The sequence below is a fragment of the Pseudomonas monachiensis genome, from assembly GCF_047345015.1.
In the GTDB taxonomy this organism is placed as follows: domain Bacteria; phylum Pseudomonadota; class Gammaproteobacteria; order Pseudomonadales; family Pseudomonadaceae; genus Aquipseudomonas; species Aquipseudomonas monachiensis.
In genome coordinates this window covers 777,844-835,514 of sequence record NZ_CP178857.1, presented here as the reverse complement: position 1 = coordinate 835,514, position 57,671 = coordinate 777,844, and the positions used below count along the sequence as shown (strand labels likewise).

At 60.6% G+C, this 57,671-nt stretch carries 44 protein-coding genes and 1 pseudogene (2 of these 45 only partly in view); 24 read left to right on the top strand and 21 right to left on the bottom strand.

Features of this window, described 5'->3' with window-relative positions:
* The 6 genes from gatC to ACMDB8_RS03580 all read left to right on the top strand — a co-directional run.
* Positions 1–60: the end of an Asp-tRNA(Asn)/Glu-tRNA(Gln) amidotransferase subunit GatC gene (gene gatC, locus ACMDB8_RS03605; RefSeq protein ID WP_007901429.1), read on the top strand. 228 nt of this gene lie to the left of the window's left edge; 60 of the gene's 288 nt are visible here — the last part of the coding sequence; its start codon lies off the left edge, out of view; its stop codon occupies positions 58–60.
* A gap of 17 nt (positions 61–77) precedes the next feature.
* Complete coding sequence (gene gatA, locus ACMDB8_RS03600) at positions 78–1,529, top strand: Asp-tRNA(Asn)/Glu-tRNA(Gln) amidotransferase subunit GatA (RefSeq protein WP_056728337.1); 1,452 nt, start codon at positions 78–80, stop codon at positions 1,527–1,529.
* A gap of 10 nt (positions 1,530–1,539) precedes the next feature.
* Positions 1,540–2,985, top strand: coding sequence for an Asp-tRNA(Asn)/Glu-tRNA(Gln) amidotransferase subunit GatB (gene gatB / locus ACMDB8_RS03595; protein ID WP_056728336.1), 1,446 nt, complete (start codon positions 1,540–1,542; stop codon positions 2,983–2,985).
* A gap of 148 nt (positions 2,986–3,133) precedes the next feature.
* Positions 3,134–3,508 carry a septal ring lytic transglycosylase RlpA family protein gene (locus ACMDB8_RS03590; protein WP_223542495.1) on the top strand — a complete coding sequence of 125 codons (375 nt, stop codon included), beginning with the start codon at positions 3,134–3,136 and terminating at the stop codon, positions 3,506–3,508.
* Positions 3,509–3,558: 50 nt separating this feature from the next.
* Positions 3,559–4,620 carry a calcium/sodium antiporter gene (locus tag ACMDB8_RS03585; RefSeq protein ID WP_409078299.1) on the top strand — a complete coding sequence of 354 codons (1,062 nt, stop codon included), beginning with the start codon at positions 3,559–3,561 and terminating at the stop codon, positions 4,618–4,620.
* A complete protein-coding gene (locus tag ACMDB8_RS03580; protein ID WP_046040018.1) occupies positions 4,617–4,997 on the top strand; it encodes a carboxymuconolactone decarboxylase family protein in 381 nt (126 codons plus the stop codon). Before ACMDB8_RS03585 ends, ACMDB8_RS03580 begins: the two co-directional genes overlap by 4 nt.
* Before the next feature lie 100 nt (positions 4,998–5,097).
* Here ACMDB8_RS03580 and ACMDB8_RS03575 read toward each other — a convergent pair whose 3' ends face one another.
* The 9 genes from ACMDB8_RS03575 to ACMDB8_RS03535 form a co-directional block, all read right to left on the bottom strand.
* Positions 5,098–6,039, bottom strand: coding sequence for an AEC family transporter (locus tag ACMDB8_RS03575; protein ID WP_056728322.1), 942 nt, complete (start codon positions 6,037–6,039; stop codon positions 5,098–5,100).
* Between the two features lie 185 nt (positions 6,040–6,224).
* On the bottom strand, positions 6,225–7,778 hold the full coding sequence (garD, locus tag ACMDB8_RS03570; RefSeq protein WP_223542497.1) for a galactarate dehydratase: 1,554 nt from the start codon (positions 7,776–7,778) through the stop codon (positions 6,225–6,227).
* Positions 7,779–7,789: 11 nt separating this feature from the next.
* On the bottom strand, positions 7,790–9,157 hold the full coding sequence (locus ACMDB8_RS03565; RefSeq protein WP_409078300.1) for an MFS transporter: 1,368 nt from the start codon (positions 9,155–9,157) through the stop codon (positions 7,790–7,792).
* A 146-nt stretch (positions 9,158–9,303) separates the two neighbouring features.
* Positions 9,304–10,749 (bottom strand): aldehyde dehydrogenase family protein, encoded by a 1,446-nt coding sequence (locus ACMDB8_RS03560; RefSeq protein ID WP_056728314.1) that lies wholly within the window; start codon positions 10,747–10,749, stop codon positions 9,304–9,306.
* A gap of 61 nt (positions 10,750–10,810) precedes the next feature.
* A complete protein-coding gene (gene kdgD, locus ACMDB8_RS03555) occupies positions 10,811–11,722 on the bottom strand; it encodes a 5-dehydro-4-deoxyglucarate dehydratase (protein ID WP_056728312.1) in 912 nt (303 codons plus the stop codon).
* A 349-nt stretch (positions 11,723–12,071) separates the two neighbouring features.
* Positions 12,072–12,821, bottom strand: a complete 750-nt coding sequence (locus ACMDB8_RS03550) for a FadR/GntR family transcriptional regulator (protein ID WP_177336501.1) — start codon at positions 12,819–12,821, stop codon at positions 12,072–12,074.
* 171 nt (positions 12,822–12,992) lie between these two features.
* Positions 12,993–14,720: an ABC transporter ATP-binding protein/permease gene (locus tag ACMDB8_RS03545; protein WP_056728306.1), complete on the bottom strand. Its 1,728-nt coding sequence runs from the start codon at positions 14,718–14,720 to the stop codon at positions 12,993–12,995.
* Positions 14,721–14,817: 97 nt separating this feature from the next.
* Positions 14,818–15,378, bottom strand: coding sequence for a response regulator transcription factor (locus tag ACMDB8_RS03540; protein ID WP_007973041.1), 561 nt, complete (start codon positions 15,376–15,378; stop codon positions 14,818–14,820).
* A complete protein-coding gene (locus ACMDB8_RS03535) occupies positions 15,371–16,633 on the bottom strand; it encodes an ATP-binding protein (protein ID WP_056728304.1) in 1,263 nt (420 codons plus the stop codon). The genes ACMDB8_RS03540 and ACMDB8_RS03535 overlap by 8 nt, the downstream gene beginning before the upstream one ends.
* Positions 16,634–16,951: 318 nt before the next feature.
* On the opposite strand from ACMDB8_RS03535, the gene ACMDB8_RS03530 reads away from it, so the two are divergent.
* From ACMDB8_RS03530 to ACMDB8_RS03490, 9 genes are all read left to right on the top strand, one after another.
* Positions 16,952–17,668, top strand: coding sequence for an SIMPL domain-containing protein (locus ACMDB8_RS03530; protein ID WP_223542499.1), 717 nt, complete (start codon positions 16,952–16,954; stop codon positions 17,666–17,668).
* Positions 17,669–18,114: 446 nt separating this feature from the next.
* Positions 18,115–19,740 (top strand): ABC transporter substrate-binding protein, encoded by a 1,626-nt coding sequence (locus tag ACMDB8_RS03525; protein ID WP_056728300.1) that lies wholly within the window; start codon positions 18,115–18,117, stop codon positions 19,738–19,740.
* Positions 19,741–20,042: 302 nt separating this feature from the next.
* Positions 20,043–21,644 carry an ABC transporter substrate-binding protein gene (locus ACMDB8_RS03520; protein ID WP_056728299.1) on the top strand — a complete coding sequence of 534 codons (1,602 nt, stop codon included), beginning with the start codon at positions 20,043–20,045 and terminating at the stop codon, positions 21,642–21,644.
* Between the two features lie 173 nt (positions 21,645–21,817).
* Positions 21,818–23,251: an OprD family porin gene (locus ACMDB8_RS03515; RefSeq protein ID WP_056728298.1), complete on the top strand. Its 1,434-nt coding sequence runs from the start codon at positions 21,818–21,820 to the stop codon at positions 23,249–23,251.
* Between the two features lie 78 nt (positions 23,252–23,329).
* Positions 23,330–24,925 (top strand): ABC transporter substrate-binding protein, encoded by a 1,596-nt coding sequence (locus ACMDB8_RS03510; RefSeq protein WP_056728297.1) that lies wholly within the window; start codon positions 23,330–23,332, stop codon positions 24,923–24,925.
* Between the two features lie 72 nt (positions 24,926–24,997).
* Positions 24,998–26,008, top strand: a complete 1,011-nt coding sequence (locus ACMDB8_RS03505; protein ID WP_056728294.1) for an ABC transporter permease subunit — start codon at positions 24,998–25,000, stop codon at positions 26,006–26,008.
* A 10-nt stretch (positions 26,009–26,018) separates the two neighbouring features.
* Positions 26,019–26,930: an ABC transporter permease subunit gene (locus tag ACMDB8_RS03500; protein WP_056728293.1), complete on the top strand. Its 912-nt coding sequence runs from the start codon at positions 26,019–26,021 to the stop codon at positions 26,928–26,930.
* 10 nt (positions 26,931–26,940) lie between these two features.
* On the top strand, positions 26,941–27,909 hold the full coding sequence (locus ACMDB8_RS03495; protein ID WP_056728291.1) for an ABC transporter ATP-binding protein: 969 nt from the start codon (positions 26,941–26,943) through the stop codon (positions 27,907–27,909).
* Complete coding sequence (locus ACMDB8_RS03490) at positions 27,909–28,889, top strand: peptide ABC transporter ATP-binding protein (protein WP_056728287.1); 981 nt, start codon at positions 27,909–27,911, stop codon at positions 28,887–28,889. The genes ACMDB8_RS03495 and ACMDB8_RS03490 overlap by 1 nt, the downstream gene beginning before the upstream one ends.
* 210 nt (positions 28,890–29,099) lie before the next feature.
* Here ACMDB8_RS03490 and ACMDB8_RS03485 read toward each other — a convergent pair whose 3' ends face one another.
* Complete coding sequence (locus tag ACMDB8_RS03485; protein WP_409078301.1) at positions 29,100–29,354, bottom strand: hypothetical protein; 255 nt, start codon at positions 29,352–29,354, stop codon at positions 29,100–29,102.
* Between the two features lie 241 nt (positions 29,355–29,595).
* Positions 29,596–31,179, bottom strand: coding sequence for a peptide chain release factor 3 (locus tag ACMDB8_RS03480; RefSeq protein ID WP_056728283.1), 1,584 nt, complete (start codon positions 31,177–31,179; stop codon positions 29,596–29,598).
* 327 nt (positions 31,180–31,506) lie between these two features.
* Here ACMDB8_RS03480 and ACMDB8_RS03475 point away from each other — a divergent pair, with 327 nt between their 5' ends.
* The 5 genes from ACMDB8_RS03475 (at position 31,507) to ACMDB8_RS03455 (ending at position 36,715) form a co-directional block, all read left to right on the top strand.
* Positions 31,507–32,223 (top strand): ABC transporter permease, encoded by a 717-nt coding sequence (locus tag ACMDB8_RS03475; protein ID WP_056728281.1) that lies wholly within the window; start codon positions 31,507–31,509, stop codon positions 32,221–32,223.
* A 20-nt stretch (positions 32,224–32,243) separates the two neighbouring features.
* Positions 32,244–33,137, top strand: coding sequence for a glycine betaine ABC transporter substrate-binding protein (locus ACMDB8_RS03470; protein WP_409078302.1), 894 nt, complete (start codon positions 32,244–32,246; stop codon positions 33,135–33,137).
* 12 nt (positions 33,138–33,149) lie between these two features.
* Positions 33,150–33,803 (top strand): ABC transporter permease, encoded by a 654-nt coding sequence (locus ACMDB8_RS03465; RefSeq protein WP_338584665.1) that lies wholly within the window; start codon positions 33,150–33,152, stop codon positions 33,801–33,803.
* Positions 33,800–34,957, top strand: a complete 1,158-nt coding sequence (locus ACMDB8_RS03460) for a betaine/proline/choline family ABC transporter ATP-binding protein (protein ID WP_409078303.1) — start codon at positions 33,800–33,802, stop codon at positions 34,955–34,957. The genes ACMDB8_RS03465 and ACMDB8_RS03460 overlap by 4 nt, the downstream gene beginning before the upstream one ends.
* A gap of 594 nt (positions 34,958–35,551) precedes the next feature.
* On the top strand, positions 35,552–36,715 hold the full coding sequence (locus ACMDB8_RS03455; RefSeq protein WP_056728269.1) for a type III PLP-dependent enzyme: 1,164 nt from the start codon (positions 35,552–35,554) through the stop codon (positions 36,713–36,715).
* A 138-nt stretch (positions 36,716–36,853) separates the two neighbouring features.
* Here ACMDB8_RS03455 and ACMDB8_RS03450 read toward each other — a convergent pair whose 3' ends face one another.
* Positions 36,854–37,591 (bottom strand): tetratricopeptide repeat protein, encoded by a 738-nt coding sequence (locus ACMDB8_RS03450; RefSeq protein WP_056728268.1) that lies wholly within the window; start codon positions 37,589–37,591, stop codon positions 36,854–36,856.
* A 30-nt stretch (positions 37,592–37,621) separates the two neighbouring features.
* Positions 37,622–38,302: a Fe2+-dependent dioxygenase gene (locus ACMDB8_RS03445; RefSeq protein WP_056728267.1), complete on the bottom strand. Its 681-nt coding sequence runs from the start codon at positions 38,300–38,302 to the stop codon at positions 37,622–37,624.
* A 207-nt stretch (positions 38,303–38,509) separates the two neighbouring features.
* Here ACMDB8_RS03445 and ACMDB8_RS03440 point away from each other — a divergent pair, with 207 nt between their 5' ends.
* Both ACMDB8_RS03440 and ACMDB8_RS03435 read left to right on the top strand, forming a co-directional pair.
* Positions 38,510–40,834, top strand: a complete 2,325-nt coding sequence (locus ACMDB8_RS03440) for a TonB-dependent receptor (protein WP_056728266.1) — start codon at positions 38,510–38,512, stop codon at positions 40,832–40,834.
* Positions 40,835–41,056: 222 nt separating this feature from the next.
* Positions 41,057–43,585, top strand: coding sequence for a PepSY domain-containing protein (locus ACMDB8_RS03435; protein ID WP_223542500.1), 2,529 nt, complete (start codon positions 41,057–41,059; stop codon positions 43,583–43,585).
* 134 nt (positions 43,586–43,719) lie between these two features.
* Here the strand turns inward: ACMDB8_RS03435 and ACMDB8_RS03430 are convergent, their stop codons facing one another.
* The 4 genes from ACMDB8_RS03430 to ptsP form a co-directional block, all read right to left on the bottom strand.
* Positions 43,720–45,261 (bottom strand): alkaline phosphatase D family protein, encoded by a 1,542-nt coding sequence (locus ACMDB8_RS03430; RefSeq protein ID WP_223542501.1) that lies wholly within the window; start codon positions 45,259–45,261, stop codon positions 43,720–43,722.
* An 87-nt stretch (positions 45,262–45,348) separates the two neighbouring features.
* Positions 45,349–47,088 carry a PTS fructose-like transporter subunit IIB gene (locus tag ACMDB8_RS03425; protein ID WP_223542502.1) on the bottom strand — a complete coding sequence of 580 codons (1,740 nt, stop codon included), beginning with the start codon at positions 47,086–47,088 and terminating at the stop codon, positions 45,349–45,351.
* Between the two features lie 11 nt (positions 47,089–47,099).
* A complete protein-coding gene (pfkB, locus tag ACMDB8_RS03420; RefSeq protein WP_056728261.1) occupies positions 47,100–48,041 on the bottom strand; it encodes a 1-phosphofructokinase in 942 nt (313 codons plus the stop codon).
* Complete coding sequence (ptsP, locus tag ACMDB8_RS03415; RefSeq protein ID WP_223542503.1) at positions 48,041–50,902, bottom strand: phosphoenolpyruvate--protein phosphotransferase; 2,862 nt, start codon at positions 50,900–50,902, stop codon at positions 48,041–48,043. The genes pfkB and ptsP overlap by 1 nt, the downstream gene beginning before the upstream one ends.
* A 290-nt stretch (positions 50,903–51,192) precedes the next feature.
* Between ptsP and cra the strand changes: the two genes are divergently transcribed.
* Both cra and ACMDB8_RS03405 read left to right on the top strand, forming a co-directional pair.
* Positions 51,193–52,188, top strand: coding sequence for a catabolite repressor/activator (cra, locus tag ACMDB8_RS03410; protein ID WP_223542504.1), 996 nt, complete (start codon positions 51,193–51,195; stop codon positions 52,186–52,188).
* Between the two features lie 3 nt (positions 52,189–52,191).
* A complete protein-coding gene (locus tag ACMDB8_RS03405) occupies positions 52,192–52,971 on the top strand; it encodes a TatD family hydrolase (RefSeq protein ID WP_056728257.1) in 780 nt (259 codons plus the stop codon).
* Between the two features lie 138 nt (positions 52,972–53,109).
* Here the strand turns inward: ACMDB8_RS03405 and ACMDB8_RS03400 are convergent, their stop codons facing one another.
* The 4 genes and pseudogenes from ACMDB8_RS03400 to ACMDB8_RS03385 all read right to left on the bottom strand — a co-directional run.
* Positions 53,110–55,140 carry a methyl-accepting chemotaxis protein gene (locus ACMDB8_RS03400; RefSeq protein ID WP_056728254.1) on the bottom strand — a complete coding sequence of 677 codons (2,031 nt, stop codon included), beginning with the start codon at positions 55,138–55,140 and terminating at the stop codon, positions 53,110–53,112.
* Between the two features lie 279 nt (positions 55,141–55,419).
* Positions 55,420–56,256: a regulatory signaling modulator protein AmpE gene (ampE, locus tag ACMDB8_RS03395; RefSeq protein WP_056728252.1), complete on the bottom strand. Its 837-nt coding sequence runs from the start codon at positions 56,254–56,256 to the stop codon at positions 55,420–55,422.
* The gene (gene ampD / locus ACMDB8_RS03390; RefSeq protein WP_056728251.1) at positions 56,253–56,813 is read right to left on the bottom strand and encodes a 1,6-anhydro-N-acetylmuramyl-L-alanine amidase AmpD; all 561 of its coding nucleotides are present in this window, start codon (positions 56,811–56,813) and stop codon (positions 56,253–56,255) included. Before ampD ends, ampE begins: the two co-directional genes overlap by 4 nt.
* Positions 56,814–56,986: 173 nt before the next feature.
* A pseudogene (locus ACMDB8_RS03385) lies at positions 56,987–57,671 on the bottom strand (DUF1631 family protein) (its annotated part continues 602 nt past the right edge of the window); the annotation flags it as partial.

Below are 57,671 nucleotides of genomic sequence, written 5' to 3'. Positions count from 1 at the left end.
CAGTCCATCGCACCAGCGGTCGAAAACGGCCTGTACCTGGTTCCGAAAGTCATCGACTAATAGGGAAAGAGCCTGCAATGCATCAATTGACTCTGGCCGAGATCGCCCGCGGACTCGCCGATAAAAAGTTTTCCTCCGAAGAGCTGACCAAGGTCCTGCTGGCGCGCATCGCCCAGCTCGATCCGCAGCTCAACAGTTTCATCAGCCTCACCGAGGACCTGGCGCTGACGCAGGCGAAAGCCGCCGATGCCCGCCGGGCCAACGGTGAGAGCGGCGCCCTGCTCGGCGCGCCGATCGCCCACAAAGACCTGTTCTGCACCCAGGGCATTCGCACCAGCTGCGGCTCGAAGATGCTCGACAACTTTAAAGCACCGTACGACGCCACCGTGGTCGCCAAACTGGCTGCGGCCGGGGCCGTGACCCTGGGCAAGACCAACATGGACGAATTCGCCATGGGGTCGGCCAACGAGTCGAGCTACTACGGCGCGGTGAAAAACCCGTGGAACCTGGAACACGTTCCGGGCGGTTCGTCCGGCGGCTCCGCTGCGGCGGTTGCCGCTCGTCTGTTGCCTGCGGCCACCGGCACCGACACGGGCGGTTCGATCCGTCAGCCTGCGGCCCTGACCAACCTCACCGGCCTGAAACCGACCTACGGTCGTGTTTCGCGCTGGGGCATGATTGCCTACGCGTCCAGCCTCGACCAAGGCGGCCCGATGGCACGCACCGCCGAAGACTGCGCGATTATGTTGCAAGGTATGGCAGGCTTCGATCCGAACGACTCCACCAGCATCGATGAGCCCGTACCGGACTACAGCGCCAGCCTCAACGGCTCGCTGCAAGGCCTGCGCATCGGCGTGCCGAAGGAATACTTCAGCGCCGGTCTCGACCCGCGCATCGCAGAGCTGATCCACAACAGCGTCAAGGAGCTGGAAAAGCTCGGCGCCGTGATCAAGGAAATCAGCCTGCCGAACATGCAGCACGCGATCCCTGCGTACTACGTGATCGCCCCGGCGGAAGCCTCGTCCAACCTGTCGCGTTTCGACGGCGTGCGCTTCGGCTACCGCTGTGAAAACCCGGTCAACCTGATCGACCTGTACAAACGCTCCCGTGGCGAAGGCTTCGGCCCGGAAGTACAGCGCCGGATCATGGTCGGTGCCTACGCGCTGTCCGCCGGTTACTACGACGCCTATTACCTGAAGGCGCAGAAGATTCGTCGCTTGATCAAAAACGACTTCATGGCGGCCTTCAATGAGGTCGACATCATCCTCGGCCCAACCACGCCGAACCCGGCCTGGAAGCTTGGCGCCAAGAACAGCGACCCGGTCGCTGCGTACCTGGAAGACGTCTACACCATCACCGCCAACCTCGCGGGTCTGCCGGGCTTGTCCATGCCGGCAGGTTTTGTCGACGGTCTGCCGGTCGGCGTGCAACTGCTCGCCCCGTATTTCCAGGAAGGCCGCTTGCTCAACGTTGCGCACCAGTACCAGTTGAACACTGACTGGCACACCCGCACCCCAACCGGCTTCTGAGGAGACACACATGCAATGGGAAGTCGTGATCGGGCTGGAGATTCACACCCAGCTCACCACCCGGTCGAAAATCTTTTCCGGTAGTTCCACCACGTTCGGTTCAGAGCCGAACACCCAGGCCAGCCTCGTAGACCTGGGCATGCCCGGCGTGCTGCCGGTGCTGAACCAGGAAGCGGTGCGCATGGCGGTGATGTTCGGTCTGGCGATTGACGCCGAGATCGGCCAGCACAACGTGTTCGCCCGTAAAAACTACTTCTACCCGGACCTGCCCAAGGGCTACCAGATCAGCCAGATGGAGCTGCCGATCGTCGGCAAGGGCCACCTGGACATCGCCCTCGAGGACGGCACGGTCAAACGTGTCGGCATCACCCGCGCGCACCTGGAAGAAGACGCCGGCAAGAGCCTGCACGAAGAATTCAGCGGCGCCACCGGCATCGACCTGAACCGTGCCGGCACACCGCTGCTGGAAATCGTCTCCGAACCGGACATGCGCAGCGCCAAGGAAGCCGTGGCCTACGTCAAGGCGATCCACGCGCTGGTGCGCTACCTGGGCATCTGCGACGGCAACATGGCCGAAGGTTCGCTGCGCTGCGACTGCAACGTATCGATCCGTCCGAAAGGCCAGGTCGAGTTCGGCACCCGCTGCGAGATCAAGAACGTCAACTCGTTCCGTTTCATCGAGAAGGCGATCAACAGTGAAATCCAGCGTCAGATCGAATTGATCGAAGACGGCGGCAAGGTCATCCAGCAGACCCGCCTGTACGATCCGAACAAGGACGAAACCCGTCCGATGCGCAGCAAAGAGGAAGCCAACGACTACCGTTACTTCCCCGATCCGGACCTGCTGCCGGTGGTTATCGAGAATTCGTTCCTCGACGACGTGCGCGGCACCTTGCCGGAATTGCCACCGCAGAAACGCGAGCGTTTCCAGGAGCAGTTCGGCCTGTCGGTCTATGACGCCAGCGTCCTGGCCACCAGCCGCGAGCAAGCCGATTACTTCGAGAAAGTCGCGAGCATCGGCGGCGACGCCAAACTGGCGGCCAACTGGGTGATGGTCGAGTTGGGCAGTCTGCTCAACAAGCAAGGCCTGGACATCGAAGAGTCGCCGGTTTCCGCCGAGCTTCTGGGCGGCATGCTGCTGCGCATCAAGGACAACACCATCTCCGGCAAGATCGCCAAGGTGGTGTTTGAAGCGATGGCCAATGGCGAAGGCAGCGCGGACGAGATCATCGACAAGCGCGGTCTCAAGCAAGTGACCGATACTGGCGCCATTTCGGCGGTGCTGGACGAAATGCTCGCGGCCAACGCCGAGCAGGTCGAGCAATACCGCGCGGCAGACGAAGCCAAGCGCGGCAAGATGTTCGGCTTCTTCGTCGGTCAGGCCATGAAAGCCTCCAAAGGCAAGGCCAACCCGCAACAGGTCAACGAACTGCTCAAAAGCAAGCTCGAAGGCTGATGAGGATGGAGCCAGCTCTAAAATCTGGCTCCATTCCCTGTGGGAGCGAGCTTGCTCGCGACAGCGGTCCGGCACTCAACGATGTGTTGATTGTCAGAACGCTATCGCGAGCAGGCTCGCTCCCACAATTGTTTCGGGAAAACCTTGAATGAAACGTCTATTCGGCGCCTGCGCCCTCCTCTCGCTCCTGGCCGGTTGCGCCAGCACCGACACCGTCGATCCGCATGGCTACGACAAAACCGGCGTGGCTTCGTACTACGGCGCCAAACACCAAGGCAAACGCACCGCCAACGGCGAGCGTTTCAACATGAATTCCATGACCGCCGCCCATCGCCAGCTACCCTTCGGTACACGGGTGAAGGTCACCAATCTGAATAACGACAAATCCTGCGTGGTACGCATCAATGATCGCGGGCCGCACACCCGCGGCCGCCTGATCGACCTGTCCCGGGAAGCCGCCGAGCGCCTGGGCATGCTGCGCAGCGGCACTGCGAAGGTTCGCGTGCAAGCCCTGGACGACTGACCGATGGAGCCCCGACCATTTTCGGACTAGCCGATTTACCCCTGATCAGTGTGATCGAATTGCTCAGCGGATTGTTCCTGCTGATTGTCGGCGCCGAATTGATGGTGCGCGCCGCCGTACGCATCGCCGCGCGGTTGCACGTACGACCGCTGATCATCGGCCTGACCATCGTCGCCCTCGGCAGCAGCGCGCCGCAAATGGCGGTCAGCCTGCAAGCGACCCTGGCGCACACTGCCGACATCGCCGTCGGCAGTGTGATCGGCAGCAGCATTTTCAACATCCTCGTCACCCTCGGGTTGTCCGCGCTGATCATTCCATTGCGGGTTTCCCGGCAATTGGTACGCCTGGATATTCCGTTGATGATCGGCGCCAGCCTGCTGGTGTTCGTACTCGCCTGGAATGAAGAACTGTCCCGGGCCGACGGCGTGATGCTGCTGACGGCACTGGCGATTTACCTGGGCTTGTTGCTGCGCCAGTCACGGCATTCGGGACGGCCGGTATCGAGCCATGACCATCATGGGCAAGCGCCATGGCTGAGCAGCCTGCTGATGATCGTCGCCGGGCTGGCGATGCTGGTGTACGCCGGGCACTTGCTGCTGGGCGCGGCGGTTGCGGTGGCCACCGATCTTGGGTTGTCGGAGCGGATCATCGGCCTGACCATCGTCGCCGTCAGCACCTCACTGCCTGAACTGGCCACTTCGTTGATCGCGGCCATGCGCGGCGAGCGCGATATTGCCGTGGGCAACGTGATTGGCAGCAACCTGTTCAACCTCCTGGGTGTGCTCGGTTTTACCGCGCTGGTGGCACCGTCGTCGCTGTCGGTGTCGCCCAACGCCCTGGATTTCGACCTGCCGGTGATGCTCGGCGTCGCGGCGCTGTGCCTGCCGGTGTTCTACTCCGGCTACCGGGTGACCCGCGCCGAAGGCCTGCTGTTTCTGGGTTTGTACCTGGCGTATGGGCTACACGTGGTGTCGTTCACCACCGGTATGCCACTGGCCGGCAAGCTGGAACACTTGATGCTGTTTTTCGTCCTGCCGGCGCTGGTGGCGTTTTTGTTGTTCACGTCACTACGCGCCTGGCGTCGCCAACACCATAAGAAGGAAGCCCCATGACCGAGAATAAAAAACCCGGCGTTGAAGTCCGCCGCCAAGTGATGGGCGACGCCTTCGTCGACCGCGCACTGGGCAATGCCACCGAGTTCACCCAGCCGCTGCAGGACTTCGTCAATGAACACGCCTGGGGCGGTGTGTGGAATCGCGAAGGCCTGCCACTGAAAACCCGCAGCCTGATCACCCTTGCCGCCCTGACTGCACTCAAGTGCCCGCAGGAATTGAAAGGTCACGTGCGCGGTGCGCTGAACAATGGCTGCACTGTGGATGAGATTCGCGAGGCGCTGCTGCATTGCGCGGTGTATGCCGGTGTGCCGGCGGCGATTGATGCGTTTCGGGCGGCGCAGGAAGTGATCGACAGTTACCAGAAGCCGGAATAATTTTATTGCTTTGAAAAGATCGCAGCCTGCGGCAGCTCCTACATTGGAATGCGTTTTCCTGTAGGAGCTGCCGCAGGCTGCGATCTTTTGACCCTTGCCTTTAAATCCACCCACCCCACTGCAAAAAGAAGATCCCGACATTGGTGGTGACCGCCGCCATCAGCGTGGTGATCACGATAATCGCCGCCGCCAACTCGTGATTGCCATCCGCCGCCCGGGCCATGACGAAACTGGCAGCGGCAGTCGGGCTGCCGAAGTACAGGAACAGAATCCCCAGTTCCGCCCCGCGAAAGCCCCACAACCACGCGCCCAGTGTCGCCAGTACCGGCAAACCGATCATCTTCACCAGGCTTGAACTCAGCGCCATGTTGCCGCTTTTGCGCAGCGCGGCCAGGGACAGCGTGCCGCCGATGCAGATCAGCGCCAGCGGCAAGGTCGTTTGCGCCAGATACTGGCCGGAGGTTTCCAGCCAGCCAGGCAAGCCAATCTTGAAATAGGCAAAGGGGGCAGCCACGATCACGCTGATGATCAGCGGATTGCTGAACACGCTTTTGCAGATGCTCCATGGATCGGACTTGATCACCGGGCTGTACACCGCCAGCACGATGGTCGAGAGGGTGTTGTAGAACAGGATCACCAGCGCCGCGAGGATCGCCCCGAGGGAAATCCCGTAGTCGCCGTACATGCTTGCCGCCAGTGCCAAGCCGATGACCCCGTTGTTACCGCGAAACGCGCCCTGGGTGTAGATCCCCCGGTCTTCCCGCGGGCACTTCCAGATCGCCCAACCCCAGGCGATGGCAAAACACGCCAGGGTCGCGAGGGAGAAATAGATCAGCAGCGCCGGTTGCAGCGCCGCGTGCAGGTCGGCATGCAGGATGCCCAGAAACAACAATGCCGGCATGGTGACGTTGAACACCAGTGACGATGCGGTGTGGATGAAGTTGTCGTTGATCCAGTCGATGCGCTTGAGCAGCACCCCGAGAAACAGCATGGCAAACACCGGCGCGGTGATGTTCAGGGTTTCGAGGAAAATTGCCAGCATGCCGGGGGTAACCTTGGTGGGCGTCGTTAGGGGGCTAATGATAAGCCACTGAAGACTTCGGCGCCTGCTAGATCGCCTTCGCGAGCAAGCCCGCTCCCACATTTGATCAGTGTCGAACACAAAATTTGTGCGCGACGACAATCCAGTGTGGGAGCGGGCTTGCTCGCGAAGCAGGCGACTCGGTCTTAAGTGATCGGCGCCGGGTTGAACAGGGTGATGTCGTTATGCAGCTTGTGCTTTTCAGCCCACGTCTGCTGCTTGCCGCTGGCCACGTCCAGGTAGTAGTGGAACAACTCCCAGCCAAGCTCCTCGATGGAGGCGCGTCCGGTAGCGATTCGGCCCGCGTCGATGTCGATCAGGTCCGGCCAGCGTTGTGCCAGTTCGGTCCGGGTCGAGACCTTCACCACCGGTGCCATGGCCAGCCCGTAAGGCGTGCCACGACCGGTGGTGAACACGTGCAGGTTCATCCCCGCCGCCAACTGCAAAGTCCCGCAAACAAAGTCGCTGGCCGGAGTCGCGCAGAAGATCAGGCCTTTGCGCTTGAAACGCTCGCCAGGGCCAAGCACGCCGTTGATCGCGCTGCTGCCGGACTTGACGATCGATCCCAGGGATTTCTCGACAATGTTCGACAACCCGCCCTTCTTGTTGCCTGGGGTGGTGTTGGCACTGCGATCCGCCTCGCCCTTGGCCAGGTAGCGGTCGTACCAGTCCATTTCCCGCACCAGTTCCTGGGCGACGTCCTGGTTTTCCGCCCGTGAGGTCAGTAAATAAATGGCATCACGTACTTCGGTGACTTCAGAAAACATCACCGTCGCACCGGCCCGCAGAAGCAGGTCCGAGGCATAACCGAGCGCCGGGTTGGCGGTGATGCCGGAGAACGCATCACTGCCACCGCATTGCATGCCCAGAATCAGTTCGGACGCCGGCACGGTTTCCCGGCGACGTTGATCGAGCTTCTTCAAGCGTGTCTCGGTCAGTTCCATGATCTGTTCGATCATTTCGGTGAAACCGTGACTGGAATCCTGCAAGCGGTATAACCAAGGCTCGCTGAGATCCACCGAGCTGTCGTTGTCGTGCATCACTTGCCCGGCCTGCAATTTCTCGCAGCCCAGGCTGATCACCAAGGCTTCGCCACCCAGGTTAGGGTTGCGCGCCAGATTGCGCACAGTGCGGATCGGGATGTACGCGTCAGTCGCGGTGATCGCCACGCCACAGCCATAGCTGTGGGTCAGCGCCACCACGTCATCGACGTGCGGGTACTTGGGCAGCAACTCATCCTTGATGCGCTTGACCGCATGATCGAGCACCCCGGTCACACACTGCACGGTGGTAGTGATGCCCAGAATGTTGCGCGTGCCGACGGTGCCGTCGGCGTTGCGATAACCCTCGAAGGTGAAACCTTCCAGCGGTGCCTGCGCGGCCGGCACATCGGTGGACAGCGGCAGGCTGTCCAGCGGTGGCGCGGTCGGCATGCGCAGTTGATCTTCCTTGACCCAACTGCCGCGGGGGATCGGCTGCAAGGCATAGCCAATGACCTGGCCATAACGAATCACCTGGCCACCCTCTGGAATGTCTTCCAGGGTGACCTTGTGGCTTTGTGGCACGAAGTCCACGGTGACCAAACCATCGGCAAACTCGGTGCCGGCCGGTACACCCTGATCATTGACCACGATCACTACGTTGTCCCGCTCGTGCAGGCGGATGTAGCGCGGCGAGTCGGAATGTTCAATCAACTGCATGACGCCGCTCCTCAGGAATGCGCTTGAGACAATTTGCCAGGGGCTTCAGTACCGTTCGCTGGTGGCTCTTTGAGCACCACGCGCTTGATCGGGCCCACGATCACCAGGTAGCTGAACACCGCGACCAATGCGTTGCAACCGACGAACACCAGCGCCCATTTGAACGAACCGGTGGAGCTGATGATGTAGCCGATCACGATCGGAGTGGTGATCGATGCAATGTTACCGAAGGTGTTGAACAGGCCACCGCTCAGGCCGGCGATCTGCTTCGGCGAGGTGTCGGACACCACCGCCCAGCCCAGTGCACCCACGCCTTTGCCGAAGAACGCCAGGGCCATGAAGCCGACGACCATCCATTCTACGTCCACGTAGTTGCACGCCACGATGCTGCTGGAAACCAGCAGGCCAGCAATGATCGGTGCCTTGCGGGCGAAGGTCAGGGAATGGCCTTTGCGCAGAAGGTAATCGGAAATCACCCCGCCGAGCACACCACCGATGAAGCCGCAGATCGCCGGCAAGGACGCGATGAAACCGGCCTTGAGGATGGTCATGCCGCGCTCCTGCACCAGGTACACCGGGAACCAGGTCAGGAAGAAATAGGTAATGCCGTTGATGCAGTACTGGCCCAGGTACACGCCGAGCATCATGCGGTTGGTCAGCAATTGGCGGATGTAGTCCCACTTCGGACCGTCGGCCTTTTTGCCTTTGCCCTTGTCCTGGTCCATGTCGACCATGCCGCCGTTGTCGGCGATGTGCTTGAACTCAGCATCATTGATCATCGGGTGCTGGCGTGGGCTGTAGATCACTTTCAGCCAGATCCCGGAGAAGATGATGCCGATCACGCCCATGACGATGAACACGTGCTGCCAGCCGAAGCTGTAGACGATCCAGCCCATCAGCGGTGCGAACAACACGGTGGCAAAATACTGCGCCGAGTTGAAGATCGCCGAGGCGGTGCCGCGTTCAGCGGTCGGGAACCAGGCGGCCACAATGCGTGCGTTGCCGGGGAAGGATGGCGCTTCGGCCAGACCCACCAAAAAGCGCAGCATGAACAGCGCGACCACGGCGGTGGACATGCCGAACTCGCCGACATACCCCTGCAGCACGGTGAACAGCGACCAGGTGAAGATGCTCAGTGCGTAGATTTTTTTCGAACCGAAACGGTCCAGCAGCCAGCCACCGGGGATTTGCCCGGCCACGTAGGCCCAACCGAATGCGGAGAAGATGTAGCCGAGGGTAACGGCGTCGATGCCGAGGTCTTTTTGCAGGCTGGAGCCGGCGATTGCGATGGTAGCCCGGTCGGCGTAGTTGATCGTGGTCACCAGAAACAGCATGAGCAGGATCAAATAGCGGACGTGAGTCGGCTTGGTCGATTGCATGTAGATGTACTCCCACTGATTATTTTTATGCGGGGTGAATCTTTGGTATTTCCCTGTAGGAGCTGCCGAGTGAAACGAGGTTGCGATCTTTTGATCTTCAAAAGCAAAGATCGCAGCCTTCAGCAGCTCCTACAGAGGTATTGCGTTTACGAACCGATGTAACTGGTCTTCACGACCGTGTAGAACTCTTGCGCATAGCGACCTTGCTCACGTGATCCATAGGATGAACCTTTACGCCCACCGAACGGAACGTGGTAATCCACACCGGCGGTCGGCAGGTTGACCATCACCATCCCGGCCTGGGAGTGGCGCTTGAAGTGGTTGGCGTACTTCAAGGACGTGGTAGCGATGCCCGCCGACAACCCGAACTCGGTGTCGTTGGCCATGGCCAGCGCGGCTTCGTAGTCGGCGACGCGGACGATGTTGGCTACCGGGCCGAAGATTTCTTCCTGGCTGATGCGCATCGAGGCTTCACTGTCGGCAAACAGGGTTGGCGCGAGGAAGTAACCCTCGGTGTCGCAGGTCACCAGAGCACCGCCGCTGACCAGACGCGCACCTTCGGACTGGCCGATGTCGATGTACTTCATGTCCTGTTCAAGCTGAGCCTGGGAAACCACCGGACCAATGTCGGTACCGGCTTTCAGCGCATGGCCGACCTTGATCGACCTCATGCGCTCGGCCATGGCTTCGACAAACTGGTCGTGGATGCCAGCGGTGACGATAAAGCGACTGGAAGCGGTGCAACGCTGGCCGGTGGAGTAGAACGCGCTCTGTACCGACAGCTCGACCGCTTGCTTGAGGTCAGCGTCGTCGAGAATGATCTGCGGGTTCTTGCCGCCCATTTCCAGCTGGACCTTGGCCTGGCGCGATACGCAGCTGACGGCGATCTGACGACCGACACCCACGGAACCTGTGAAGCTGATGCCATCGACTTTCGGGCTGTGGACCAGTGCATCGCCAACCACACGACCGCTGCCCATCACAAGGTTGAACACACCGGCCGGGAAGCCTGCGCGGGAGATGATTTCAGCCAGGGCCCAGGCGCAACCCGGAACCAGGTCCGCGGGTTTCAGCACGACGCAGTTGCCGTAGGCCAGGGCCGGGGCGATTTTCCATGCCGGGATGGCGATCGGGAAGTTCCACGGGGTGATCAGACCGACCACGCCCAAGGCTTCGCGAGTGACTTCAACGTTGACGCCCGGACGCACCGACGGCAGGTAGTCGCCGGACAGGCGCAGGCACTCGCCGGCGAAGAACTTGAAGATGTTACCGGCGCGGGTCACTTCGCCGATGGCTTCAGGCAGGGTCTTGCCCTCTTCCCGGGCCAGCAGGGTGCCGAGTTCTTCGCGTCGGGCGAGGATTTCAGTACCGACTTTGTCCAGGGCGTCGTGACGCGCCTGAATGCCGGAAGTGGACCAGGCCGGGAACGCGGCACGGGCGGCGTCGATGGCGGCGTGGACTTGAGCCAGGTCAGCCTTGGCGTAGTCACCGATGGCGTCGCTCAGTTCGGACGGGTTGATGTTGGTCGAATAATCGCCACCGGCAACCCATTCGCCGTTGATGTAGTTATCGAAACGCTTTGAATCAGCCACTTGAAGATCTCCTCACGCAAAAGGCCGCTGATTGCTCAGCGGCCTTACTTAATCGGATGTATTACTGCGCGCCCTGCTTGTCGATCAGCGCGGCGAGCATTTCGTACTCTTCGCCGGTCAGGTCGGTCAGCGGTGCACGCACAGGACCTGCGTCGTAGCCGGCAATCTTTGCCCCGGCCTTGACGATGCTCACGGCATAACCGGCCTTGCGGTTACGGATGTCCAGGTACGGCAGGAAGAAGTCGTCGATGATCTTGCCGACGGTGGCGTGATCTTCACGAGCGATCGCGTGGTAGAAGTCCATCGCGGTTTTCGGGATGAAGTTGAACACCGCCGAGGAGTAGACCGGCACGCCCAGCGCCTTGTAGGCCGCGGCGTAGACTTCGGCGGTCGGCAAGCCACCCAGGTAGCTGAAGCGATCACCGAGGCGGCGACGGATCGACACCATCAACTCGATATCACCCAGGCCATCCTTGTAGCCGATCAGGTTCGGGCAGCGCTCGGCCAGACGTTCCAGCAGCGGTGCGTTCAGGCGGCAGACGTTACGGTTGTAGACCACCACGCCGATGTTGACCGATTTGCACACGGCTTCAACGTGGGCGGCAACGCCGTCCTGGCTGGCTTCGGTCAGGTAGTGCGGCAGCAGCAACAGGCCTTTGGCGCCCAGGCGCTCGGCTTCCTGTGCGTATTCGATGGCCTGGCGGGTCGAACCGCCCACGCCGGCCAGGATTGGCACGCTGGAGGCGCAAGTGTCGACGGCCGTCTTGATGATTTCCGAATATTCGCTGGCCGCCAGAGAGAAGAACTCACCGGTACCGCCCGCGGCGAACAGAGCCGAGGCGCCGTATGGGGCCAGCCATTCGAGACGCTTGATGTAACCCGCGCGATTGAAGTCGCCCTGAGCATTGAAATCGGTAACCGGGAAAGACAGCAGACCGGAAGAGAGGATGGACTTCAGTTCTTGTGGATTCATTATTCGAACACCCTGGATAACGACGTTGTGTGAGGAAACCGTTCAGCCCGCGCTGAAGTTGTAGGTCATCGTACAACTTAAAATACAACCGTCAACTGCATTTCATCGCCGGGGGTGAAAATTGTTCGACAAGAATTCGTTGAAGTCCTGTTTTAAAGGGCTTCTTCAGGGGAGCGCAGGGAAGATCACACCTCGAAAAACAGGTGTTCAGGAGATACGTTGTCGGAAGATTGAAGCAGGAGATAAGTACAAAAGAGGCTGATCGAAGGTCTTGCGGGATGGCTTGCGGCCCCTTCGCGAGCAAGTCGAAGACGGCTTATCGGGCGACCCATCACCAAAAGCAAAAAACCTAAACCCGCTGCGCCTCAGCCTCTTCATGGGCATGACGCAACCGCTCACGGCTGTTGGTCAGGTGCAGGCGCATCGCCGCACGCGCCGCATCGGAATCCTGGCGGGCAATGGCGTCGTAGATCTCTTCGTGCTCACGGCTCAGGCGACCCATGTAGTGCTGCTGGTCGTCATGGGCCAGGCGCGCGGAGTTCAGCCGTGTGCGCGGAATGATGCTGGTACCCAGGTGGGTCATGATGTCGGTGAAATAACGGTTGCCGGTGGACAGCGCGATTTCGAGGTGGAAGGCGAAGTCCGAGGCTACGGCGTCACTGGCGTGAGCGGCGCTTTCATTCAACGCGTCGAGGGCGGCGCGCATATTGGCTAACTGTTCCGGACTACGACGTTGCGCCGCCAATCCGGCGGACTCCACTTCCAGGCTGATGCGCAGTTCCAGGATCGCCAGCACATCTCGCAAGGTCACGACGGTCGCCGGGTCGATACGGAAACCGCTCGGGCTCGGTGTGTCGAGCACGAAGGTGCCGATACCGTGGCGGGTTTCCACCTGCCCTGCCGCCTGCAAACGGGAAATCGCCTCGCGCACCACCGTACGGCTGACACCATGGGCATCCATGATGGCTGACTCGGTGGGCAACTTGTCGCCACGCTTGAGATGACCGTCGCGGATCTGCTCGGACAGCACCGTCACCAGTTCCTGAGCGAGGCTGCGGCGCTTGCGTGGGAGACGTGGAGCGTCGTTCGGGTTTTCCATGGTGAACATCTGTCTCGAAAAAATCGGCGGCTGAAAGCGCATCATAGCGCAACGCGGTTGTACGATCACCACCACCCCTGTAGGAGCTGCCGCAGGCTGCGATCTTTTGACTTTGATTTTTCAAGATCAAAAGATCGCAGCCTGCGGCAGCTCCTACAGGATTTGTGGTGTTTATGCGGTCACGGCCTGGTCCACCAGATGGCCATTCTCGATACGAATGTGCCGCGGGTGGAAGCGTTTCAGGCTGCTGCGATGGCCCACGCTGACAATGCTCAGCCCCGGCAACTCGTCGATCAGCGCCTGATACAGCGTGGCCTCGTCTTCTTCGTCCATCGCCGAGGTGGCTTCGTCCATGTACAGCCATTGTGGTGCATAAAGCAGCGCACGGGCGAAGGCCAGGCGCTGCTGCTCCCCCGGTGACAACATGCGCTGCCAGTGATTGGCTTCGTCGAGACGGGCAATCAGGTGCGGCAGGCGGCAGGTTTCCAGCACCTGCGCGTAGCGTTCGTTCGGATAGGTATCGCCGGGCTGTGGATAACTGAGGACATCACGCAGGGTACCAATCGGCAAATACGGTTTTTGCGGCAGGAACAGGTAGCGCGCCGATGGCAGACGAATACTGCCGTGGCCGGTCGGCCACAGATGTCCCATCGCCCGCAGCAGCGTCGACTTGCCGCTGCCGGAACGACCGCTGAGCATCACACGCTCGCCCTCCTCCACGGTCATGTCGGCGTTGGACAGCAGGTGGCGACCGTCAGTCAGGTCGAGGCCGAGGTTGTGCACCTTCAGCACCGAGCCCGAATTCTGTACGTCGATGGCCGGCGCACGCTCTTCGTTATCACGCATGGCCTGGTGGAAGCTCAACAGACGATCGCAGGTGGCGCGCCAGGAAGCGAGGCTCTGGTAGGCACTGATAAACCAGCTGAAGCTTTCCTGCACGTTGCCGAACGCCGAGCTGATTTGCATCAGCTCGCCCAGTTCGATCTTGCCGGAAAGGTAACGCGGGGCGGCAACCATGAAAGGGAAGATAATGGCGGCCTGGCTGTAACCGGCGGTGAAGAACGTCAGGCGCTTGGACACTTTCATGATGTCCCAGAAGTTATGCCAGACCATCCCGAAGCGATCACTCAACCGACGATTCTCGTTCGGCTCGCCGTTGTACAACGCGATACTTTCGGCATTCTCGCGAATTCGCACCATTGAGAAACGCAGGTCGGCTTCGAAGCGTTGTTGCTGGTTGTTCAGGCCGATCAGGCGACGACCGATCAAATGCGTCAGCCAACTGCCGACCACCGCATAAACCAGCACGCACCAGAACATGTAGCCGGGAATGGTGATGCCGAATACTTCAATGCTGCCCGACACGCCCCACAGAATGATCGAGAACGACACCAGGCTGACGATATTGCGCAGCAGCCCGATACCCAGCTCAAGGGTGTTGGAGGTGAAGTTGTTGAGGTCTTCGGAAATCCGCTGGTCCGGGTTATCGGTGTAACCGCCCTGCTCCAGCTGGTAGTAATTCTTGTCGGCGAGCCAGCGTGCAAAGTGCTTTTCGGTGAGCCATGCCCGCCAGCGGATTGTCAGCATTTGCGTCAGGTACAGCCGGTACACCGCGCCGACGATCGCCACCGCCGCAATCGCGCAGAAGTACAGGATCAGTTGCCAGAACGCGGCCTCGTCCTTCTTTTGCAGGGCGTTGTAGAAGTCCTTGTACCAGGTGTTGAACCACACCGAGATCCCCACGCTGATCAGCGACAGCGCTATCACCGCGATCAGCAGCGTCCAGGCCTTGGCCTTCTCTTCACTGCGCCAGTAAGGCGTGATCATCGCCCACACTTTGCGAAAAAACTGCCCGCGCACGGCGTCGTTGACCGCGGAATACTCAGCGTTCTGATTCATGGATAAGGCTCGATAGAGAAAAGTACGCACACGAACCGATCATAGATGATCGGTCCGGTTTGTCGCGAGATACGGCCCGCATTCATTCAGCGCAGGTTCAGCGGCGAACGGGACGCTTCTGCAGTTTGCGCTGCAGGGTGCGGCGGTGCATGCCCAGGGCACGGGCCGTGGCGGAGATGTTGCCTTCGTGTTCAGTCAGCACGCGCTGGATGTGCTCCCACTGCAGGCGGTCCACGGACATCGGGTTTTCCGGCACCAGGCTGTCGAGGTCGGCGTGCTCGGACAGCAGCGCCGCCAGCACGTCGTCGGCGTCGGCCGGCTTGCACAGGTAGTTGCAGGCACCACGCTTGATCGCCTCGACGGCGGTGGCAATGCTCGAGTAACCGGTGAGGATCACCACGCGCATTTCCGGGTCCATTTCCAGCAACTTGGGCAGCAGTACCAGGCCGGAATCGCCGTCCATCTTCAGGTCCAGGGCGGCATAATCCGGCAGATCGGCCTTGGCCAGCTCCAGGCCTTCCTCGGCGGAACCGGCAGTGCTGACGCGAAAACCGCGGCGGGCCATGGCGCGGGCCATGACGCGGGTGAATGTGGCGTCGTCATCGACCAGCAACAAATGTGGCAGTTCTTCGCCTTCGACTTGGATCTCTTCACTCATGTTCGTTTCCTCGGGCGACACGGGGCAGGCGCAGCTCGGTGAGCGTGCCACCTTCCTCATGACTGTAGAGTTTCACTGAGCCGCCGGCGCGTGTCACGCTGGCCTTGCTCAAAAACAGGCCCAGGCCGAAGCCTTTGCCCTTGGTGGTAAAAAACGGTTTGCCGATTTGCTCGGCGATGGCCAGAGGCACGCCAGCGCCATGGTCACGAATGCTGATGGTCAGGTTTTCCCAATCCCAGTCCAGCGTCACTTGCAGCCCTTCGGGGCAGGCATCGGCAGCGTTGTTCAACAGATTCAACAAAGCCTGGGTCAGGTCCGGCGGCGGCGCCATGCGCGGGACCGGGCCCTGGCCGAGGCGCTGGAAGCGATAACTGGCTTCCGGGCGCATCAGGTGCCAGCGATTGAGGGCTTCATCGAGCCAATCGGTGACGTCCTGCATCTCCACCGCCAACCGGCGATTGGCCTCGGCGGCGCGCACCAGTTGCTGCAAGGTTTGCTTGCACAACTTGACCTGATCCTGCAGCACGCTCAGGTCGTCCTGCAACATCGGATCATGATGATCCTGACGCATTTCCTTGAGTAGCACACTCATGGTCGCCAGCGGCGTGCCCAGTTCATGGGCCGCGCCGGCGGCCTGGGTGGCGACGGCCAGCAGTTGCTGATCGCGCAGGCCTTCTTCGCGACGAATGGCGCGCAACTCTTCCTGGCGACGCAGTTCTTCGGCCATGCGCGCGGCGAAGAAGGTGATCACCGCAGCCGCGAGGGCAAAGCTCAACCACATCCCATAGACCTGCAGGTTTTCCCGAGCGATCGGGAAGGTTTGCAGCGGGTAGAACTGCGCCAGCAACAGCGTGTACATCGTCAGCGCAATACCCGACAGGATCACCGAATAACGCCATGGCAACGTTACCGCGGCAATGGTCAGCGGCACCAGGTAATAGGAGACGAAGGGGTTGGTCGAGCCACCGGAGAAATACAGCAGCGCACTGTGGATAAACAGGTCGCAGGCCAGTTGCACGGCGTATTCGAGCTCGGTCACCGGCCACGAAGTGCGCAGGCGAATGGCCGTGAACACGCACAGCAGCATTGAACATGCGAGCGTCGCAGCCAGTTGAAACCAGGGCAGTGGCAGCAATTCGAGCCAGTAGGCCAGGCCCACGGAACCGGCCTGGGCGGCCAGCACCAATGTGCGGATGAACGTCAGCCGCCAGAGGTTCTGGCGAGTGGCGGAAGTGATTTGAACGGGGGCGAGCATGAGCTCTCCTGATGAGCGCTCCAGGCGGATCGCAGGGAGTATAACCAAGCCCGGGGGCTGACAGGCAAAAGTGCGGCAAACGGCCACATGGCAGGAAGGCCTGCAGCGTCTATGAGGCCGCTTTCGCGAGCAAGCTCGCTCCCACATTGGAATGCGGTCAACTGTGGGAGCGAGCTTGCTCGCGATTGGCTGCGAAGCAGCCACCTGTGCACCATCTGTATAGAAGTTGTAACTGTGCGAACCGGAGCATAAAAGCTAGAGTCTGATGGTTTCACGCAGGCTTGGATCATACCCCTGCGCACCTTTCAAGGAGCCTTCATGCACACATTCCGCCGCAGCGCCGCCCTCCTCGCCCTGAGCGTTGGCACCGTCGCCAGCCTCCCGGCCCTGGCCGCCGACGAGCTTCATTACAACCAGATTTCCCTGCGCGCCGAAGTCAGTCAGGAAGTGGCCCGCGACCTGATGATCGTGACCCTCTACACCGAAGAACAGAACACCGACCCGGCCAAACTCGCCGCCGATGTCAGCACCACCATGAATAAGGCGCTGGCCCAGGCCAAGCAAGTCAAGAACATCACCCTGCGCCAGGGCAGTCGCAACAGCTACCCGATCTACGACACCAAGGGCCAGAAAATCACCGGCTGGCGCGAGCGTGCCGAATTGCGCCTGGAAAGCTCGGACTTCGCTGCGCTGTCGAAGCTGACCGGCGAACTGCTCACCGACCTGAAAATGGGCGGCATGGACTTCGCCATCGCCACCCCGACCCGCAAGGCCAGCGAAGACGCCCTGCTCAAGGATGCCGTGACCGCGTTCAAGGCCCGCGCCCAGCTTGCGACTGATGCTCTGGGCGGCAAGAGCTACAAAATCGTCAACCTGAACCTCAACAGCAACGGTTATCCACAGCCTTACATGCGCGCGCCAATGATGATGAAAGCCGCCGCCATGGACAGCGCACCGGTGACGCCGGATGTCGAGGCCGGTACCAGCCAGGTCAGCATGACCGCCGATGGCTCGATTGAAGTGCTGATGCCTTGAATCGATAGCCCGTAAACAAAAACGGCGATCATAAAAATGATCGCCGTTTTTTTTGGCAGTTTTCAGGCATGAGCTATAACTGGATAGGTCCACCCGAGAAAAGCCGTCGATTGGCCACTATCGGTGCAACAATAACCACTCTTATTCACGCCGTGCCCACCCCACAATCCGGGGTATGAATAAGTAACACCCCGCCCCACGCAGGAGCAACCCGAGTCAGGAACGCACTCTAAAAGTGCGTCATTTGCACCGTAAAAATGCTGCGCAAACGGTCAAATGCGTCAGCAATTATACAAATGCGACATTAAGGTACGTTCGTGCCACCGTTTAAGGCCTGTAGTCGCTCTGGATCTTGCATTGGGTATGGCCCCTGCATAAGTATCCGCAGGCACGACTCACGAGGTCGTCCTCTAATTCCAAAAATGACAACAAATCATGAGGCCACCATGCTTAAACACGCGGTCATTCCGTTCTTAGTTGGCGCAAGCTTGTTAGCCAGCGCACCGTTCGCCCAAGCAGCGACTAACCTGGTGTTCTGCTCCGAAGGGAGCCCGGCCGGTTTCGATCCAGGTCAATACACCACCGGAACCGACTTCGACGCCTCTGCAGAAACCATGTTCAACCGCCTGACGCAGTTCGAGCGCGGCGGCACCGCGGTAATTCCTGGACTGGCGACCAGCTGGGACGTCTCCGATGACGGCCTGACCTACACCTTCCACCTGCGTGAAGGCGTCAAGTTCCATACCACGCCGTACTTCAAGCCAACTCGTGAGTTCAACGCCGACGACGTGCTGTTCACCTTTAATCGCATGATTAACAAGGATGACCCGTTCCGCAAAGCGTACCCGACCGAATTCCCGTACTTCACTGACATGGGGATGGATACCAACATCACCAAGATCGATAAAGTCGACGACAAGACTGTCAAGTTCACCCTCAAGGACGTTGATGCCGCGTTCATCCAGAACATGGCCATGAGCTTCGCCTCGATCCAGTCCGCCGAGTACGCTGCCCAGCTGCTCAAGGAAGGCAAGGCCGCCGACATCAACCAGAAGCCGGTTGGTACTGGCCCGTTCGTGTTCAAGAGCTACCAGAAAGACTCCAACATCCGCTACACCGGGAACAAGGACTACTGGAAGCCTGACGACGTGAAGATCGACAACCTGATCTTCGCCATCACCACCGACCCATCGGTACGTATCCAGAAGCTGAAGAAGAACGAGTGCCAGGTCACCCTGTTCCCTCGTCCGGCCGACCTGAAGGCACTGCGCGAAGACAAGACCCTGAAGCTGCCTGACCAGGCTGGTTTCAACCTCGGTTACATCGCCTACAACGTGATGCCCAAGGTCAAGGGACAAACCGATGCGAACCCGCTGGCTGACCTGAAGGTACGCCAGGCAATGGACATGGCGGTCAACAAGCAACAGATCATCGACTCCGTGTACCAGGGCGCCGGCCAACTGGCCGTCAACGCCATGCCTCCAACCCAGTGGTCCTACGACACCACCATCAAGGATGCGCCGTACAACCCTGAGAAAGCCAAAGAGCTGCTCAAGGAAGCCGGCGTCAAAGAGGGCACCGAAATCGTTCTCTGGGCGATGCCGGTACAGCGTCCTTACAACCCGAACGCCAAGCTGATGGCAGAAATGCTGCAGTCCGACTGGTCCAAGATCGGCCTCAAGGTCAAGATCCAGAGCTACGAGTGGGGCGAGTACATCAAGCGCTCCAAAGGTGGCGAGAACCAGGCGATGCTGATTGGCTGGAGCGGTGACAATGGTGATCCGGACAACTGGCTGAACGTTCTGTTCGGCTGCGACTCGCTGGAAGGCAACAACTTCTCCAAATGGTGCGACAAGAAGTTTGACGACATCGTCAAGCAAGCCAAGCGCACTTCGGACCAAGGCAAACGCACCGAACTGTACAAACAGGCGCAACACGTCCTCAAGGATGCCGTGCCTATGACACCTATCGCTCACTCGACGGTGTTCCAACCCATGCGCGCCAACGTGCAGGACTTCAAGATCAGCCCATTTGGCTTGAACTCCTTCTACGGCGTCAGCGTCAGCAAATAAGATTTTGCAACGGCGACGTTCCTGACGTCGCCGTTGCTTTATCTTCCGAGAAAGCAGGAATTCGCCTACATCCTAATCCGCAGCTGACTACAGCATCGGGCGAGGACGCGTTGCCATTTCCTACGAGTCTTTAGGACTCTACGCATTTACTGCCGGACCCATGGCTCATACCGTCGGGATCTGACCAGTGCACGCGTGGGTCATCGGTTACTGCTGTGTGCATGGTTTGAAATCAGTGATGCCTCTACGTCCGCGCACGGGACGGCGGCTCATTGACAACATTTGAGAGAAAAGGAAGCGTTATGCGCCATACCCTGGTTTTATCCGCTTTGCTGGGCACCGGTCTGTTGGGCGCCACTTCCATCAGCCAGGCCGCCAACAACAGCCTGGTGTTCTGCTCCGAAGGCAGCCCCGCCGGTTTCGACACGGCGCAGTACACCACTGCGACTGACAACGACGCCGCCGAGCCGCTATACAACCGATTGGCAGAGTTTGAAAAAGGCGCGACCAACGTCGTACCGGGCCTGGCCACGAGCTGGGATATTTCCGAGGACGGCCTCAAATACACCTTCCACCTGCGCGAAGGGGTGAAGTTTCATACCACCAAATACTTCACGCCGACCCGGGACTTCAACGCCGATGACGTGTTGTTCACGTTCAATCGCATGCTCGACCCGCAACAACCTTTCCGTAAGGCTTATCCGACAGAGTTTCCGTACTTCAACGGCATGAGCCTGAACAAGAACATCGCCAAGGTCGAAAAGACCGGGCCGCTGACCGTGGTCTTTACGCTCAATAGCGTGGACGCCGCGTTCATCCAGAACATCGCCATGAGCTTCGCCGCCATCCTTTCGGCCGAATACGCCGACAAGCTGCTGGCCGAGGGCAAGCCGAGCGACATCAACCAGAAGCCGATCGGCACCGGGCCGTTCGTGTTCAAGAGCTACCAGAAAGACTCGAACATCCGTTACACCGGCAACCAGCATTACTGGGACCCGAGCCGGGTCAAGCTCGACAACCTGATTTTCGCCATCAACACCGACGCCTCGGTGCGCGTGCAGAAACTCAAGGCCGGCGAGTGCCAGATCACCTTGCATCCACGCCCTGCCGATGTAACCGCGCTGAAGAGCGACCCGGCCCTGCAACTGATCGAGAAGCCTGGCTTCAACCTCGGCTACATCGCCTACAACGTGCGCCACAAACCCTTCGACCAGCTCGAAGTGCGCCAGGCGCTGGACATGGCGGTGAACAAGCAAGGCATTCTCAATGCCGTCTACCAGGGCGCGGGGCAACTGGCGGTCAACGCCATGCCGCCAACCCAATGGTCCTACGACGACACGATCAAGGACGCCGCCTACAACCCGGAAAAAGCCAAGGAGCTGCTCAAGGCTGCTGGCGTCAAGGAAGGTACCGAGATCACCCTCTGGGCCATGCCGGTCCAGCGTCCGTACAACCCCAACGCCAAGTTGATGGCCGAGATGCTCCAGGCTGACTGGGCGAAGATCGGCCTCAAGGTCAAGATCGTCAGCTATGAGTGGGGCGAGTACATCAAGCGCACCAAGAATGGCGAGCACGACATCAGCCTGATCGGCTGGACCGGTGACAACGGTGATCCGGACAACTGGCTGGGCACGCTCTACAGCTGCGACGCCATTGGCGGCAACAACTACTCGATGTGGTGTGATCCGGCCTACGACAAGCTGATCAAGCAGGCCAAGGTCGTCACCGACCGTGAACAGCGCACCCTGCTCTACAAACAGGCGCAGCAGTACCTCAAGCAGCAGGTACCGATCACGCCGGTCGCCCACTCAACGGTCAACCAGCCGCTGAGCGCCAAAATCGAAGGGTTCAAGGTGAGCCCGTTCGGTCGCAATGTTTTCTCGGGTGTCAGCATCGAAAAATAACCGATTAGCCAGAAATGCCGGGGGGCGGATTTTCCGCCCTCACGCAGACGCTTTGCCGTCTTTTGTCAATTTGGCCGACAGCAAACGTTTGCGATGCCTTGAATGAGTTCTAAACCAATAGCCGGATCACAAAAAAAGACCGGCATAAAAAAAGAAAGTAAGGAGCTTTACCCATGAAACTGAGCAGCACCGCGTTATTGGCCTTGGCCATCAGCAGCGTAACCGCCACGGCTTACGCAGAAACCCAAAGCCAGGCTTTCACCCCGGTTACCGTGAACGAGAAAAACGCCCAGAGCGAAGCCACTGGCTTTGTCGAAGGCCAGTCGATCACCGGCACCACGCGTAACTGGTACGCCAATGAGCAACTGCACCGCGGCGCCAAATTCGCCTACAAAAAAGACGGCGTTTCGACCCCGACCGATCGCCGGATCAACTGGGTCCAGGGCACCATCCTCAAGTACAACTCGGGCTTCACCGAAGGCACCGTGGGCTTCAGCACTGAAGTGGCGGCGTACAACGCCATCGCCCTGGACCAGGACCGCAAAGACCTGGCGTCGAACAACGGCGGCGCACCAGGCAGTCGTCCAGGCGCGGGCAACAACCGTACCCTGACCAAAGAGGGCGGCGACGCTCAAGGCCAGTGGAGCAAACTGGGCCTGGCCAACGTCAAGGCCCGTGTTTCCAACAGCACCCTGACCGCCGGCCGCATGAACTTCAGCAGCCCGATGGTCGACGTAATCGGTAACCGTGCACTGCCTTCGAGCTTCCAGGGCGTGGCCCTGCACAGCGAAGAGCTGAACAACCTGGCCTTCGACCTGGCCACCTTCGACCGCAACTCACCGCGTACCGAAGAAAGCCAGCGCAAATTCCGCACCGAATACGCCAACGGCATCGTCGAAACCGACCACGTTCACACCGGCGGTATCACCTACACCCCATTTGCCAGCCTGACCACCAGCCTCTGGGCGACCCAGGCTGAAGACATCTGGAACCAGTACTACTTCGGCGCCTCCCACGTACTGGGCGACAGCCAGGTATTGAGCCTGACCACCGGCCTGAACTACTACAAAACCAAGGAAACCGGTAAAGCCCTGATCGGCGATATCGACAACGACACCTACTCGCTGTCGTTCGGCCTGACCCACCAGGCCCATACCCTGACCCTCTCGTATCAGGAAGTGAACGGTAACGAGTACTTCGACTACCTGCACGAAACCAACGGTATCTACCTGGCCAACTCCCTGCTGTCGGACTTCAACGGCCCGAACGAAAAATCGTTCCAGGTTGCCTACGGTCTGAACATGGCCGAATACGGCGTGCCAGGCCTGAAGTTCAACATCTACCAGGCTCGCGGCTGGGGTATCGACGGTACTCACTACACCGGCAACGGCGGCGTGGCAGGCAAGGGTTACGATGGCATCCAGTCCCAGGATGGCGAACACCACTATGAATACGGCATCGGCGCGACCTACGCCGTGCAGAGCGGCCCGCTCAAGGCCACCACGATTCGCGGCACCTACACCGCTCACCGTGCCAGCGAAAACCAGGCTGATGGCAGCATCAACGAGTTCCGTCTCGTGACCACGGTTCCGTTCAACATCCTGTAATGCCCGTGCCGAACGGCTGATTCAATGACGGATCGGCCGTTCGGCTTTTGTCCTTTAACTGATTGCAGAGGGTTCTTGATGAAAATGCTTCCCCTACGTGCGGCCATCGCGGCTGCGTTGCTCAGTGTCGCTGTTGGTGTCTCGGCCAAACCCCTGGTGGTTTGTACCGAAAACAGCCCCGAAGGCTTCGACATGGTCCAGTACACGACTGCAGTCACAGCCGATGCGGTGGCCGAAACCATCTTCAATCGCCTGGCAGACTTCAAGCCCGGTACCACCGAAGTGATTCCGGCACTGGCCGATTCCTGGGACATCAGCGAAGACGGTCTGAGCTACACGTTTCATCTGCGTAAAGGCGTCAAGTTCCACACCACCGAATACTTCAAGCCGACCCGCGACATGAATGCCGACGACGTGGTCTGGAGTTTCCAGCGCCAGCTGGACCCGAATCATCCATGGCACAAACTGTCGAGCGTGGGCTTCCCGTACTTTGAAAGCATGGGCTTCAAGGAACTGCTGAAAAGCGTCGAGAAAGTCGACGACAACACGGTCAAGTTCACCCTGACCCGTCGCGAAGCGCCGTTCCTGGCCGACATCGCCATGGCCTTCTCGTCGATCTACTCCGCCGAGTACGCCGACCAGTTGCTCAAGGCCAACAAGACCGGCGACCTGAACAACAAGCCGGTCGGCACCGGCCCGTTCGTCTTCCAGCGCTACAACAAGGACGCCCAGGTTCGCTTCAAGGCCAACCCGGACTACTTCCGAGGCAAGCCTCCGGCTGATGCGCTGATCCTGGCCATCGCCACCGACAACAACGTGCGCCTGCAGAAGCTCAAGGCCAACGAGTGCCAGGTCGCGCTGTATCCAAAACCGGATGACATTCCGAGCATCAGGAAAGACGACAAGCTGAAAGTCGATGAGCTGAATGCGATGACCGTCGCGTACATCGCCATCAACACCACGCACAAGTACCTTAGCGATGTACGGGTGCGTAAAGCCATCGACATCGCCTTCGACAAGGAAGCGGCTGTCAACGCGCTGTTCGGCAAGGGCAATGCAACAGCCGCCGTCAACCCGTTCCCGGACACCCTGCTGGGCTACAACCACACCCTGAAGAACCCGGTCCGCGATCTGGACAAGGCCCGTGCCCTGCTCAAGGAAGCCGGCGTACCGGAAGGCACCACCTTCACCCTGTTCACCCGCAACGGAGGCGGTGCAACCAACCCGAACCCGATGCTCGGTGCGCAGATGATGCAGGCCGACCTGGCCAAGGTCGGGATCAAGATCGACATTCGCGTGATGGAATGGGGCGAAATGCTCAAACGCGCGAAAAACGGCGAGCACGACATGGTTTCCGCCGGATGGGCGGGCGATAACGGCGACCCGGATAACTTCCTGACGCCTATGCTCAGTTGTGAAGCGGCCAAGAACGGCGAAAACTACGCCCGCTGGTGCAATGACAAGTTCCAGGCCCTGATCGATCAGGCCCGGGAAAAAACCGACCCGGCCGAGCGTGCAGCCCTGTACGAGCAGGCCCAGCTTATTTTCAACCAGGACCAACCGTGGATCAGCTTGGCCCACACTAGAATGTTTACCGCAATGCGCAACAACGTAGAGGGCTATCACATTAGCCCCCTGACCACGAATAACTTCGCCACCACCCAGGTGAAGTAATAAGAAAACTCCCGGCATTCCTGACCCAGGCATGCCGGGCACGCCTAACCGGCTGATGAGGTACAACACACGATGTTTAGTTTTATTGCCCGCCGACTGGGGTTATTGATCCCCACGTTCTTCGGCATCACCCTGCTGACTTTCGCGTTGATTCGCATGATCCCGGGCGACCCCGTGGAAGTCATGATGGGAGAACGCAGGGTCGATCCCGAAATGCACGCTCAGGCAATGGAACGCCTAGGTCTGAACAAACCCCTGTATGCCCAGTACCTGGATTACATCGGCAAGCTGGCCCACGGCGATCTCGGGGAATCCCTGCGTACCCGTGAAAGTGTGTGGAGCGAATTCACCTCCCTGTTCCCCGCGACCCTGGAACTGTCCATGGCCGCCCTGTTGTTCGCCGGCATCCTGGGCCTTCTGGCCGGGGTGATCGCGGCACTCAAGCGAGGATCCCTGTTCGACCATGGGGTGATGGGTGTCTCCCTGGCGGGATACTCGATGCCGATCTTCTGGTGGGGCCTGATCCTGATCATGTTCTTCTCGGTGAGCCTGGGCTGGACCCCGGTGTCCGGGCGGATCGACCTGCTCTACGACATCGAGCCGCGCACCGGCTTCATGCTGATCGACACGCTGCTGGCCGACGAGCCGGACGCCTTCTTCGACGCCCTGCACCACCTGATCCTGCCGGCCATTGTGCTCGGCACCATTCCGCTGGCAGTGATCGCGCGGATGACCCGCTCGTCGATGCTCGAAGTGCTGCGTGAAGACTACATCCGCACCGCCAAGGCCAAAGGCCTGTCGCCGGCGCGCGTCGTGTTCGTACACGGCCTGCGTAACGCGCTGATCCCGGTACTGACGGTGGTCGGCCTGCAAGTCGGCACCCTGCTGGCCGGTGCGGTCCTGACCGAAACCATCTTCTCGTGGCCCGGCATCGGCAAATGGCTGATCGAAGCCATTGGTGCCCGGGACTACCCAGTCGTACAAAACGGCATCCTGTTAATCGCCTGCCTGGTGATTCTGGTCAACTTCGTAGTGGACATCCTCTACGGTTTTGCCAACCCACGCATCCGTCATCAGCGCTGAGATCATGACCATGACCACTCCAATTCCATCGGTAGCAGTCGATCAAAGCCTGCTGTACCCGTCTCCATACAAAGAATTCTGGCAAGCGTTCTCCAAGAACAAAGGCGCCGTCGCCGGCCTGATGTTCATGCTGCTGGTGATTTTCTGCGCCATCTTCGCCCCGTGGGTTGCCCCTCACGATCCTAGCGAGCAGTACCGCGATTTCCTGCTGACCCCGCCAGCCTGGCTCGAAGGTGGGCAACTGCAGTTCCTGCTCGGTACCGATGAGCTGGGCCGCGACCTGCTGTCGCGACTGATCCAGGGTTCGCGCCTGTCGCTGCTGATCGGCTTGTCGTCGGTGGTGATGTCACTGATTCCGGGCATCCTGCTGGGCCTGTTCGCCGGGTTCTTCCCGCGCGTGCTCGGTCCGACCATCATGCGTCTGATGGACATCATGCTGGCCCTGCCGTCCCTGCTGCTGGCCGTGGCGATCGTCGCCATCCTCGGCCCTGGACTGATCAACACCGTGATCGCCATCGCCGTGGTGTCCCTGCCGTCGTACGTTCGCCTGACCCGCGCTGCGGTGATGGGCGAACTGAACCGCGACTACGTGACCGCCGCGCGCCTGGCCGGTGCCGGCTTGCCGCGCCTGATGTTCGTCACCGTGCTACCCAACTGCATGGCGCCGCTGATCGTTCAGGCCACCCTGAGCTTCTCCTCGGCGATCCTCGATGCCGCCGCACTGGGCTTCCTCGGCCTTGGCGTACAACCGCCAACCCCTGAGTGGGGCACCATGCTGGCTTCGGCCCGCGACTACATCGAACGCGCCTGGTGGGTGGTGAGCCTGCCTGGTTTGACCATTTTGCTCAGCGTGCTGGCAATCAACCTGATGGGCGACGGCCTGCGCGATGCGCTGGACCCGAAACTCAAGAACGCCGCCTGAGGAGATTCCCATGTCACTGCTAGAAATCAAGAATCTCAACGTTCGCTTCGGCGACAAAAACGCCACGCCAGTGGTCGATGGCCTCGACCTGAAAGTGGACAAGGGCGAAGTGCTGGCCATCGTTGGCGAGTCCGGTTCCGGCAAATCCGTGACCATGATGGCGCTGATGGGCCTGATCGAGCATCCGGGGATCGTCACCGCTGACGCCCTGAACTTCGACGGCAAGAACATGCTCAAGCTCAACAATCGTCAGCGTCGACAGATCGTCGGTAAAGACCTGTCCATGGTCTTCCAGGATCCGATGACCGCGCTGAACCCGAGCTACACCGTCGGCTTCCAGATTGAAGAAGTGCTGCGCCTGCACCTGAAAATGTCCGGCAAGGCGGCCCGCAAACGCGCCATCGAACTGCTGGAAAAAGTCGAGATCCCGGGTGCCGCCAGCCGTATGGACGCTTACCCGCATCAACTGTCCGGTGGCATGAGCCAGCGTGTCGCGATTGCCATGGCGATTGCCGGCGAACCGAAACTGCTGATCGCCGACGAACCGACCACGGCGCTGGACGTGACCATCCAGGCACAGATCATGGACCTGCTGCTGGCGTTGCAGAAAGAACAGAACATGGGCTTGGTGCTGATCACCCACGACCTCGCCGTCGTGGCCGAAACCGCCCAGCGCGTGTGCGTGATGTACGCCGGCCAGGCGGTCGAAGTCGGTCAGGTGCCGCAACTGTTCGACATCCCGGCGCACCCGTATAGCGAAGCGCTGCTCAAAGCGATTCCGGAACACAGCCTCGGCGCCGCGCGTTTGTCGACCCTGCCGGGCATCGTGCCCGGTCGCTACGACCGTCCGCAGGGTTGCCTGCTGTCGCCGCGCTGCCCGTACGTGAAAGACAACTGCCGTCAACAACGTCCGGCCCTTGACCAGAAAAGCAACAGCCTCGCTCGCTGCTTCTACCCGCTGAACCAGGAGGTGGCGTAATGGCCGTCGTTCTTACCGCCCGCGACCTGACCCGTCACTACGAGGTGTCCCGAGGCCTGTTCAAGGGGCACGCCACCGTGCGCGCCCTCAACGGCGTGTCGTTCGAACTGGAAGCCGGCAAGACCCTCGCTGTCGTCGGCGAGTCGGGTTGCGGCAAGTCCACCCTGGCACGTGCCCTGACCCTGATCGAAGAACCGTCCTCCGGCTCCTTGAAAATCGCCGGGCAGGAAGTTGCCGGGGCCGACAAGGCCCAGCGCAAGCAACTGCGCAAAGACGTGCAGATGGTATTCCAGAGCCCGTACGCCTCGTTGAACCCACGGCAGAAAGTCGGTGATCAGCTTGCAGAACCGCTTCTGATCAACACCAGCCTGAGCGCCTCCGAACGTCGCGAGAAAGTCCAGGCGATGATGAAGCAGGTGGGCTTGCGTCCCGAGCACTATCAGCGTTATCCGCATATGTTCTCCGGCGGCCAGCGCCAGCGGATCGCCCTGGCCCGGGCGATGATGCTGCAACCGAAAGTGCTGGTGGCGGACGAACCGACCTCGGCGCTGGACGTGTCGATTCAGGCGCAGGTGCTCAACCTGTTCATGGATTTGCAGCAAGAGTTCAACACCGCCTACGTGTTCATCTCCCACAACCTGGCAGTGGTACGCCACGTTGCCGACCACGTGATGGTGATGTACCTCGGTCGTCCGGTGGAAATGGGCACGAAAGAGGACATTTACTCACGCCCTCTGCACCCCTACACCCAGGCGCTGCTGTCGGCGACGCCGGCCATCCACCCGGATCCGGACAAGCCAAAAATCAAGATCGTCGGTGAGCTACCCAACCCGCTGAACCCGCCGTCCGGCTGCGCCTTCCACAAGCGCTGCCCGTACGCCACCGAGCGTTGCAGCACTGAAGAGCCGGCCCTGCGCCTGCTCGACAACCGCCAGGTGGCTTGCCACTACGCCGAGCAATTCCTCGACGGCGCGGCATAAAAAATGTGGGAGCGGGCTTGCTCGCGAAGGCGTCATTCCAGTCAACATCAATGTCGACTGACAGATCGCTTTCGTCGGAACGCCGCCCGGAGCAAGTCCGCTCCCACAGGGATTGAGTAGTTCAAGTAAATACGCGTTAACCCAACCCCTTCCACCTCGATTGAGCATCACTCAGGTAGAAGGGGTTTTCTTTTGCCCGCCATCGAGCGGCTACGTCTGGCTGTCGCCCTCTTCTTCATCGGTGTCCGGCTCGTCGGTGGTCGAGTCATCGTCGTTGTCCGCACCACCCTGCCCCTGATCTCCCGGTTCCGATTCGGACTTGGCGATCATCAACCCCGCATAACCCGCCTGCCCGCTCGAAGCCTGCTCCCCATGATCGATACACTCGGCCCACGCCATCGAAGTGCCGAGCGAGAGCATCACCATCACCTTCAACAGCAGTAAAACGCGAAACAATCTGTTCATAGCCGATTCCGTCCTTTCGTTGAGTGCCTGTCTGGCGCTGAGTCAAATCTAGTTCCGATCAGCCGGGTTCTCCAGATTGGATGCTATCGAGCGAGGGAAAATGCAGCGGGTTGGCAGATTGGTTTGGAATAGGGGTTATTCACAATTCAGCTAACACCGAAAAACCCACAGAAGTATGTGATAGGCAATAAAAAACCCCGCTGCTTTCACAAACGGGGTTTTGGGTATTTCAACTCAGCGCTTAGTGATGCTCACGCGTCGCACGGAATTTCACGTCCGGCCAGCGCTCTTCCATCAGGGCCAGGTTGACCCGCGTCGGTGCGAGGTAGGTCAGGTGACCACCGCCGTCCAGTGCCAGGTTTTCCACAGCCTTGTTGGAGAATTCCTCAAGCTTCTTCTTGTCGCTGCATTCGATCCAGCGTGCCGAGTAAACCGTGATCGGCTCGTAGGAGCACTCGACCTTGTATTCCTCTTTCAAACGACTGGCGACCACATCGAACTGCAGCACACCGACGGCGCCGAGGATGATGTCGTTGCTGCGTTCCGGGAAGAACACCTGGGTCGCGCCTTCTTCGGCCAGCTGTTGCAGGCCCTGGCGCAGTTGCTTGGATTTCAGCGGATCTTTCAAACGCACGCGGCGGAACAGTTCCGGGGCGAAGTGCGGGATACCGGTGAAACCCAGGGCTTCGCCTTCGCTGAAGGTGTCGCCGATCTGGATGGTGCCGTGGTTGTGCAGGCCGATGATGTCGCCGGCAAAGGCTTCTTCCAGTTGCTCACGCTCGGAGGAGAAGAAGGTCAGCGCGTCGCCGATCCGCACGTCCTTGCCGGTGCGCACATGGCGCATCTTCATGCCTTTTTCGTACTTGCCGGAGCAGATACGCATGAAGGCGATACGGTCGCGGTGCTTCGGGTCCATGTTCGCCTGGATCTTGAAGATGAAGCCCGAGAACTTCTCTTCCACCGGCTCCACGGTACGCTCGTTGGCCACGCGTGCCAGCGGGCGCGGCGCCCAATCGACGACGGCGTCGAGGACGTGGTCGACACCGAAGTTGCCCAGTGCCGTACCGAAGAACACCGGGGTCAACTGACCGTCGAGGAACTCCTGCTGGTTGAACTCGTGGCAGGCGCCCTGCACCAGTTCCAGCTGCTCGATGAAACGCTCGTACTCGTCACCCAGGTGGGCGCGGGCTTCATCGGAGTCGAGCTTCTCGATGATCTTGGTTTCGGTGCGTTCGTGGCCGTGACCGGCGGTGTACACGATGATGTAGTCATCGGCGAGGTGATACACGCCCTTGAAGTCGCGGTAGCAACCAATCGGCCAGGTGATCGGCGCCGCCTTGATCTTCAGGACCGCTTCGATTTCGTCGAGCAGTTCGATCGGGTCGCGGATGTCACGGTCGAGTTTGTTGATGAAGCTGACAATCGGCGTGTCACGCAGACGGCAGACGTCCATCAGGGCGATGGTCCGTGGCTCTACACCTTTACCGCCGTCGAGAACCATCAACGCCGAGTCCACCGCGGTCAGGGTGCGGTAGGTATCTTCGGAGAAGTCTTCGTGACCCGGGGTATCGAGCAGGTTGATCATGTGTTCGCGATACGGGAACTGCATGACCGACGTGGTAATGGAAATACCACGCTGCTTTTCCATTTCCATCCAGTCGGAGGTGGCATGGCGATCGGATTTACGAGATTTCACCGTACCGGCTACCGCAATCGCCTTGCCCATCAGCAAGAGCTTCTCGGTGATGGTGGTCTTACCGGCATCGGGGTGGGAAATAATGGCGAAAGTGCGGCGTTTCGCGACTTCGGCGGCCTGTTTGGTCATGGGAAATCGCCTGGCAGGTGATTCAAAAAAGGGCGCAGATTATAGCCCAAGTTGATCCAAGAACCGAACCGTTGAGCACATTAGGAGTGGCCAAATGCTCCCGCAGATGGGAACCTTTTAAAGCCCGGAGACGTCCACTCCCCCGTTACGACCACTCGTCGGGGGCCTGAAACACCTGCAAATCGGCCTGACGAGGCTGTGCTCATGGCTCGATGCATGCCGCTTTGCCGGCCTGTTCGAGCTGCTTATCGCGATCATTTTTTCGGCAGCCAGGAATGGCATTGCCACACGAAAGAGTGTTTGCCGACTGAAAAAAGGAGTCCGCCTGTGGCTATCCACTATGGCAAAGGGCTGATAGGAGGCGCGCTGGTAATCGCCCTTCTGGCCCTGCTGATCCAATGGATCGGCATCAACACGATCGAACTTTACCGCGACGATTTGTTGTTTTATCTGCAAGCTCATCTGGTTCTCGTCCTCGCTTCCATGCTGGCCGCCCTTGTCGTGGGCATTCCTGCCGGCATCCTCCTCAGCCGCCCGTCCATGGTCGGCCGCGCCGAACGCTTCATGCAGTTCTTCAACATCGGCAACACCGTTCCGCCCCTCGCCGTCCTGGCCATCGCCCTGGGCATCCTCGGCATCGGCAGCGGTCCGGCCATCTTCGCCCTGTTCCTCGCCTCACTACTGCCCATCGTGCGCAACACCTATGAAGGCCTGAAAAACGTTCAGGGGTCGCTCAAGGAAGCCGCCGTCGGCATCGGCATGACCCCGCGCCAGGTGCTGTGGAAAGTCGAATTGCCCAACGCGGTGCCGATCATCATCGGTGGTGTGCGCGTGGCGTTGGCGATCAACGTGGGGACCGCGCCGCTGGCGTTCCTGATCGGCGCCAACAGTCTCGGCAGCCTGATCTTCCCCGGGATTGCCCTGAACAATCAGCCGCAATTGCTGCTCGGCGCGGCCTGCACCGCCTTGCTGGCCTTGTTGCTCGACGGCCTGGTGACACTCGCCAGCCGCCTCTGGCTCGAACGCGGCTTGCGCCCGTCTTAAGCCCCGGCAAAGGAATCGTCATGAAAACATCAAGCTTTTTACTAGGCTGCGTCCTGCTGTTCGCAGGATTTGCCCAAGCCGCCGATAAACCCTTGATCCGCATCGGCGCCCGGGTGTTCACCGAACAAACCCTGCTGGCGGAAATCACTTCGCAGTACCTGCGTACCAAGGGTTACGAGGTGCAAGTGACCGGCGGCCTGGGCAGCAATCTGGCCCGCAGCGCCCACGAAAGCGGCCAGCTGGACATGCTCTGGGAATACACCGGCGTGTCGCTGGTGGCCTACAACCATGTCACTGAAAAACTCGACAGCGAACAGTCCTACGCACGAGTAAAAGAACTCGACGCGAAAAAAGGCCTGGCCTGGCTCACCCCGTCGAAATTCAGCAACACCTACGCCCTCGCCCTGCCGAAGAACGTCGCCGACCAATACCCACGGATCAACACCATCAGTGAGCTGAACACGGTGCTGCGCAAGGAAGCCGGGACCAACAATCTGGTGGCGCTGGATACCGAGTTCGCCAACCGTTCGGACGGTCTGGATGGCATGGTCAAGCTCTACGACATGAACCTGACCCGCAAGAATATCCGGCAGATGGACGCCGGCCTGGTCTACACCGCGCTGCGTAACGGCCAGGTGTTTGCCGGCCTGGTCTACACCACCGACGGTCGCCTCAACGCCTTCAAGCTGAAACTGCTGGAAGACGACAAGCACTACTTCCCCGACTACACCGCCGCACCGGTGGTGCGTCAGGCCTACCTCGATGCGCATCCGCAATTAGCCGCTCAGCTCAAGCCGCTGGCTGAACTGTTCGACGACAACACCATGCGCGAACTCAACGCCCGGGTCGACGTCGAGCACCAAAGTCCTTCAGCCGTCGCCGCCGATTTCCTGCGCCAACACCCGATCAATTAAGGAGGAAAAGTCATGGAATTCCTGAACGCCTTTTCCCATCTCGACTGGCCATTGGTCTTACACCTGACGTGGCAACACATCACCCTGGTCGGCATTGCCGTGACCCTGGCGATTCTGGTCGGCGTGCCATTGGGCATTTTGATGACGCGCTTCCCGAGTCTCGCCGGCCCCTTGCAAGCCAGCGCCACGGTGCTGCTGACCGTGCCGTCGATTGCCCTGTTCGGCCTGCTGCTGCCGTTCTACTCAAAGTTCGGCCAGGGCCTGGGGCCGATGCCGGCGATTACCGCGGTGTTCCTGTACTCGCTGCTGCCGATCATGCGTAACACCTACCTGGCCCTGACCAGCGTCGAACCGGGCATCCGCGAAGCCGCCCGCGGCATCGGCATGACCTTCGGCCAGCGCCTGCGCATGGTCGAGTTGCCCATCGCCGTGCCGGTGATCCTCGCCGGAGTGCGCACGGCCGTGGTGATGAACATCGGCGTCATGACCATCGCCGCCACCATTGGCGCCGGCGGCCTGGGCGTACTCATCCTCGCTTCCATCAGCCGCAGCGATATGTCGATGCTGATTGTCGGCGCTGTTCTGGTCAGTTTGCTGGCCATCTTCGCCGACCTGCTTTTGCAATGGCTGCAACGTTCGCTGACTCCAAAAGGACTCCTGAAATGATCGAACTTCAAAACCTCAGCAAGACCTTCCAAAGCAACGGCAAAGATGTGAAAGCCGTGGACTCGGTAAGCCTGACCGTCAATGAAGGCGAAATCTGCGTGTTCCTCGGGCCATCGGGTTGCGGTAAAAGCACCACGCTGAAAATGATCAACCGCCTGATCAAACCGACCTCGGGCAAGATCCTGATCAACGGCGAAGACACCACCGGCCTCGACGAAGTGACCCTGCGCCGCAACATCGGCTACGTGATCCAGCAGATCGGCCTGTTCCCGAACATGACCATCGAGGAGAACATTGTGGTGGTGCCGAAGCTGCTCGGCTGGGATAAACAGAAATGCCACGACCGCGCCCGCGAACTGATGAGCATGATCAAGCTCGAACCCAAGCAGTATCTGCATCGTTACCCACAGGAATTGTCCGGTGGGCAGCAACAGCGGATCGGCGTGATTCGCGCACTGGCCGCCGATGCGCCGCTGTTGCTGATGGACGAACCCTTCGGTGCGGTCGACCCGATCAACCGCGAGATGATCCAGAACGAATTTTTCGAAATGCAGCGGGCGCTGAACAAGACCGTGATCATGGTCAGCCACGACATCGACGAGGCTATCAAGCTCGGCGACAAGATTGCGATCTTCCGCGCCGGCAAGCTGCTGCAGATCGATCACCCGGACACTCTGCTCGCGCATCCGGCGGATGAGTTTGTCAGCAACTTCGTCGGACAGGACAGCACGCTCAAGCGTCTGCTGTTGGTGAAAGCCGAAGACGCGGCGGACAACGCCCCATCCGTCAGCCCGCAAACCCCGGTGGCTGAAGCGCTGGAGTTGATGGACGAGCATGACCGACGCTATGTGGTGGTCACTTGTGCCGAGAATAAAGCCCTGGGTTACGTACGACGTCGCGACCTGCACCGTCAGACCGGCACCTGCGCGCAGTACCAACGCGAGTTCAATGCCACGGCGGCGTACGACGAACATTTGCGCATCCTGCTGTCGCGCATGTACGAGTTCAATCGAGCGTGGTTGCCGGTGATGGATGCCGAGCGGGTGTTTTTGGGTGAGGTGACGCAGGAGTCGATTGCAGCTTACTTGAGCTCAGGTCGTTCGCGAGGAATGAAGACCAACATCGTGTCGCCTGCCGAGGCAGTGGTCGCCTGACAGCTCACATTACCCGGTAAAAATACAAACCCTGTGGGAGCGAGCTCGCTCCCACAGGTTCCATGCAATTTTCCAGTGATTCGCAGGCCGGAAAAAAATATCAACAGTAGCGTCTGCAAAATCAGTCCGGAAACACGCTCCAGAATGGTCAAATCCCCTCTCAACTCACCTTTTCGCAGCCAACGTCGCCGATGTTGACGCTATCGTATTCACTAGCGACTTAGCGCACAAAAGCGTTGAACGTGCAGGTATTCTTAACACTTCATAATTCCTCGGGAACATCCGACTGTCATCTGGGTCGGTTACAAAGAGTGATGCCCGCAACGCGCGTCAGAAGAGTGCAAAAACGCGACATTTTTTGTTGATCTCAAGCCCCTCACGCCCTAAAGTTCGCGCCGAACGTCCATGCTGGAAACGATCCATCCGGCTCAAGTACTGACGACGAGACAGCAAGGCCAAGGGAAAGCTGCACTTCCCATGGCCTTTTTGCTTTCGGCGACATGCCTTGGGAAGTAGGCGAACCAAAGTGGGGATACGGAGGACGTTCATTTGCACCCATTGATTAACAACGTTTGCCTTTAGGAGCTCCCAGGTATGTCGATCCAGGTCGAAGACTATTTCGCGCGTGAAACCTTTCAGAAAATGAAGGCGTTCGCCGACAAACAGGAAACCCCATTCGTGGTGATCGACACCGCGATGATCAGCCAGGCCTATGACGACCTGCGCGCCGGTTTCGAATTCGCCAAGGTCTACTACGCGGTCAAGGCCAACCCGGCCGTGGAAATCATCGACCTGCTCAAAGAGAAAGGTTCGAGCTTCGACATCGCCTCTATCTATGAGCTGGACAAAGTGCTGGGGCGCGGCGTCAGCGCCGACCAGATCAGCTACGGCAACACCATCAAGAAGTCCAAGGACATCCGCTACTTCTACGAGAAGGGCGTGCGCCTGTTCGCCACCGACTCCGAAGCCGACCTGCGCAACATCGCCAAGGCCGCTCCGGGCTCGAAAGTCTACGTACGCATCCTGACCGAAGGCTCGACCACCGCCGACTGGCCACTGTCGCGCAAATTCGGCTGCCAGACCGACATGGCCATGGACCTGCTGATCCTCGCTCGCGACCTGGGCCTGGTGCCTTACGGCATCTCGTTCCACGTTGGCTCGCAACAGCGCGACATCAGCGTCTGGGACGCCGCGATCGCCAAGGTCAAAGTGATCTTCGAGCGTCTGAAAGAAGAAGACGGCATCCATCTGAAGCTGATCAACATGGGCGGCGGCTTCCCGGCCAACTACATCACCCGCACCAACAGCCTGGAAACCTACGCCGAGGAAATCATCCGTTTCCTGAAGGAAGACTTCGGTGATGACTTGCCGGAAATCATCCTGGAACCAGGCCGTTCGCTGATCGCCAACGCCGGCATCCTGGTCAGTGAAGTGGTGCTGGTTGCGCGTAAATCCCGTACCGCCGTCGAGCGTTGGGTGTACACGGATGTGGGCAAGTTCTCCGGCCTGATCGAAACCATGGACGAAGCCATCAAGTTCCCGATCTGGACCGAGAAGAAAGGCGAGATGGAAGAAGTGGTCATCGCCGGTCCTACCTGCGACAGCGCCGACATCATGTACGAAAACTACAAGTACGGCCTGCCGCTGAACCTGGCCATCGGTGATCGCCTGTACTGGCTGTCGACCGGTGCGTACACCACCAGCTACAGCGCTGTTGAATTCAACGGCTTCCCGCCGCTGAAGTCGTTCTACGTGTAAATACTGCGTAGAAAACAAAAGCCCATGACATGTCATGGGTTTTTTTGTGCCTGAAATTCGCCTCGGTAGGAGCTGCCGAAGGCTGCGATCTTTTGATCTTGCTTCTAAAGGTCAAAAGATCGCAGCCTTCGGCAGCTCCTACATGGATTGAGTTCGCTGCAGATCGGCGCAGCGGCGAGCGTAATCGTCGGCCAGTGCCTGAATCCTCGGATCGGTCGCGTCCATCAGCGCCTGACTCGCCACCCGCAGAAAATTCAGATTCCCCCCGGCCAGCGCCTTGTGCAGCCAGAGCAACGCATCCTCGATATTCCCTTCGTCGGTCAAGACCGCTGCAAAGCTGAACTGCCCGCGAAAATCCCCACCCTCGGCCGAACGTCGATACCAGTTACGAGCCGCAGCCGGATCCGCGGGACAAACCCGCCCTTCTTCCAGATACCGTCCCAACAGATTCATCGATTTTGCATGGCCCAACTCAGCCGCACGGCGATAGAGACTCAGTGCTTGAAACTGGTCCTCAACCACCCCGCGACCGGTCGCCAGCAGATTGGCGTAGTTGTACATCGCCCAATCCAGCCCTGCACTGGCGGCAAGTCGGTAATGCCTGGCCGCTAGCGATGTATCGGCAGCACAGCCCCAACCATGCTCATGACAACGGCCGAGCATGTTGCGCGCCATCACATGCCCGCGTCGCGCGGCGATATCGAACCAACGCAGTGCCAGCGGCCGATCCTGAGCAATGCCCTGCCCGTCCAGCAAAATCTGCCCGAGCAACGCCTGCGCATCGAGGACGTCTTCGCGGGCCGCGATCAGAATCGCCTGGGCCGCCCGGGCCGGACTTTCGTCGAGCATCGCGCGCAGGCGCTCACCGTCGAGCATTTCCTCGCGGCGTAAACGGAAATCCGCCACTTACACCTCGACCCAGCGCCGCAACAGGTTGTGATAGGTACCGGTGAGGCGGATCAGCGATGGATGATCGGGCACATCGCGGGTCAGTTGCTGGATGGCCCCGTCCATCTCGAACAACAGGGCGCGCTGGCTGTCTTCACGCACCAGGCTTTGCGTCCAGAAAAACGAGGCGAGTCGCGTTCCTCGTGTCACCGCATTGACCTTGTGCAGGCTGGTGCCTGGGTAAAGCACCATGTCGCCGGCAGGCAGCTTCACCCGTTGAGTGCCAAAGGTGTCCTGGATCTCCAGCTCGCCGCCGTCGTAATCCTGCGGCTCGCTGAAGAACAGCGTGGCGGACAAATCCGTGCGCACCCGCTCGATGCCGCCCTTGGGCTGACGCACCGCGTTGTCGATATGGAAGTCGAAACTGCCACCGGCGGTGTAACAGTTCAGCAACGGTGGAAAGACTTTGTGCGGCAAGGCTGCTGACATGAACAGCGGATTTTTCCACAGCCGCTCCAGCATCGCCGCGCCGATCTCCTTGGCCAGCGGATGCCCTTCGGGCAGCTGCAAATTGTGCTTGGCCTTGGCCGACTGGTAGCCGGCGGTGATCTTTCCATCGGCCCAATCGGCTTGCTCCAGAGCCTCGCGAATGCGCTGCACCTCGTCTTTTTCAAACAGGCCGGGAATGTGCAGCAGCATGACAAAGACACCTGAATACAAAGGAGCGCCAATGGTATTGATTCTTATTGCCTGTGTAAAACACATCTGACGAATGAGTCAGCAGAAACCGTAAGGTTAAATTGTAAAGATTGTAAATTCAGTGCGAATAGTAATGTTTCGCAATTGTTACAAATACTTATTTACACTATATTCCGCGGCCTCAAATCCTTGGGGAGGGGAATTCAAATGTCGCGTCAACAACCACAAGTACCGGTCAGTTCACCACGTCTGCTCGCATCGGCCATCGGCATGGCGATAACTGCCGGGTCTGCGGGCCACATGGTTTTCGCGGCGGAAAAAACCGACGAAAAAGCCCCCGACAAAGTGATTTCGCTGGGCGCCACCGCCATCACCGGCGAAGCCCAGGACGAGACAACCTACAACGTAGAGAAAGCCTCCTCGCCCAAGTACACCGCGCCGCTGATCGACACGCCGCGCTCGGTAACCGTCATTCCGCAACAGGTTCTCAAAGACACCGGCGCCCTCAATATGCAGGACGCGCTACGCACCGTTCCTGGCATCACTTTCGGTGCCGGTGAAGGTGGCAACCCCCAGGGTGATCGTCCATTCATCCGCGGCTTCGACGCCCAGGGCGACACTTACCTGGACGGCGTGCGCGACACCGGTTCCCAGAGCCGCGAAATCTTCGCCGTTGAATCGATCGAAGTCAGCAAGGGCCCGAACTCCGCCATCGGCGGCCGTGGCGCTGCGGGCGGCAGCATCAACCTGGTCAGCAAGAAAGCTCACCTGGGCGACTCGCTCGACGGTGGTTTCACCTGGGGTTCCGACCAGACCCAGCGCTACACCTTTGACGGCAACTACCAGTTCACCGATACCGCCGCCGGCCGTCTGAACCTGCTGAGCCACGAGAGCAACGTCGCCGGACGTGACAGCGTCAACTACGACCGTTGGGGTGTTGCACCGTCCCTGGCCTTCGGCCTGGGCACCGACACCCGCGTCAACCTCGACTACTACCACCTCGAAAGCAACGACCTGCCGGACTCGGGTATTCCGTACAGCATCCCGACCGGAGGCTCGGCCGCCCGTACCAAATCCAACCCGGACAAGCCGAATGACGGCGGCGACAGCAGCAATTTCTATGGCCTGACCGATCGCGACTTCCGCAAGACCCGCACCGACACGGCGACCTTCGCCATCGAGCACGACCTGAGCGACTCGCTGACCATCAAGAACACCCTGCGTCACGGCTCCAGCATGCAGGACTACATCCTGACCCAGCCTGACGACAGTAAAGGCAACGTCAACAACGGCAGTGTCTGGCGTCGGGCGAACACCCGCGTGAGCAACACCGAGACCACCACCAACCAGACCGACCTGTTTGGTGATGTCTACATCGCCGGATTCAAGAACAGCTTCTCCACCGGTGTCGAATACACCCATGAGGAAAGTGAAAAATCCTCGTACAACGTCAACACGGACACCACCCCGGGAACAGCAGCGGTAACCACCAACTGCTCGCCGGCAATGATCGGCGCGCCAAGCGGTTACAACTGTACCTCGCTGTCCAACCCGACCCCGAATGATCCGTGGAGCGGCGCCATCTCGCGCAACTATGCGGGCACCGAAACCAAGGCCAACACCTACGCATTGTATGTGTTCGATACACTGACGTTGTCCGAACAGTGGCTGGTGAACATGGGGCTGCGCTACGACCATTTCGACACCGACTACAAAACCTTCAACGGTTCCAGCGTGACCACGTCCAAAGGCGATGACACCAGCGAATTCGTTACCGGTCAGTTCGGCGTGGTGTACAAACCAGCCGAAAACGGCAGCATCTATGCGTCCTACGCGACATCTGCCACGCCACCGGGCAACACCCTGGGCGAAGGTTCGGAAGGCAACCCGCTGGGCGGCACGCCGGATCGCAACGGCAACCTGCTGAAAAGCGACATGGAGCCGGAAACCACCAAGAACTACGAGATCGGCACCAAGTGGGACCTGCTGAATGATCGTCTGTCCCTGACCGCCGACATCTTCCGCACCGAGAAAGAAAACGCTCGTGTGCAGACCAACACCACGACGTACGAAAACGTCGGCAAAACCCGCGTTCAAGGTGTCGAACTGTCGGCCACCGGCAAGCTCACCGACAAATGGCAGGTCTTCGCCGGTTATGCCTACATGGACAGTGAACAAGTCGATGGCGGCGACATGCCGGCAAACAAAGCCAACGATGGCAACGAACTGCCTAACACGCCGAAAAACAGCGCCAGCCTGTGGACGACCTATCAGGTCACGCCAAGGCTGACCATCGGCGGCGGTGCGTTCTATGTCGATGACGTGTTCGGCAGTGCCGCCAACACCACCATGGTCGATTCCTACGTTCGTTACGACGCGATGGCGGCCTACAAGCTGACCAAGAACGTCGACCTGCAACTGAACGTGCAGAACCTGACCGACGAAACCTACTACGACAAGGCGTTCTCGACTCACTTCGCCAACCAGGCGGCCGGTCGTACCGCTTTGCTGAGCACCAACTTCCACTTCTGATCGTAGGAGCTGCCGGAGGCTGCGATCTTTTGATCCTGATGTTTAGCGAAGCTTAAATCGCCAAAAATCAAAAGATCGCAGGCTTCGCCAGCTCCTACATTGGGCAGGGCCCCGTTCATCCACATGAACGGGGCTTTTGTGCGTAAAAAAGAATGCTTCTCGACAACCCCACGGCATAATGCGCGCCGTGATGAATCAACTTGAACGAACAAGGCGAGCGACGTGTTGAAGAAAACCCTGTTCCAGTTGCACTGGTTTTTCGGCATCAGCGCCGGGCTGGTCCTGGCCCTTATGGGCATCACCGGGGCGGCGGTGTCGTTTCAGGATGAAATCCTGAGCACACTCAACCCGTCTGTATTGCAGGTCGAAAAACAGGTCGCCGGTGTGCTGCCGCCTGTCGAGCTGGTGGAGCACATCGAAGCCGTGTCGGGCAAAAAAGTCTCGATGCTCACGGTGGAAACCGACAGCGGCAACGCCGCCAAAGTGTGGTTCACCCCGCCGCCGGGTGAGCGCCGTGGCGAGATGCGCTACTTCGACCCGTACACCGCCGAGTTCCTTGGCGATGCCTCCGGCCAGGGCTTCTTCGGCCTGATGCTGCAACTGCACCGCTTCCTCGCCATGGGCGACACGGGTCGGCAGATCACCGGCGCGTGCACGCTGATCCTGGTGTTCTTCTGCCTGTCCGGCCTGTACCTGCGCTGGCCTCGCCAGTGGAAAAGCTGGCGTGCCTGGCTGACCCTGGACTGGAAGAAAAAGGGCCGCAGTTTCAACTGGGACCTGCACTCGGTGGCCGGTACCTGGTGCCTGGTGTTTTACCTCCTGGCGGCGCTGACCGGGTTGTCCTGGTCCTACGAGTGGTACAACAAGGGACTGACCCGCTTGCTCTCCGACTCACCGCAGAGCGAACGCGTTCGCGGCGGACGCGGGCCTGCGCCAAGCGGTCCGGCACCGACGGCCGATTACGCGGCGATGTGGAGCAGCATCTACAGCGCGGCCGGCCCGCAACTCAGTTCCTATAACGTGCGCATGCCGCCCGTGGCCGGTCAACCGGCGACCGTGTTCTTCCTGCTGAAAACTTCGCCTCACGACCGCGCCCTGAACCAGATCACCCTCGACCCGGCCACCGGGGTGGTCAAACGGGTGGATCGCTACAGCGACAAGAGCCTCAAGGCGCAGTTGCTGACCAGCATCTATGCGCTGCACGTTGGCAGTTACTTCGGCATCGTCGGGCGCATCCTCCTGACCATCACCTCACTGACCATGCCACTGTTCTTCATCACCGGCTGGATGCTGTACCTGGATCGTCGGCGCAAAAAACGCCAGATCAAGGATGCGCGCAAAGACCTGGTGCAAACCGCCAGCGACGCGCCGGCGTGGCTGATCGGCTTCGCCAGCCAAAGTGGTTTTGCCGAGCAACTTGCGTGGCAGACCGCCGGGCAATTGCAGGCTGCAGGCTTGCCGGTCAAAGTGCAGCCGTTGGCGGACGTCAGCGAGCAGGACTTGCATGAATCGAACAATGCCTTGTTCGTGGTCAGCACCTTCGGCGACGGCGAAGCACCGGACAGCGCCCGCGGTTTCGAGCGCAAGGTACTGGGCCGGGCACCGAGCCTGGGACGCCTGAATTATGCCGTCCTTGGGTTGGGCGACCGGCAGTATCAACACTTCTGCGGTTTCGCCAAACGCCTGCATGCCTGGTTGGGCGAACAGGGTGCAAAGACCCTGTTCGCCCCGGTGGAGGTCGATAGCGGTGACCCTTACGCCTTGTGCCACTGGCAACAGCAACTGGGCCTGTTGACCGGCCAGGCCCCCGTTGATACCTGGCAAGCGCCCAGCTACGACAACTGGACCCTGCTGCATCGTGAACTGCTCAACCCGGACAGCAGCGGTTCGCCGGTGTACTTGTTGGGCCTCAAGCCGCCTTCCACCAGCAGCTGGCTGGCGGGCGACCTGGTGGAAGTGATGCCGCGCAATTGCCCGTGGGCCATCGAGCACTTCCTCGACGGCATGGGGATCCACGGTGAAACCAAGGTGCGACTCAACGGCCTGGAAGAAACCCTCGAACAGGCCCTGGCCAGCCGCCAGTTGCCGGAGAACCGCGCCCACCTGGTCGGCCTGCACGCCCAAGCGTTGGCAGAGGCCCTCGTGCCGCTGGCCATGCGCGAGTACTCCATTGCGTCGATCCCGGCCGATGGCGTGCTGGAGTTGATCGTGCGTCAGGAAGTGCATGCCGACGGCAACCTCGGTGTCGGTTCCGGCTGGCTTACCGAACACGCGCCGGTGGGCAGCGCCATCAGCCTGCGCGTGCGGCGCAACAGTGGTTTCCATCTGCCGGCCCAACCGGTGCCGATGATCCTGCTGGGCAATGGCACGGGGCTGGCCGGGTTGCGCAGCCTGCTCAAGGCCCGGATTGCCGATGGTCAGCAACGTCAGTGGCTGCTGTTTGGCGAGCGCCATCGCGAGCACGACTACCTGTGCCGAAAGGAGCTGGAGGAGTGGCTGATCAATGGTGACCTGGCGCGTCTCGACCTGGCATTTTCCCGCGACCAGGCCGAAAAGATTTACGTACAGGATCGTCTGCGTGAATCGGCAGCCGAGCTCAAGACGTGGCTGGAGGATGGTGCGGTGATCTACATCTGCGGCAGCCTTCAAGGCATGGCTTCGGGCGTGGACCAGGTACTCAACGAAGTGCTGGGCGCCGACGAAGTGGAGCGCCTGATCGAACAGGGCCGCTACCGCCGCGACGTGTACTGATTCACTGAGTTCCCTGTGGGAGCGAGCTTGCTCCGGGCGGCGTTCCGACGATGACTGTTTTACATTCAACAAATCTGTTGGCTGTCAGACCGCAATCGCGAGCAAGCTCGCTCCCACAGTGGCTTGAATGTTGGTCAAACCAGCTGCAACTTGCGCTCGAATACGGACACCCCGTCCAGATCCCGCAACACCACGCTCAACTCCCCCGTTTGCCCATCGATATTCACCTCGCCAAAAAACTGAAAGCCGGCAAACGGCGAGACGTTCTGCGCGGGCGGCGCCTTTTCGAACACCACTTCGGGGCCGAAGGTCTTATCCAGCGGATTAGGCCCGAAGCTACCGGCATTCAACGGTCCGGCGACGAACTCCCAGAACGGTTCGAAATCCTGGAACTCCGCCCGATCCGGGTGGTAATGATGGGCCGCGCAGTAATGCACATCCGCAGTCAGAAACAGGAAATTGCGCACCTGCTGCGCCCGCAGGAAACCGAGCAATTCAGCGATTTCCAGTTCACGCCCCTGGGCCGAGCCTGGGTCACCGTTGGCCACCGCTTCCCAGCGCGCGACACCGGGGCTGACTTCGCCGTCGGGTACGCCCAGGCCAATAGGCATGTCGGCGGCGATGACTTTCCATTGCGCATTCGACGCCTGCATTTCGCGCTGGAGCCAGTCCAGTTGTTCACGCCCGAGGAAGGGTTTTTCAGCGCCCAGGTTGTCATCGTTGGCACCGCGATAACTGCGCATGTCGAGTACAAATACATCGAGCAGCGGGCCGTAACCGAGCTTGCGATAGATCCGCCCGCCACCATCGCCGCTCTGCAAGCGCATTGGCGCGTATTCGAGCCAGGCCTGGCGTGCGCGGCCCACCAGGCTGTGGATATCCTTGTCCTGGTAACGCGCATCCAGCTGCTTGCCCGGCGACCAGTTGTTCACCACTTCGTGGTCGTCCCACTGCCAGATCTGCGGGACCTCGGCGTTGAAGCGACGGATGTTTTCGTCCATCAGGTTGTAGCGATAATTGCCGCGATACTCATCGAGGGTCTCGGCGACTTTGCTCTTGGCTTCGGTGGTGATGTTGCGCCATACCCGGCCGTCTTCCGTGGTGAGCTGCGCCGGGATCGGGCCGTCGGCGTAAATGGTGTCGCCGCTGTGGATAAAAAAGTCCGGCAGGCGCAGGCGCATTGCTTCGTAGATGCGCATGCCGCCAATGTCCGGATTGATGCCGAAGCCCTGGCCGACGGTGTCGCCGCTCCAGACGAAACGGATGTCACGGCGGGTTTGCGGCACGCTGCGCAAGTGACCGAACCAGAGTTCGCTGGCAACGCCGCTCTGGGCGTCCTCGAACTGCACGCGATAGAAAATCGCCTGATCGGCGGGCAGCCCGGTGAGTTCGACCCGGGCTGTGAAATCGGTGCGTGCATCGGCCAGGGGCGAGACGAATCGCCGAGGGTTGGGAAACAGGCTGCGGGTGTCCCACTCCACCACCATCCGCGCAGGGCGGTCGCAGCGGCTCCAGATGATCGCCCGGTCGCCCAGCAGGTCGCCGGACTGCACGCCGTCGGTGAGTTGCGGCCGATCCTTGACCGAAGCGATCACCGCCGGCGCCAGCCCCGGCAACAACAGCCCGGCGCCGACCGCTTGCATGACACGACGGCGCCCGAGGTTGAAATCGCTCATGGTGTTCTCCCTGAAAAAGGAAAAACTAAAGCATGGCCCTATGACCCTGGCATGACACAGATCCCGCCAACACCACAGTTAATGGTGTCAGGCCCTGGCCGGCTCCAGTGCCAACTCCACCATCTCCGGCCGTTTCACCAGCGCATACACCACCGCCGTCAACAGGCTCCCCGCCACAATCGCCAACAAATAAAGCAGCGCATGGTTGATCGCATTCGGGATCGCCAACACGAACAACCCACCGTGGGGCGCCATCAGTTTGCAGCCGAAGTACATCGACAACGCACCGGTCAGCGCACCGCCGGCGATGCTCGCCGGAATCACCCGCAGCGGGTCTTTGGCCGCAAACGGAATCGCCCCTTCGGAGATGAAGCACAGCCCCAGCACCAGCGCCGCTTTACCGGCTTCGCGCTCGGTCTGGGCGAACTTGCGCCGGGCAATGAACGTGGCGATGCCCAGACCGATCGGCGGCACCATGCCGGCCGCCATGGTCGCCGCCATCGGCGCGTAGCTCTGCGACGCCAGCAAGCCCACCGAGAACGCATAGGCTGCCTTGTTGATCGGCCCGCCGAGGTCGACGCACATCATGCCGCCCAGCAGCACACCGAGCAGAATCGCATTGGTGGTGCCCATGCTGTCGAGGAAATGCGTAAGCCCGGCAAGCATCCCGGCGACCGGCTTGCCGACCACGTAGATCATCACCAGCCCGGTGAACAGACTCGCCAGCAGCGGAATGATCAGGATCGGCTTGAGCGCCTCGAGACTTTGCGGTAACCGCGCATATCGGTTGATCGCCTTGGCCGCATAACCAGCCAGAAAACCGGCGATGATCCCGCCGATGAAACCGGCGCCCAGGGTGCTCGCCAGCATACCGCCGATCATCCCCGGCGCGAGGCCAGGACGGTCGGCAATGGAATAGGCGATATAACCCGCCAACAGAGGCACCATCAGCTTGAACGCAGTGTCGCCGCCGATCTGCATCAACGCCGCCGCCAGCGTGCCCTCTTCCTTGAATGCAGTGATGCCGAACACGAACGACAAGGCGATCATCAAGCCGCCGGCCACCACCATCGGCAACATGAACGACACGCCGGTCAGCAGGTGTTTATAGACGCCCGTCTTCTCTTGTTTGGCCGTTGTCTTGGCGGTGCTCGAAGCGCTTTCCTGCTGGCCTTCGGCCAGGGCTTTTTTCAAGGTCGCTTCAGCTTGTTTGAGAGCAATGCCGGTGCCGCAGCGATAGATTTTCTTACCGGCGAAACGCTCGGTGGCGACTTCGATATCGGCCGCCAGCAGCACCACATCGGCTTCGGCAATGGCTTGCGCGCTCAACGGATTGCGCGCACCGACCGACCCCTGGGTTTCCACCTGCAGGTCATAGCCCAGGCGCTTGGCCGCTTGCTGCAAGGCCTCGGCGGCCATGAACGTGTGAGCGACACCCGTCGGGCACGCGGTGACGGCCACCAGTCGCGGCGCGTTCTCGACGACCGCCACCGGTTCGACGACGGACACTTCAGCGGCGTAAACCTGAGCCTCCTGCGCTCCTCGCTGCAGCACGGCTTCCACATCCTGCAGGGCCTGGGCCGGAGTGCTCTGGAACAGCCGCTTACCGACAAACCGCGACATGTCCACGGGCGCGCTGGTCACCAGCAGTACCCACTCGGCCGCATCGAGGGTGGCCGCCGACAGTTGTTTTTCGGGATGCGCGGCATCTGTGACTTCGACGCTGGTGCTCCAGCCCTGGCGCTGGGCCGCGGCATCGAGCAGCCGGGCACACAGCACACTGGTGACCATGCCGTTCGGGCAGGCCGTAACGATGGCTAACTTCATGACAAACCCTCTTATTGTTCTGTCAGGGGACGCACGCGCACACCCTGTTCGAGCTGCGCCAGTTGCGCTGCGTCGCCAATGCCGAATCCGATCTGGGTCACTGCCATCGCGGCAATCGCCGTGGCGGTGCGTAAGGTCTGCTCAGGCGTATCGGCACTGAGCAAACCGTGGAGCATCCCAGCCAGCAACGAATCACCCGCGCCCACCGTGCTGGCGACGCTGACCTTGGGTGGCGTGGCATGCAGTGCCGAACCGACGCTGAACCAGTTCACACCCTCGGCACCATGGGAAATCACCACATGCTCGATGCCCTGAGCGTGCAAGCGCTCCGCCGCCAAGGCCTGGGCACTGACCGACACAACCTCGCAGTCCAGCACCTCGGCCAGCTCTTCGGTGTTGGGTTTGATCAGCCACGGCCCCGCTTTCAGCGCTGCACGCAGCGCCTCGCCGCTGGTGTCGAGGGCGACGTTCAGCCCCAGGTTTTTCAAGCGCAAGATCAACGCCTGCAACCATTGAGCACTGACGCCCAATGGCAAGCTTCCGGCGACAACCACCGCATCGTGGCCCGGGGCAATCTGCTCCAGTCGATCGATCAAGGCCTGCTGCGCCGCTTCGCTGACCTGCGGCCCCGGCCCGTTGATGTCGGTGATGCGCCCTTCGCTTTCCGCCAGTTTGATATTGCTGCGGGTCTCGCCCGGAACACGGATAAAGGCATCGACAAAACCGCGTTTGGCGAACAATGTTTCGAACGCTTGCAGGTTGTCTTCGCCAAGAAAGCCACTGACGGTCAGCTGATGCCCGAGGTCCGCCAGCACTTGCGCCACGTTCACGCCTTTGCCGGCGGCGTGGGTGTGCATCACATCGCTGCGGTTGACCTGGCCGGCTTCAAGGCGCGGCAACTGGACGGTCAGGTCCAGCGCCGGGTTGAGGGTCAGGGTAAGAATCCGGGCCATTACAGGGCCTCCACTAATGCGCGCACTTCATTGGCGCTGCCCACGGCCAGGGCCTGTCGGGCAAGGGTTTGAGTCTGAGTGAAGTCCAGTTCGCGAATCCGCGCCTTGACTTCGGCAATGCTGCGCGCCCCGACGCTGAGTTCATCCACCCCGAGGCCGACCAGCACCGGCACTGCCAGCGGGTCGGCCGCCAGCTCACCGCATACACCGACCCATTTGCCGTGGGCATGGGCCGCGCGCACGGTGATGTCGATCAGTTGCAGCACCGCCGGATGCAAGCCATCGGCCTGGGCCGACAGCGTCGGATGGCCACGGTCGATGGCCAGGGTGTATTGGGTCAGGTCGTTGGTACCGACGCTGAAAAAGTCGACCTCCCGGGCCAGCACCGGCGCCAGCAATGCCGCCGACGGCACTTCGATCATGATCCCCAATTGCAAGTCGGCGACCGGGATTTCCCGGCGCAGGCGTTCGGTCATGTCACGGGCCTGGCGCCACTCGTCGACGCTGCCCACCATCGGGAACATGATCCGCAGCGCACGGTTATCGGCAGCCCGCAGCAAGGCGCGCAGTTGCGCTTCCATGATCTGCGGGCGCTGCAGGGTCAGGCGAATGCCGCGCACGCCGAGGAAGGGGTTCTCTTCCTTCGCAATCGGCCAGTACGGCAGCGGTTTGTCGCCACCGACATCGAGGGTGCGCACCACCAGCGGTCGCCCGGCCAGACCGTCGAGGACGCGGCGGTACTCGATTTCCTGGGTCGCCTCGTCGGGCGCTTGCGGGTGGGCCATGAAAATCAGTTCGGTGCGCAACAGGCCTATGCCTTCGGCGCCCTGCTCCACCGCGCCGGTCACGCCAGCGCTTTCACCAATGTTGGCGAACACTTCGACGGCGTGGCCATCGGTGGTCAGCGCCGGTTGATGACGCCGTTCCGCAGCCGCCTTCAAGCGCTGCTCGCGGGTATCGCGTTCGACCGTGGCGCGCTGCAAGGTCGCCGGGTCAGCGTCCACATGCAGGCGACCACGCTGGCCATCGAGCAGCAACGGCGTGCCCGGCGCCAGCAGCAACACGCCGGGGCCGGCGCCGACCAGTGCCGGAATGCCCAGCGCCCGGGCGACAATCGCACTGTGCGCAGTTGCGCCACCCCGGGCGGTGAGAATCCCCGCCACGCGAGCGGGGTCCAGACGCGCGACGTCGGACGGGCCGACCTCGTCCATCACCAGAATGTACGGTTGGTCCGGTTCACTCGGGGTTTCGATGCCACTGAGTTGCATCAACACCCGACGCCCGATATCGCGCAAGTCGGCCGCTCGCTCGGCGAGCAAGGCATCCTGCAATGCTTCCTGCTGCCGGGCCGCCGCTTCAATCACGGCCATCCACGCCGCCTCGGCGCTTTCGCCCTGCTTGAGGCGCGTATCGACCTCATCAGTCAGTTCCGGGTCGTCGAGCATCTCCTGGTGGGTGATGAAGATTTCGCGGATGGCTTTGCTCTTGCTGCGCTCGATCAGGCCCTGGATGTCACGGCGTACCTGCGCCAGGGCTTGCTGGAGACGCTCACGCTCGATGCCGGCGGATTCGCCACGCAACGGGTAACCGATGGTTTGCAGCACTTGAATATGCGCCGGGCCGATAGCGATCCCTGGAGCGGCGGCAATCGCCTGAACCACGCTGCCGGATATCGGGGCGAGGACCACTTCAGCCATATCGGCAACCACTTCGTGCACCTGGCTTACCGGCGGCAGCGGTTCGATTTCCTCACCGAGGCCTTCTTCGATGGCGGCCAACAAGGCCGGCAACGCATCCGCCGCGATGCCCGGTTCGGCGATGATTTCCAGGACCTGCCCCCGACGGGCGCCGAGGCTGAGCAACTTGCTCAAGCTCTTTACCGATACCGCGCTGTCGTGGCCATCGACGATGCGCACGCGGATGTCACCTTCAAAACTCTTTGCCAGTTGCGCGAGGATTTTCGCCGGCCGCGCATGCAGACCGTGGGCGTTGGCCAATGCAATTCGTGCGCTGGGCCAGTCGGCGGGCACTTCACCACCGAGCACTTCGAGGACTTTGCGACTGCTGGTGGCGCGGCCCAACTCATGGCCACGTCCTTCGATCAACAACGCGCACAGGCGTTCGAGCAGGGCTTGATGGGCCTCACCGAGACTGGCCAGGCAGAACAGTCCATTGAGTGGCTGGCCGAGATAGCGCAGCGGTCTGTCCGGGGTGACAAAGGCCAGGCCCGGACGCTTCACCGTCTGCTCGCTGTGCAGCCACCACAGGCCATCGCCCAGGGGCAGCGCTTCGACCTGTTGCAACACGGCGGAGAAACCGTTGCTCACGCAGTCGGCCTGCCGCAACAAGCGTGCGCCGCGCCAGACCAGCTCTTCGAAATCTTCAGCCGCCACACCGAGGCCGATCATCTGCGCATCCAGCGCCAACTCCTGCGGCGCGCCTTGGAGCAACTTCAGCAAGGCTTCGGCGGAACCGGCGCGACGCAGGGCCTGGCCCAGATCAGTCTCGCCGAGGGCGCGGGTGAGCAATTGCAAAAGATGCAGATGCTCATCGGATTTGGCGGCGATACCGATCGCCAGGTAAACGATATGACCGTCGCCCCAGTCCACGCCATCGGGAAACTGCATCAGGCGCACACCGGTGGTGAACACCAGGTCGCGGGTTTCGGGCGTACCGTGGGGGATGGCAATACCTTGACCGAGAAAGGTCGAGCCCTGGGCTTCCCGTGCCTGCAAACCGGCGAGATACCCCTCGGCAACCAGGCCGTCGGCGACCAGATGCCGGGCCAGCAATTGCAGCGCTGCGGACTTATCCACAGCCGATTGGCCTATGGAAATCTGCTCTACAGTGAGCTCGAGCATGCTTTCTCCTTTTTGGCGCCTTGGGGCACCAGGTATTGTTTTGAATGAGTCAGCTTAGGCGCTTGGTCATCGCTTTTGGCGGTTTCACGGCAGAACCGGCCAAAGGCGCCTAAAACGTAGAAAATACGCCTGCTGAAACGTTTAATCTAGATCGATTGGCACGTTACTCGATATTGGCCCATCCTTGAAGTCCAACTTGTCGGATGCGTTGCGACAATGGTCGCCTGCCTTAATCGGTTAGGATTGACGAAAATGTCGAGGCAATCTCGAAAAAACAAGGAAACAGCGGGTTGAAACTCAGTGATATCGCCCAGTTGGCCGGTGTGTCCGTCACCACCGCCAGCTATGTCATCAATGGCAAGGCCGAACAACAGCGCATCAGCAGCGCTACCGTCGAACGCGTGCGCGCGGTCGTCGAACAACATGGCTTCACGCCTAACCCACAGGCTGCCGGTTTGCGCAGCCGGCACACCCGCACATTGGGGTTCATTCTGCCGGATCTGGAAAACCCCAGTTACGCACGAATCGCCAAATTGCTGGAGCAAGGTGCGCGGGCCCGGGGCTATCAGTTGCTGATCGCCAGTTCCGACGATGCACCGGACAGCGAACGGCAACTGCTGCAACTGTTCCGCGCCCGGCGCTGCGACGCACTGATCGTTGCCAGCTGCCTGCCGGCCGGCGACGACAGTTATCGCCAATTGCAGGCCAAGGGCATTCCGATCATCGCCATCGACCGGGTCATGGAACCCGAGCATTTCTGCTCGGTGATCAGTGACGACCGCGAGGCCAGCCTGCAACTGACCCGCAGCCTGCTCGATCCCTTGCCCAAACAGATCGCGCTGATCGGCGCCCGCCCGGAGCTCAGCATCAGTCAGGAACGCTCCGCCGGCTTCAAAGAGGCGCTCGCCGGGTTCAACGGTGAGGTGCTGATCGAAGAAGGTGAGTCCTTCAGCCGCGAGTGCGGTAAACAATTGATGGAAGAGTTGCTGCAGCGCCTGGGCCATTTGCCCGATGCCCTGGTGACCACATCCTACGTGCTGCTTCAGGGCGTGTTCGATGCGCTGCACGACTTCCCGCTGAAAAACCGCCCGCTGCGCCTCGGCACGTTCGGCGACACCCAGTTGCTGGACTTCCTGCCGCTGCCGGTCAACGCCATGGCCCAGCAACACCAGCTGATCGCCGACAAGGCCCTCGCGCTGGCCCTGGCAGCCATCGAGCAGTCGGATTACCGGCCCGGCGTGCAAGCCATCGCGCGCACGTTCAAGCAGCGTATTCGCCAGGACTGAACCGTGGAGCTGATCGACACCCACACCCATCTGGACTTTCCAGACTTCGACGCCGACCGTCAGGCCCTGCTGGCCGAAAGCCGCGCCCTCGGAGTGCGGCGGATGGTGGTGCTGGGGGTTTATCAGGCCAATTGGCAGCGGGTCTGGGAGTTGGTGCAGAGTGACCCCGACCTGCACGCCGCGTTCGGATTGCACCCGGTGTACCTGGACGATCATCAACCGGAACACCTGAGCGAGCTCGGCGACTGGCTGACTCGCCTGGCCGGCCATCGGCAACTGTGTGCGGTCGGCGAGATCGGCCTGGACTACTTCATCGAAACCCTGGACCGCGACGGCCAGCAGGCGTTGTTCGAGGCGCAATTGCAATTGGCGGCGGATTTCGACCTTCCGGCCTTGATCCATGTGCGGCGTAGCCATGCGGCGGTGATTGCCACGCTCAAACGGTTTCGCCTGAAACGGGCCGGCATCATCCACGCCTTTGCCGGCAGCAAGGAAGAAGCCCGGGAATACATCAAGCTTGGCTTCAAACTGGGCCTCGGCGGTGCCGCGACCTGGCCGCAGGCGCTGCGCATGCACCGCGTGCTCGCCGAGCTGCCACTGGATTCTGTGGTGCTGGAAACCGACTCGCCGGACATGGCCCCTGCCATGTTCCCCGGCCAGCGCAACAGCCCCGCACACCTGCCAGCGATCTGCGCGGCACTGGCCGACATCATGGCAATCAGCCCCGAGCAATTGGCCGCGGCCAGTACGGCCAATGCCTGCGAGTTGTTTAACTGGTCATGACTGCCAGCACCCGCCAACTGTGGGAGCGGGCTTGCCCGCGAAGACGGCGGCACATTCAACATCAATGTGACTGAAAGATCGCTTTCATTGGATCGCCGCCCGGAGCAAGCCCGCTCCCACAGGGTACCGAGGAGAATTTCAGACCCGGAATGCGCTGATCAACTGCTTCAACTCCACGACCTGGGCCGACAACGCCCGGCTGGCATCTTCGGTCTGATGTGCGCCTTCAGCGGTACGCTCGCCGGCGCGATTGATCTCGACGATGTTCTGGTCGATGTCGTGGGCCACGGCGGTTTGCTGCTCCACGGCCGCGGCAATCTGCTGGTTCTGGTCGACGATCATGCCGACCGCGCCCAGGATGTTTTCCAGCGCCCGCTGGACCTTCTCCGACTGCCCGACCGTGCCGCTGGCCATTTCATGGCTGGTGCCCATGGCCTTGACCGCCGCGCCGACACCGCCATGGAGCCTGGCGATCATCTGCTCGATTTCTTCGGTCGATTGCTGGGTTCGTTTGGCCAGGGTCCGGACTTCATCGGCTACCACTGCGAAACCACGCCCCTGCTCGCCGGCCCGTGCCGCCTCGATGGCGGCATTGAGCGCCAGCAGGTTGGTCTGCTCGGCGATACTCTTGATCACTTCGAGCACGCGGCTGATGGACTGGCTGTCGCTGGCCAGTTGGTTGATCACCAGTACCGATTGATCGATCTCGTTGGCCAGCGCGGCAATGCTGCCTTGTTGCGACTCCACCAGGCCGCGGCCACTGATGGTTTCATCGTTGACACTGTGGGCACTGCTCACCGCCGCGGCGGCACTGCGCGCGACCTCCTGGGATGTGGCCGACATCTGGTTCATGGCCGTGGCCACTTGTTCGATCTGCGTGCGCTGCCCGGCGACGGCCTGGTTGCTTTGCGCGGAAACGCTTTCCACTTGCCCGGCCTGACGCTCGACTTCACTGACGGTCTGCCCCACCCGCTCGATCAGGTCATGGATTTTTTTCACGGTGCCGTTGAACACCTCGCCCAACTCCCCCAGCTCATCACGGCTATGGGCGCTGAAGGTCACGGTCATATCGCCGGCCGCCACCTTGTCCATCACCGCGCCCAGGCGCTTGAGCGTGGTGCGGGTCGAGACGTAGAACGCGCCGTAGAGATAAAAGATCAACACAAACACGACTGACAGCGCCACGGCCTGCAAGACCATGTGCGTGCGGTTCTGCTCCAGGCGTTGCTGCAACTGCGGGCCCAGATACTTCAGGGTGGCTTCGTTGAGTTGGTAGGTCTGGTCCATCAGGGCGCTGACCTGATCGTAAAAACCCTGCCACGGCGCGTCGAGGGTATCGGCCATGACCACTTGTTCTTCGAACAGCTCGCTGGCTTTCTTCAAGGATGCCCGGCTGCTATCGGCCTGAGCGGCCAGGTTATCGCGTGCGGCTTTGCTGGAACCCAGGGCATCCTGCAACTTCAGGCCATACTCGGCCTGGAGCTTTTCAATCTGCGCCAGCAACTCATCGAAACGGGTACTCGAAGCCGAGTTGATGAACCCCTGCCCCAACGAGTAAGACCCCATTGCCCGACCTTCGCCCAGGAGCTGGGTGACTCGTGGCGTGACGAGGGTGACGAGCTCACTCAACTGGCGCATGTCGCTCTGGTTGTCGCGACTGAGGCCGGACTGACTGGTGATGAGCTGGCTGAAAATCTGCGCGCTGCCCACCAGCTTGCCGATCAGGGCACTTTTGCTTTGCAGGGAGTTTTCCGTTTGCTGGGCCTTGAACGCGGCGATCATTTCATCGCGTTTGCCATCAAACACCGCGACCTGCTCCGGGTCGCTGGTCATCGCCGCCAGCCCTTGCAGGCGAGTCAGAATACTCTGCTCAAGGGCGCTGATCTTCGATTCGACATTGCCGGCCTTGCCGGATTGGCCGAGGCTGACATTGATCTGCACCAGGTTGTTCAGGGTTTCCAGATCACGCCGCAACGCCAGGCTGCTGCCCAACAGGTCGAGACTTTGCAGTTCGATGCGCGTGCCCTGGAATTCGCGGTAGGAGTCACGCACCAGATAGAAGTTGGTCACCAGCATCGGCACCAGGAACAGTACGCTGATCAGGCTGAACTTCATGCCGAAGCTCAGGCGGTTCATCAGTGCGACAGCGGGATAGAGCAAGCTCTTCACTGGATGTCTCCCTTCAGTTTCTTATTTTTTTTATTGGCAGGCGCAGACAGACGGCAGATAGCCACTATTCGACGCTATCTCTGTATAACTTAAATCGGCAGGAGGTTTTGTAACTTAAGGTTAACGACAGCGCGAAGCCCTACGACCAAGTAATCGCCCCTGTGGCGAGGGAGCTTGCTCCCGTCCGGCTGCGCAGCAGTCGTTGTTGAATTGAATGGGGGGCGACTGCGTCGCCCAGCGGGAGCAAGCTCCCTCGCCACAATGGCTCTGACTGCTGGACTAATGCAGGACCGTCCACAACGCAAACCCGGCATACCAGAGCACCGCCGCACGTAGCAGCAGCGCCCAGATACGGTCCAGATTGTTGATACCTTCCACGCCAGCCACCGGCGCCGGAATTTCACCGGCCACCAGCCCGACTTTCACGATCAATTGCGCGGCGCTGATATTCCAGTTCAGCAGCTCATGCAGCATGACCCGACTGACCGCGACAAAATTGCCGACCAACGCCAGGCTCGCCGCCAGAAGGCGCACCGGCAACCAGTCGAAGGCGTGACGCAGTTGCCCGGCGCGCTCGACCACCGCCGGGTTTTTCCCGTGCTCTTCGGCCAGCGCCAGCAGGCGATAACTCAGCGCCGCGACCGGACCCAACAGGAAGTACCAGAAAATCACCGCGAAAAAGCTCTGGTAGGCCTCCCACAGCAAATGCCCTTCGACCTGTTCCAGTAGCTGTTCACCATTGTCTGCGCAGATATCCAGGTCGCGCTTGGCGACATGGGCCGCCGCTTGCAGGTCCTCCCGACGCCAGGCATCGCGGAACGGCCCGAGATCGCCCAGCAGATCACCGCGCCCCAGGCTGTAGATCACCACCAGCAAATGAATTGGCAACGCCAACAACCCATAGGCCACCGGCTCGATGACAACCAGCAGCAAAGCCAGCAACGCCACCGGCAACAAGACCAGTGCCGCCAGCACCAGCCATGGTCGGTTCGAAAGTCGCGGGCTGGCTTCAAGCTTGTTCAGCTCGTGTGTCCAGCCATTATCACGCTGAACCCGATGGCGCAGGGCCGAGAACTTCTCGATCCACACCGCCAACAGCAACACCAGAAAACTCATCGTCCTTCCTCTTGTGCCAGGGCGGCACGATAGCGTGCCCAGTCGAACGCCGGCCCTGGATCGGTTTTGCGCCCCGGTGCAATGTCACTGTGCCCGCAGATGCGCTCTGTGGTGATTGCCGTGAACGCCTGTTGCAACTGGCGGGTCAGGGCTGTCAACGCGCTGTATTGCGCGTCGGTGAACGGCAGATCATCCGTGCCTTCGAGCTCGATGCCCACGGAAAAATCGTTACAGGTTTCCCGCCCCTCGAAGCACGAGACACCCGCATGCCACGCACGCTCAAGGCACGAAACAAACTGGGTGACAGTACCGTCTCGCTCGATCAGAAAGTGCGCCGACACCCGCAAATCCGCGATCCCTTCAAAATAGGGGTGTTCGGTGACATCCAGACGATTCTGGAAAAACTCCTGCACCTTGCCGGTGGCGAACTGCGCCGGCGGCAGGCTGATGTTATGGATCACCAGCAGGGAAATTTCGCCTGTGGGGCGCGCATTGAAGTTGGGTGAGGGGCAGACATGCGCACCCTGAATCCAACCGCTCGCGGGGTCCAACTGCATACCGATTCCTTCAATGTCGACAGTATTGGCACAGTATGCCGCGATAATCCCCCGGGGCGCGATCACTTGCCGCGATTGAGACGCTTTAGGTTGCCGATCACCGACTCCAGTGCCCGCTCGAACAGCAAGGTATCGTCAAGCATTCGCGCCACGCCGTTGCGCAGCTCCGGGGCCAGCTCGGTGCGGCTGCGCTCGTCCTGGGTAAACGCGAGAAAATCAGCCAGCAATTCGGAAAATATCGCCGGGTCATCGACAAAGTCATTCAACAGGCGCTGTACGACCTGGTCGATGCGCACGTAGAGGCTGTCACGGTCATGATCGTCACAGGCTCCCCACCCCATGGCCGCGTTGGCGATTTCGTTGAGCAGACGTCGCGCCGGATGACTGCTGCGGCTGAAGAAGCTCTTGTCGAGCAGCGCCACCTTGACCAGTGGAATCTGCAATCGGCCGACCAGTGCCTTGAGGGAGTCCGGCAGGTTGCGATCATCGAGCATGCATTCGAAAAGCAGGGCGACCAGGTTGATCACATCCTCATCGGCCTCCCCGAAAACCCGCGACCTGCCGCTTTTGACGCTGACCCGGGTCAACAACAGTTCGAGTTGGTTGCGCAGATCGAAATCATCGACGGCCGCCGGTGCCGGCACGTATTGCTGCAAGTGCGAAAGCAGGCGCAACAGATCTCGCGTGGAAATCGGATCGGGGCCCTCGTCGGTCAGTCCGCCCGTGACGCTTTGGTCAGGTCGGTCCGTGGTGCGACGCACCGGGGCCGGTTTCAGGTCGGGCAACACACCGGTGGCGAGCAGCAACTGATTGGCTTCTGCGTAAAGCTGATCGACCTCGCTGAGGACATAGCGCTCA

Excerpts from the sequence above, each read along its gene's own strand:
- ACMDB8_RS03575 (WP_056728322.1), bottom strand. The coding sequence starts at position 6,039 with ATGCTGGCAATTTTCCTCGAAACCCTGAACATCACCGCGCCGGTGTTT.
- ACMDB8_RS03510 (WP_056728297.1), top strand. The coding sequence starts at position 23,330 with ATGAAAATGCTTCCCCTACGTGCGGCCATCGCGGCTGCGTTGCTCAGT.
- ACMDB8_RS03465 (WP_338584665.1), top strand. The coding sequence starts at position 33,150 with ATGGAATTCCTGAACGCCTTTTCCCATCTCGACTGGCCATTGGTCTTA.
- ptsP (WP_223542503.1), bottom strand. The coding sequence starts at position 50,902 with ATGCTCGAGCTCACTGTAGAGCAGATTTCCATAGGCCAATCGGCTGTG.
- ACMDB8_RS03565 (WP_409078300.1), bottom strand. The coding sequence starts at position 9,157 with ATGCAATCGACCAAGCCGACTCACGTCCGCTATTTGATCCTGCTCATG.
- ACMDB8_RS03505 (WP_056728294.1), top strand. The coding sequence starts at position 24,998 with ATGTTTAGTTTTATTGCCCGCCGACTGGGGTTATTGATCCCCACGTTC.
- ACMDB8_RS03485 (WP_409078301.1), bottom strand. The coding sequence starts at position 29,354 with ATGAACAGATTGTTTCGCGTTTTACTGCTGTTGAAGGTGATGGTGATG.
- ACMDB8_RS03455 (WP_056728269.1), top strand. The coding sequence starts at position 35,552 with ATGTCGATCCAGGTCGAAGACTATTTCGCGCGTGAAACCTTTCAGAAA.
- pfkB (WP_056728261.1), bottom strand. The coding sequence starts at position 48,041 with ATGGCCCGGATTCTTACCCTGACCCTCAACCCGGCGCTGGACCTGACC.
- ACMDB8_RS03445 (WP_056728267.1), bottom strand. The coding sequence starts at position 38,302 with ATGCTGCTGCACATTCCCGGCCTGTTTGAAAAAGACGAGGTGCAGCGC.
- ACMDB8_RS03450 (WP_056728268.1), bottom strand. The coding sequence starts at position 37,591 with ATGCTCGACGGTGAGCGCCTGCGCGCGATGCTCGACGAAAGTCCGGCC.
- ACMDB8_RS03530 (WP_223542499.1), top strand. The coding sequence starts at position 16,952 with ATGCACACATTCCGCCGCAGCGCCGCCCTCCTCGCCCTGAGCGTTGGC.
- ACMDB8_RS03540 (WP_007973041.1), bottom strand. The coding sequence starts at position 15,378 with ATGAGTGAAGAGATCCAAGTCGAAGGCGAAGAACTGCCACATTTGTTG.
- gatB (WP_056728336.1), top strand. The coding sequence starts at position 1,540 with ATGCAATGGGAAGTCGTGATCGGGCTGGAGATTCACACCCAGCTCACC.
- ACMDB8_RS03580 (WP_046040018.1), top strand. The coding sequence starts at position 4,617 with ATGACCGAGAATAAAAAACCCGGCGTTGAAGTCCGCCGCCAAGTGATG.
- ACMDB8_RS03550 (WP_177336501.1), bottom strand. The coding sequence starts at position 12,821 with ATGGAAAACCCGAACGACGCTCCACGTCTCCCACGCAAGCGCCGCAGC.
- ACMDB8_RS03545 (WP_056728306.1), bottom strand. The coding sequence starts at position 14,720 with ATGAATCAGAACGCTGAGTATTCCGCGGTCAACGACGCCGTGCGCGGG.
- ampE (WP_056728252.1), bottom strand. The coding sequence starts at position 56,256 with ATGAGTTTTCTGGTGTTGCTGTTGGCGGTGTGGATCGAGAAGTTCTCG.
- ACMDB8_RS03490 (WP_056728287.1), top strand. The coding sequence starts at position 27,909 with ATGGCCGTCGTTCTTACCGCCCGCGACCTGACCCGTCACTACGAGGTG.
- ACMDB8_RS03495 (WP_056728291.1), top strand. The coding sequence starts at position 26,941 with ATGTCACTGCTAGAAATCAAGAATCTCAACGTTCGCTTCGGCGACAAA.
- garD (WP_223542497.1), bottom strand. The coding sequence starts at position 7,778 with ATGCAGTTGATTGAACATTCCGACTCGCCGCGCTACATCCGCCTGCAC.
- kdgD (WP_056728312.1), bottom strand. The coding sequence starts at position 11,722 with ATGAATCCACAAGAACTGAAGTCCATCCTCTCTTCCGGTCTGCTGTCT.
- ACMDB8_RS03500 (WP_056728293.1), top strand. The coding sequence starts at position 26,019 with ATGACCACTCCAATTCCATCGGTAGCAGTCGATCAAAGCCTGCTGTAC.
- ACMDB8_RS03520 (WP_056728299.1), top strand. The coding sequence starts at position 20,043 with ATGCGCCATACCCTGGTTTTATCCGCTTTGCTGGGCACCGGTCTGTTG.
- ACMDB8_RS03535 (WP_056728304.1), bottom strand. The coding sequence starts at position 16,633 with ATGCTCGCCCCCGTTCAAATCACTTCCGCCACTCGCCAGAACCTCTGG.
- ACMDB8_RS03470 (WP_409078302.1), top strand. The coding sequence starts at position 32,244 with ATGAAAACATCAAGCTTTTTACTAGGCTGCGTCCTGCTGTTCGCAGGA.
- ACMDB8_RS03515 (WP_056728298.1), top strand. The coding sequence starts at position 21,818 with ATGAAACTGAGCAGCACCGCGTTATTGGCCTTGGCCATCAGCAGCGTA.
- ampD (WP_056728251.1), bottom strand. The coding sequence starts at position 56,813 with ATGCAGTTGGACCCCGCGAGCGGTTGGATTCAGGGTGCGCATGTCTGC.
- ACMDB8_RS03430 (WP_223542501.1), bottom strand. The coding sequence starts at position 45,261 with ATGAGCGATTTCAACCTCGGGCGCCGTCGTGTCATGCAAGCGGTCGGC.
- ACMDB8_RS03590 (WP_223542495.1), top strand. The coding sequence starts at position 3,134 with ATGAAACGTCTATTCGGCGCCTGCGCCCTCCTCTCGCTCCTGGCCGGT.
- gatA (WP_056728337.1), top strand. The coding sequence starts at position 78 with ATGCATCAATTGACTCTGGCCGAGATCGCCCGCGGACTCGCCGATAAA.
- ACMDB8_RS03425 (WP_223542502.1), bottom strand. The coding sequence starts at position 47,088 with ATGAAGTTAGCCATCGTTACGGCCTGCCCGAACGGCATGGTCACCAGT.
- ACMDB8_RS03440 (WP_056728266.1), top strand. The coding sequence starts at position 38,510 with ATGTCGCGTCAACAACCACAAGTACCGGTCAGTTCACCACGTCTGCTC.
- ACMDB8_RS03460 (WP_409078303.1), top strand. The coding sequence starts at position 33,800 with ATGATCGAACTTCAAAACCTCAGCAAGACCTTCCAAAGCAACGGCAAA.
- ACMDB8_RS03480 (WP_056728283.1), bottom strand. The coding sequence starts at position 31,179 with ATGACCAAACAGGCCGCCGAAGTCGCGAAACGCCGCACTTTCGCCATT.
- ACMDB8_RS03525 (WP_056728300.1), top strand. The coding sequence starts at position 18,115 with ATGCTTAAACACGCGGTCATTCCGTTCTTAGTTGGCGCAAGCTTGTTA.